The sequence below is a fragment of the Alcanivorax sp. genome, from assembly GCF_002726155.1.
Lineage (GTDB): Bacteria > Pseudomonadota > Gammaproteobacteria > Pseudomonadales > Alcanivoracaceae > Alcanivorax.
In genome coordinates this window covers 1-56,887 of record NZ_PBSH01000029.1, presented here as the reverse complement: position 1 = coordinate 56,887, position 56,887 = coordinate 1, and the positions used below count along the sequence as shown (strand labels likewise).

The following is a 56,887-nucleotide window of genomic DNA, read 5'->3' as shown; positions in this document are numbered from 1 at the left end:
TGGAAAAGCTGGTGAAAGAAGGCGATTTTCGCGAGGATTTGTTTCACCGCCTTAACGTTATTCGCATCCATATTCCGCGTATGGCGGAGCGCCGGGAAGATATTCCCCGGCTGGCCAATTACTTTCTGCAGCGTGCCGGCAGCGAGCTGGGGGTGGAGCCGAAAATTCTGCACAAGGACACGGAAAAATATCTGTCGGCGCAAACCTGGCCGGGCAACGTGCGGCAGCTGGAAAATACCTGTCGCTGGTTGACCGTAATGGCATCCGGGCGGGAAGTGCTGGTGGATGATTTGCCCCCGGAGTTGAAAGAAACCGGCGCCGCCAAGGGCACGGATGTGAGCGGCGACTGGCTCAAATCCCTGCGCAACTGGGCCGACCGGGCGCTGGCTCAGGGCGAGCGCAGTATCCTTGAGCAGGCAGTGCCGGGGTTTGAGCGAACCATGATCGAAGTGGCTTTGCAGCACACTGGCGGGCGCAAGCGTGATGCGGCGGCGCTGCTGGGCTGGGGACGCAATACGTTGACCCGCAAGATCAAGGAGCTGGATATGGAAAGCCAGCTTGGGAGTGATGACGACTGATGGAAGTAATTAATAGTTAATAATGAATAACTGCGCGAAAGCGCATTGTGTCGATCTGAAACGCAAGAGGCCGCGCCCAATGCTGGGCGCGGCCTCTTTGCTTTCTGAAAAGACTAACCAGAAACGCGTAGCTATTAATTAATCAGACTCTCAATTTTCCAGTCGCCGTCCTGGATCCAGTGGCTGTCCACCTGGTAGCTGTCGGCATCATCCGGGAGCACATTTTTTCCGCCCCAAGCCAGTGCGGTAAATTGCACCGGGGCTTGCTTTTTTGTCACCGGGTCCAGATCAATCTGGATGCGTGTAAAAGTGAGGTTGCGGTTCGGGTAGCGAAAGAAAATGCCCACCAGGGTGCGGTGAATGTCCTTGCGTTGCAGGGCTCTGCCGCGCCGTTCAATGACCACATTATCGCTTAGCCTATCCATCACTGTGCCGGTGTCGCCGTCTTCGATGGCCGTTTCAATTTCAGCAAGAGCATCCTTGATGGCCTGCTCCGGGGGCGTGTTATCACACGCCACCAGCAGCCCTTGCAGCAAAATCAGCAACAGGTATGCTGAAATTCTTCTTCCTGTCAGAACCTGACTCATGGCCTTATTTCCTTTTCTCGAGCCGTATCGGCAATGCTACCTCCCGGTTGGGCAGGGGCATCAGTTATATGTGGAAGAGAGTGGTAATCCGCAGGGTATTCCCGTGGTGGTGTTGCATGGTGGTCCCGGTGGCGGTTGCTCTCCAGCGCTGCGGCGTTTTTTCGATCCGCAACGGTTTCGGATTATTCTGTTTGATCAGCGCGGAGCTGGTCAAAGCCGGCCGCTGGCGTCTATTGATGATAATACCTTGAGCCATTTGCTGGCAGATCTCGAACAGATTCGACAGGCGTTACAGGTTGAACGCTGGATGGTATTTGGCGGTTCCTGGGGCGCGACACTGGCGCTGGCTTATCTGGCGGCGTGTCCACAGCATATTGTGGGCATGGTGTTGCGTGGCATTTTTCTGTGTCGTCGCCAGGATCGCGATTGGCTTTATACCGAAGCGGGAGCGGCCAGAATGTTCCCGGAGGCCTGGCAAGCCTTGCAACAGCAAGCGCCGCCGGGCAGCGGCAGCTTGCTGGAGCGTTATTATCAGGGGTTGCAAGGCGAGCATGCTCGCCGTTATGCCCGGGCCTGGTGTAATTGGGAAGCCACCCTGGCGCTGATGCCAACCCAGCCACCGGGGCCGGGTAATGATGACGAGTTGTGCATGGCTCGCCAGGAAACCCATTATTTCCTTGCCGATGGCTTTGTGGAGCAGCCGTTGCTTGAGGCTTGCGCCGGCAGTGCCGTGCCGGTGGAAATTGTGCATGGCAGCCGGGATTTTGTCTGCCCGCCGGAGCAGGCGCTGGCGTTGCATCAGGTGCTGCCAAACAGCGTGCTCAATTGGGTCGAGCATGGTGGTCATTCTTCTATGGATCCGGGCGTGGCCCAGGCGCTGGTGGCAAGTGTGAGCCGAATGATGGAACGCATCCTTGGCGCGAAATGAAAACGGTGGATTGTGAATTGAGCTTGGGGAGAATGCGCGGTAGCGTTCATTCCTGTTACGGGAAACTGTTCAAGGAGAAAATAATGAAGAAAGGGTTGTTGGTGATGGTATTCGCGATGGCGATGGTAGCGTGTACCAGTGCGCCCATTATGGATCTGAATGATCGCACTATCCCGCAGACACAAGCAGGGCAAACGTTAAGCCTGCAGCAGGTTCAGGAGGCGATCATGAAAGGCAGCATCCAGAAAGGGTGGGTGCCCAGCGTGGTTAAACCCGGGTTAGTGGAAGCGTCAATTCAGGTGCGTACGCACCAGGCCGTGGTGTCTATTCCTTATACGCAGGCGGATTACGACATCATCTACAAGAGCAGTCAGAATCTGGATGAGAGCGGAGGCAAGATTCATCGCAACTACAACCGTTGGGTCGTTAACCTGTCGGCTTCCATTCAGGAAGAGTTGCTGGATGAAGTTTATTGATCGGTGTTAGTCCGTGCCGGATACCTGTTTGGGTTCTTTCCTTTTTTGGGTATCCGGCATCCGGTGTTCTATTCACTCCAGCGGCGAAAAATCAGTGAAGTATTGATGCCGCCAAAGGCAAAATTGTTGCTCATCACATAGTCGCAATCCAGCGTGCGACCTTCATCGCGGATGTAATCCAGCTCGCCGCACTCCGGGTCCGGTTCTTCCAGGTTGGCGTTGGGGTGGAACCAGCCGCTATTCATCATTTCGATGGCGGTCCAGGCTTCCAGTGCACCGCAGGCCCCCAGGGTATGGCCGGTAAAACTCTTTAATGTGCTGATTGGCATGCGTGGCCCGAACAGGGACGCGGTGGCCTGGCTTTCTGCCACATCGCCGCGGCTGGTGGCGGTGCCGTGGGCGCTGACATAGCCAATCTGGTCCGGATGCAGCTCAGCGCTTTCCAGTGCCAGCACCATGGCCTGTTTCATGGTGGCGTGGTTGGGCTGGGTCACATGGCGACCATCGCTGTTGGTGCCATAGCCGACCAGCTCGGCAAGAATCGGCGCGCCGCGCTGTTCGGCATGCTCCAGTGATTCGAGAATCAGGGTGCAGGCGCCTTCGCCAATCACCAGGCCGTCCCGGTCGCGATCGAAGGGGCGTGGCGAGCGTGATGGGTGGTCGTTGTCCTGGCTGGCAGCAAACAGGGTGTCGAACACCGCCGCCTGGGTGGGGCACAGTTCTTCCGCGCCGCCGGCGACCATCACATCCTGCAGGCCGAAACGTATGGCTTCCCAGGCATAGCCGATGCCCTGGCTGCCGGACGTGCAGGCACTGCTGGTGGTGTGCACCCGGCCTTGCAGGCCAAAGTAGACGCCAATGTTCACTGCCGTGGTGTGAGCCATCATTTTTAGATAAGAGTTGGCATTCAGTCCCTGGGTAGAGCGGTGGATCAACATGCCGCCGAAGTCGGCCACGGCGGCGGTGCTGCCGGCGGAACTGCCGTAGGCCACACCGGTGCGACCGTTTTTCAGGAGCGGATCGCCGAGCAGGCCGGCGCGCTCCAGAGCCTGTTCGCTGACATGGGTGGCCATCTGTGCCACGCGGCCCATGGAGCGGGTTTTCTTGCGATCGAAATGCGCTGGCGGGTGGAACATGGCAGGGGCGCCCAGTTGGGTGCCTAGCCCTTCGTAGTGTACCCAGTCCGGCATTTGTCGAATGCCGGTGCGACCGGCCTTGAGGTTGCCTTGCAGGCTATCCCAGTCGTTTCCAATCGGGGAAATGCCGGCAATACCGGTAACCACCACACGACGCATTCCTGTTCTCCATTCTTTCCTGCTGGGCTGAAGGCGGCCATGTTAACACAGCCGCTGCGGGGGGCTTTTGCGCCTGTCAGCACAGGCCGCCGTTGACGGCAATCACCTGGCGGGTGATGTAGCCGGCGTCTTCGGAAAGCAGGAACGCTACCGTGGCGGCCACTTCTTCCGGGCGGCCCACGCGCCGGGCAGGAATCATTTTCTTGATTTCATCCAGGGGCAGTTCATCGGTCATGTCGGTTTCGATCAGGCCGGGGGCCACACAGTTAACGGTGATATTGCGTTTGCCCAATTCCACAGCCAGTGCCTTGGCCGCGCCGATCAGGCCGGCCTTGGCGGCACTGTAGTTAACCTGGCCACGGTTGCCGATGATGCCCGACACGGACGACAACACCACGATGCGGCCGGGTTTGCGCCGCCGGATCATCGGCATGGTGAGGGGCTGTAAGACGTTGTAGAAGCCGTCCAGATTGGTGTGCACAACACTGTCCCATTCCTCGTCGGTGAGTGCCGGGAAGGCGTTGTCGGCACTGAGCCCGGCGTTGCAGACCACGCCGTAGTAAGCACCATGGGATTCCACGTCATCGAGCAGCGCCTGGCGGGCACCGCTGCGGTCGGCCAGGTCGAAAGCCAGCGTGCGTGCCTCGCCGCCGCGTTGGCGTACTTGTTCTGCCACCTGTTCGGCCAGTTCTGCCTGGTGGCGATAATGCACCACCAGATCGTAGCCCTGTTCGGCCAGGCGCAGGCAGATGGCTTTGCCGATGCCACGGCTGGCGCCGGTAACCAGAACGGTGGGGCGGGGAGGATTAGTCATTGTTGTCTCGCAAAAAAGCATCGCTGTCGGTGGGTTGGTAAAGATTGAGGCGGGCACTGGCCTGAATGCGTTGGGGGTGAGCGTCATCACCGCTCAGGTGGCATTCAAACACGGCCATGCCGCTGTCATCCTGCAGAATTTTTTCCACGGTGATGGTGAGCGTGCTGCCTACGGGAAAACGCGGGCAATTAAACTCGACTCGGCGGCTGCCCAGCAGGAAACCCAGAGGAATGGCTTCCCCCCTGTGGTAAGGCGCCAGCCCGGCAAAGGCCGCCACCGCCTGGGCCATATATTCCATGCTGACCCAGGCGGGGACGGTGTCGCCCTGGTTGTATAAACCGTCGGCGGTGACCTGCGCGGTGGCGGTGAGGGATTCATCATCGGCGGCCACAATGCGGTCCAGCAGTACCAGTGCGCCGCTGTGGGGGAGCAGATCGGCCACTGCGGGGAATTCGCCGGATTGCTGCACAGGGGGACTCATGGGCAGGTCTCCAGGATCAGTGACAGGTTGTTGCCGCCGAACGCAAAGGCGTTGCTCTGGCAGCGCCGTGGCGCGGTAGCTGGTGCCGGTTGGCTGCCGTCCAGCAGGTTAATGGGCGGCAAAGCTGGATCGCGCTGGCCGTCGTAGCAATGGGGCGGCCAGGCAGGCTGGTCGGCAGTGAGTGACAGCCAGCACAGTGCCGCTTCGAGAGCCGCCGCTGCGCCCAGGCAGTGGCCGGTGAGTGCCTTGGTTGCGCTGCAGGGAACCTGCCCGGCAAACAGCTCATGAACGGCTCTGGCTTCCATGATGTCGTTCTGGCTCGTGGCGGTGCCATGCAGATTCAGATAGTCGATGTCGTCCGGGGCAAGGCCAGCATCATGCAGCGCGGCGGCCATGGCGGCGACGGCGCCTCGACCATGTGGGTCGGGGCCGGAAATATGGTGAGCATCGGAGCTGGCGCCCACGCCGCTCAGTCGCACCGGCCCGGGGGTAGCCGACAGCAAGAACAGGGCGGCGCCTTCGCCGATGTTGATGCCGTCGCGATTTGCGCTGAACGGATTGCAAGGTGTCGGACTCACCGCGCCCAGACTGCTGAAGCCCTGCAAGGTTAGTCCGCAGAGGCTGTCGGCGCCGCCGGCGATGACCACATCGCAGACGCCTTTGCGGATCAGGCTGCGGGCGGTGGCCAGTGCACGGCCGCTGGATGAGCAGGCGGTCGACAGGGTCAGTGCCGGGCCAGCAACGCCCAGCAAGCGGGCGAGGAAGTCGGCGCCATTACCCAGTTCCTGCTGCTGATAATGGTAGCTGTCGGGGGCCGCTTGTTGAGTCCGCCAGGCTTTCATGGCCTGCTCGCCGTTGTCGACTCCGGAGGTGCTGGTGCCCAGCACAATGCCGATACGACTGGGGGGGATTGATTGAGTCAGGCCGTTCCATTGAGGGCGAAGTTGATCCAGCGCCGCCATCAGTAGCTGGTTGTTGCGACACGCAAAGCGAGCCAGTGCTGTCGGGATGTCTGGCAGGGTGGCGTGCACCTGTCCTACCGGGCTGGGGTGCTCCGGGTGCCACTGGTCGCTGAGTTGCAGGCCACTACGGTCGCCGGCCAGCAGGCGCTGGCGCACCGTTTCCCGGTCGTTGCCCAGGGCACAAAGAAGGCCAACCTGATTGAGATATACGTCTGTCATGGTGTTGCGTCTGGACTCAAGGGCGTCAGATTCAGTTGGTAGCGATAACGCAGGTTGTTCAGCGCCGAGGGGGCCTGCCAGGGGCTGCCCTGATAGTGCACCTGTGTTACCGGCTGGCCGTTATGGTACAGGGTGCGGGAATTGGCTTCGACGCTCAGTGACCAGGCGGTGGGCAGCGAGGCCTGGATGGCGCTGGCCGGCCAAAAAATCAGCTGAATATCGGCCATCACCTGTTCGGCGGGAAAGGTATCGGGCAGCAGTGCGGAGCGCTCTACTGTCAGGCCCTGCTCGTTCTGGCGCATCTGCACCAGCACCAGCCCGGCTTCATTCAGCGCAACGACCCGGGTTTCCCCGTTGCCGGTTTCCAGCACGCAGCGCAGGCGCAGTTGTTGCCCGTCATGGGTGAGGGTCAGCAGGTGCTCCAGCTGATGCTCATGGTGCAGTGGGGCCGCGAGTGGCGGCGCTGCCGGTGCCAGCAGTTGGCAGCCACCGAGCAGGCTGAACAGGAGCGCTATCAGCAGCGAGGCTGTTAGAGGGAGTCGGCACATATTTCCGCCAGGGCGGTCAGCCGCCGTTGATGGTGTTGTACGTAGGGGTTGTTCTGATCCCAAGCGTAACCAGCCAGAATGGAGCAGATCATTCGCTTGATCTCCTCCGGCGGACTGGGGTGGAACACCACGTTCTGGAAGCGCCCGTCGTACCAGCCGCTCACGTAGCTGCGGAAGGTGTCCACGCCTTGTTGTAGCGGGCGGGCGAACTCCCGCTCCCAGTCGGTGGCTTCGCCACGCAGTTGGCGGTCCAGTACGCCGGCGGCCAGGCTGGCGGAATGCATGGCAATGGTAACGCCGGAGGAAAACACCGGGTCGAGAAACTCCCCCGCATTGCCGAGCAGGGCGTAGCCCTCACCGTGCAGGCTGCGTACTGACGCAGAATAGCCGCCCTGACGCCGGGCTGGCATGCGCAGGGTGGCACGGGATAATAGCGCAGCCAGCCGGGTATCACCGGCCACCGCGGCGTTCAGGCAGTCGCTGTTATCGCTGGGCAGGCCTGCAAAAAAGTCATCCGGGGCGACTACGCCAATTGAGGCTTTGCCATCGGGGAACGGAATCAGCCAGAACCAGACGTCCTGACGTTGCTGGTGCACGGTGATCAGAATCTTGTTGCGATCGAAATGTGGGTCACTGATGTGGTCATCGATATGGCTGAAGACCGCCGTGCGGCGCGGGAAATTACTCGGCTTTTCCAGGTTCAGCAACCGTGGCAATACACGACCGAAACCACTGGCATCGAGAGCAAAGCGTGCTCGCACGGTCTGTTGCTGGCCGTCTTCGTGCTCCAGGGTTGCAGTGATACCGGTGTGGGCGGTTTCGATGGCGGCCAGTGAGCAGCCGAAAGTGATCGGCACGCCTTGTTGTTGTGCCTGATCGGCCAGCAGAGCATCAAAGCGGTCGCGTTCTACCTGGTAGGTGTAGCCCCAGCCGGGAGTGAACTGTTCATCAAAGCGGAACTGGGTGGAACGCTCTTCCCAGGCAAACGCCGCGCCGTCTTTTTTCTGGAAACCGGCGGCTTCCACCGCCGCCAGCATGCCCGCCTGTTCCAGGTATTCCATGCACTGTGGCAGCAGGCTTTCACCGATGGAGAAGCGCGGGAAGTGCTGTTTTTCCACCACTGCCACGCGGTGTCCGGCCCGCTTCAACAGGGTGCTGGCGATGGTGCCGGCGGGGCCGGCGCCGATAACAAGAACATCAGTGTCGGTCATGGGGGCGTCTGTTCTCCGAAGCAGGGGGTAAAGGTGAAGGGGTGACGGCAAACAGAGGTGCCAGCAAGGCCGCGGCCACAATGCCGATAAAGACGCTGAAGCCAAAATCATGCACCACCTGGGTATCGCTCAGCCCCAGCAGGCCGAAACTTAGCGAGGTGGTGGTGGCAGAAAACAGCACGGCCAGGGTGGCAGTGGGGGTATGGCCATCCTGTTGATAGAAAATGGCGTAGTCGATGCCAATACCCAGGATCAGGAACAGGGCGAGCACATGGATCAGGCCGTAGTGGCCGGTGAGCCAGCCCAGGCTGCCCAGCACTACCAGGCTGGCCAGCGCGGGTACCGCCAGCAGCCGCAGGGCAAACACCGGGCCTCGGGCCAGGGTGAGCAGCATGGCGCTGAGGGCGTAGGCAGCAATCAGCAGCAGGTGCAGGTGGTCACGCAGGGTACCCATCAGCGAGCTGATGCTGCTGGCGTCGTCGATCAGGGTGATGCCCTGATCCGGCGCGTTGAAGGTGGCGAGTGGTGTCTCGTGCGGTGAATCCACCTTGCCGCGAACCAGCACCAGGCTGCGACAACCTTGATCGTCGCAGCCGTGCCACAGTTGCGAGAGGGCCGGGTTGTCCAGCCGTTGTAGCCAGTCGGGCAGCGACAGGGGCGTTACCGGCTGGTCGAAATCGGCCTGCACTTTTTGCCGGGCAGCGTCAGTCATGCCCACGGTGTCACTGAAGCGGGTAAAGCGTGGGTGCTGGAAAACACCGTCGGCCAATGCGGTATGGATCGTGTGTTGTTGTTGCGCCGGTACCCAGTAGCGCGACAGGGCATCACTATCGATATGGGCGGCCTGCAGTGCGTCGTGCAGTTGTTGTTCCCGTTGCCACCAGTGCTGGATATCGCGACCGTGCACCACGAAATAGGCACCGGGTGCGTTGTCGGTGATTTTGCCAAGCTGGGTCTGCATGGCCTGCAGGTGTGCCGGGGGCGTCTGGTAATCATGCACATCGTCACTTGCAGACAGCCACAGCATGCCGGACACGATGGCCGCTCCGGCGGCCAGTGCCAGCCAGCGAAAGCGCAGGATCAGGCGCTGCCAGTGGGCCATGATCCGGTGCAGACGCGCCACCCAGGGCGACAGGGTCGCGCCGGTTTGTCGGCTCAATGCCGGAAACAGCAGCATCACGGTGAGCCAGGCCATCACCAGCCCGCTGATGGAGAATACGGCCACTTGCCGCAGTCCGGGGAATTGTGCCCAGGCCATGGCGGAGTAGCCCAGCACGCTGCTGAGCAGGGCCAGTCCCAGCGGTGGCAACAGGCGGTTGCGGACCGTAATGGGGGCGGCGTCCGGCTGCCCGCGTAAATGGCAGAAATAATGAATGCTGTAATCCACCGACACGCCGATCAGGCTGGCGCCGAACACCAGCGCCAGCAGATGCAGTTCGCCGAATAGCCACAGGCTGGCGGCCAGCCCCCAGAGGACGCCGCTGGCGATGCTGATCAGGGCCAGCAGCAAGGGGCGCAAGCTGGCAAACACCAGCACAAACAGCAACACGATGCAGACCAGCGAAAACAGCCCCACGGTGCGAATTTCCCGTTCCGCGCTCACCGCACCTGCGGCGGCATAAAACGGCATGCCAGTGAACAGGGTGTCGGGGAAATCCTGTTGCATCTGCCGGCGGAACGCATCCAGCTGTGTTTGCTGATCGATGGCAAAGCTGTCGTGGCGAGTGCTGGCCAGGCTCATGCCCCAGTAGCGGTCGCCGTGGGAAAGCATGGCGATGCCGTTATGCAGTGCTGTGCTATTGCGCGACAGGGACGCCAGGTAGCGTTCGAAAAGGAATAGTGGATCCGCTTGCCACTGCTGGCTGGAGGCGCCGGAGGGACGATAGAGCCGTGCCAGCGCCTGTTGAATCAGGGCGTCCGGTTGCGAGAGCGCGGCTTGCCGGTCGGTGGGGGTGAGTAGCTGATAGCGGTACGGGGCCAGCGCCCGGTAACGTTGCTGCAGATCCTGCTCGGACAGGGTCGGGCCGATCTCGTCGAACAGGGCGCTGCCGCCAAGGGCCCGGCGCAGTTGTTCGGTGCGGCGGGCGGCGTCGGCGGGGCTGTCGCCGGGGGTCAGCCACAGGGTTGTCGAGGACAAGGTTTGCCGGTAGCGATCGCTGACCTGCCGGGTCGCTGCGGGCACGGTGTCCTGTGGCAACATGGCGAGCAGGTTGCTGTTCAGCCAGTGGGGTGAGCGCAGGCCAGAGGCGGCCAGGGTGATGCCGAGCAGAATCAGCAGGCACCACAGTGCTGCACCCAGCGGGCGGTTCAGGCGAAAACCGGCAAGACGATCAGGGGCGCGCAAGCCTCTGCTCCTCGTCGTCCGTGGGGGTGTCGGTGAGCTGGATATTGCTGAGCGTGGTCACGCTGTAATCGCCATTGGGATAGTTCAAGCGGAACTGTTCCGGGGTGCGGCCGCCAGAAACGGACAGGCCGTGCAGGACTTTCTTGAGAGTGGCGTTACGCGGTTCCAGTGTCAGGGTCCATTGCTCCGGTTGGCCGCTGGCCTCAATCTCAAAGGCGTTGTCCAGGGCGGAAAAATCGCCGGATAGAACCATCATCAGCCGTCGCGAAAAGGCGTCGCCACCGGGTAGGCTGTCTGCCTGGCCGTTGCTGTAGAGGGTGCCGTCGATCAGTTTCAGATCGCTGGTAAAAGGTGCTTTCATTTGCCATTGCAGGCCGTGGCCCTTGATCAATAACAGCGAGCCGGTGGAGACCAGTGGCCGCGACAGCATGGCCAGGTGTTGCTGTTGGCGGAACTCTGCGTTCAAGACCGGTGCCGGGTCCAGTTGCTGCTCAATCTCCGCCAGTGTCAGGGCGTGGGCGAACAACGGCAGCAGGGTCAGCGTCACCATCCATTGCAGAGCGCGCCGCTTCATTCCTGTTCCCCTTCCACACCCAGCCGTTGCAGAAGAACGGGGGGGCTGACGTAGAGCATTTCCTCGTTGGTCATGTCCACGGCCACCTGAATGCTGTGGCCACGGGTAAGACGCTGACCGTTTTCATCGCTGATCAGGTAGCTGATCTTCAGCCGGTTTTCCCACTCGCGCACAGTGGCGGTGACGGTGATGGTCTGGCCAAAACGGGCCGGGCGGGCGTAACGCAGGTGCAGGTCGATGACTGGCCAGGCGTAGCCGGACTCGCGCATTTGCAGGTAGTTGTAGTTGAACTGCTCCAGCAGCGCGCAGCGGGCCACTTCAAAGTACTTCACATAGTGGCCGTGCCAGGCCACTTCCATCATGTCCACATCGTGGAAGGGCACCTCAATCTGGATGCTGTGTTGCAGGCGTTTATTCGCTGGTGTCGGCATACAGGTTCCAGTGTTGTTGGCGGATGCGGCTGAGCAGCTGCCGTAGCTCGGGCTCCAGGGCCCGGTCTTCGTTGACGTGGGCGCTGTCTTCGCGCACCGCCAGCAGGGTGTCGCGCAGGGCCGGTGGCAGGCTGTGAATGTCGCGCCCGTCCTGTGCCAGGCGCAGTTCCACGGCCTGACAGCTGGCCAGCAGCCCGGCGGCGGCCACTTGCTCGCTGAGCTCAAGCACTCGCAGGGCGTCGCGGGCGGCGGTGGTGCCCATGCTGACTTTGTCCTGATTATGGCACTCGGTGGAGCGGGAAAAACTGGTGGCGGGCATGGTCAGTTTCAGTGCTTCTGCGGTCCAGGACGAAGCGCCAATTTGTACCGCCTTGAAGCCGTGGTCCAGGCAGGCGCCGGCGCCGGTGCTACCGGACAGGTTGGCGGGCAGGCCGTGGTTGAATTTCACGTCCACCAGCTGCGCCAGTTGCCGGTCGAGCAGGTCGGCGACGCTGGCGGTAGCGGTTTTCAGGCTGTCCATGGCCTGGCCGATGTGGCCACCGTAGAAGTGCCCGCCGTGCAGCACCCGTTCGTTGTCGCCATCAATAATCGGATTGTCATTGGCGCTGTTCAGTTCCACTTCCACGAAGCTGCGCAGTTGGCTCAGGGTGTCGCTGAGCACGCCCAGCACATGGGGGGCGCAACGCAGGGAGTAGCGATCCTGAAGGCGGGCTTCGTGGCTGGGGGCGTTGCTGGCTTGCAGGTCGTCGCGCAGGCGGCGGGCGGCCAGCTGGGAGCCCGGGTGCGGTTTCACCGAGAACAGCACTTCATCAAAATGGTAGGCGTTGCCCTGAATGGCCAGGCTGGCCAGGGCGGTGATGCGGGTGCCCAGGGAAACCAGATAGTTGGCCCGGTCAAACGCCAGGCAGGCGAGGCCGGTCATCACCGCGGTGCCATTCATCACCGCCAGACCTTCCTTGGGGCGCAGGGTCAGGGGGGAGATATGGCGTTCCGCAAAGACTTCGGATGCCTCGCGAATCTGCTCCCCCTGTCGTAGCTGGCGCTGCCCGGCCAGGGCGGCGGCGACATAGGAAAGCGGTGTCAGGTCGCCGCTGGCGCCCACCGATCCTTCCTGGGGAATCAGGGGCAGCAGGTCTTCGTCGAGCAGCCGGTGCAGTTGCTGCAGCAGCTCATAGCGCACTCCGGAATAACCCCGGCACAGGCTGGTGAGGCGGGCGGCGAGAATGGCGCGGGTGCTTTGTGCATCAAAGTGTGCGCCCAGCCCGCAGCCATGAAAGGTGAATATTTTCTCCGAAAGTTGCCCGGTGAGGGCTTCCGGAATGGCGGTGGTGCAGGAGTCACCGTAGCCAGTGGTGACACCGTAGATGACCCCTTCGCGGGCCAGCAGACGTTCGAGAAACGTCGCGCCGCGCTCAATGCGCTGCTGGAATTCGCCGTTGCCGAGCCGGCTGTTGGCCTGCCGGCGAGAAAGTTGGCAGACCTGTTCCAGGGTCACCGGGGCGCCATCGAAGGTAACGGTTGGGGTGGGCGGTTGAGTCACGGTCAGAGGGTATCCTGATGCCAGAAGTCGTAGAAGTTGAACCATTGCAGTGGATAGCGCAGGCACTGTGCTTCCAGCTGCGCGGCATAATCCTGAATGTAGCCGGCCATGGCTGTGTCGCGGTCACGGCGGGGCAGGATAATGCGGTCGGCCAGGGGCCGGAATTCAATCTGGAAATGGTTTTTTTCGCGGGTGCAGAACAGGGTCAGCACCGGGCACTTGAGCAGGCTGGCGAGAATGAAAGGGCCTTGCGGAAAGGGGGCCGGCTCGCCAAGGAACGGGGCGGGCACAGTGCGTTGGCCGCCACTGAGCGGCACCCGGTCGCCCATGATGACCACCAGTTCGCCGGCATCCACCCGTTGCTGTAACAGGATGGCGGTAGCCGGACTCAGTTCGCTGACCTGAATCAGCGCCAGGTTCACGTTGTCACTGATTTCGCCCAGCAGGCGATTGAATTTTTCCGCATGGCGGGTGTGCACCAGCACATTCAGGCGGATGTCGTCGCGCATTTGCGACATGGCCCGGCACACGTCCATGTTGCCCAGGTGGGCGCCGATCAGTACGCCGCCGCGGCCGGTGTCGAGGATGCGTTCCAGTGGGCTGCGGTCGGGAATGTGGACCTGTTCGAAGGTGATATCGCCGCGCCAGGCAGCAAATTTATCGACCACAGCGGCGCCGAACTGCATAAAGTGGCGCAGGCTGGTGCGGCGGTCGGCGACCACGGTGCTGTTGGGATGTTGCGCGATGCGCTGCAGATAATTGGTGCTGGCGGCGCGGGCCTTGCCATGGCTGAGCCAGTAATAGAGCACCACGGCGTTGACCAGACACAGGCACACGGCGCGGCCCAGCAAGCCGTAGGTGGCCAGGATCAGGCGCATGCCCCAGAACACGCCGCGCTCTTCAAAATGGAACCAGGTCTTGCCGTTACTCATGTCAGCCGCCGCCCCGGAATTCGTCGCCACAGGATCCATGGCAGGCGCACCAGCATGCCGAAAAACAGGCGGGCGTGCATGTTGCTGATCAGCAGGTTGTCTTTCAGCAAGCGGAAGTGGGAGAGCCCGTTTTCCGGATACTGGACGGCCGTGGGCAGGTTGATGATGGGCGTGCCCTGCCAGTGCAGGCGGACCAGGATTTCGCAGTCGAATTCCATGCGTTTGCCCAGGGCCACACGGTCGATGATGGCCAGGGTGGGGACCAGTGGGTAGACCCGGAAACCACACATGGAATCGCGAATATCCAGCGACAGGGTGTTGATCCAGACCCACACGTGGGTCAGGTAGCGGCCATACAGTCGGCCCTTGGGCACGGAGGCATCGTATTGCGGTGTGCCGGTGATCAGCGCATTCGGGTTGGTGCGGGCGGCGTCCAGAAAACGGGGCAGGTCGGCGCTGCGGTGCTGGCCATCGGCATCAATCTGCAGAGCGTGGCTGAAACCGAGCTGGCGGGCCTGGCGCAGGCCGTCCATCACCGCCGCGCCTTTGCCGCCATTTTCCGTGCGCGTGTACAGCGTGATGTGTTCGGGATGGCCGTTGGCCAGCTGTCGCAAGGTGCGGGCCGTATCCGCATCGCTGCCGTCATCCACTAATATTACCGGCAGCCCGAACGGTTGCAGCTGCGCCAGTACACCGGCCAGGGTGGCGCCATGATTGAATACCGGAATCACGATGCAGGCATTCATGACGGGCTGTCCGGGTGGAACACCAGCCGGCCGCTGCTGTGTGGGCGGTCATCGTCCAGGCTGCGAAAAGCAAACAACAGCTTGCCGCTGTCCGGTTTCCATTCCAGCTTCAGTTGCACCGGGTTGCCGGGGGTGATCAGGCTGTTGAACTTGATGACTTCCAGGTGGCTGAGGGTGCCGGGCAGCGAAAAGTGTTGCCGGGCAAAGCCTTCGGCCCAATCGATTTGTACCACGCCGGGGAGCACGCCTTGCTGGGCAAAGTGGCCGCTGAACCAGGGCAGGTCGTGGTCGATGGGCAGGGCCAGGGTAACGGTGTTGTCCGCGAGGTCGGGCTGGGGTTCTGCGGGTAGCGGCTCGGGCAGCAGGGACTGGCTGCTGGTGAACAGAGCCTGCAACTGCGCCAGCGGGCGTTTGCCCTGGGGGGTTTCCGGCAAGCGCGCCACAAAGCGCCACCGGCGGGGCAGGCCCACGGCATCCACGTGCGGTGCCAGGTGCGCGCGCAGCGTTTGACTGAGCGCGCGACGACCCTGTTCGGCCAGGACCTGTCTACCGGTGGCGGTCAACACCACGATGGCGCCCAGTCGCTGGTCGGGCAGCACGATGACATCGGCTTCGGCCACCCACTCGGCGTTGTTCAGGGCGCTGCGCAGGGTGTTGAGCGACAGGCGCTTGCCTTCAATTTTCACGATGCTGTCCTTGCGGGGGCCAAGCCGGAAACGGCCGTTGGACTGCTCTTCTATCTGGTCATCCAGCGGGCAGGGCTGGCCGTCCGGAAGATGGGGGGAGTGCAGGGTGGCGCGCCCGTGTTCTGTCTTTACATGGATGCCGGGCAACGGTGCCCAGCTATCGTCATCCGGTTGCTGGCAGCGCCAGGCGATGCCGCCGGTTTCGCTGGAGCCATAGACTTCAGTCACCGGTTGGCCATGTTGTTGTGCCATCTGCAGGGCGATGTCACGGGGCAGTGGGCCGCCGGAGGAAAAGATCGCCTGCAGCGGTGGAGTTTTTTGCCAGGGCAGATCGTGGCGTAGCCGTTTCAGGTGCGCCGGGCTGGCCACCCAGGCAGTAGGCTGCGACTGGGCCCGGGTGAGCAGGCTGAGAGGGTCCTGCAGCTGTTCGCTGACCAGTGGACGACCGCTGGCCAGGGGCCATAGCAGCCGGAACAACAGGCCATAAATGTGCTGGTGACTGACGGTGCCTGCGAACACAGTGTCGGCGGTGAGCCGGTGGCCGAAGGCCTGTTCCAGGGTGTCCAGCTCATTAAGGAGCTGGCGGTATTGCTTGTGGATCGCCTTGGGTTCGCCGCTGGAGCCAGAGGTGAAAATTACCAGTTCGGCGTCCGGGCTGGCGTTGCCGAGAGTCAACGTGTCGCCATTGGGTAGGGGGGTGGGTGTTTGCCATTCGCCCAGGAAGCCCTGGCAGTGATCGGCCAACGCGGCTTCGGTGGCGGGCAGATTATTGCCGGGCAACCAGGCGCTGCGCCCGGTTTGCCACAGGGCCAGCAGCGCCACCAGCGTTGGGTAGGCGTGACCATGAAAGACCGCCCAGTGGCGCGCCGGGAGTGTGTCCAGCTGGCCACTCAGTGCGGCCACATCCGCGCACAGCTGCTCGCCCCGGATGGGCTGGTTCTGGTGCCAGCCAATCAGATGGTCATCGGCTAATGAGGGGAACAGGTGAGTAAGCATCATCATGGCGCGGGTTGTTTGCGAATACGCAGGCGCAGCAAAAATTCACCGCCGAACAGGGTACCCATCAGTAGGTAGCTGATAAGGCCGTTGTACAGGGTCCAGGTGGCCAGGCTGCTGTACAGGGCGGTATAAGCCGCGATGCTGCCGTTGAGCACAAAAAAGCCACACCACACCTGGGTCACCCGGCGGGTATAGCGTACGCCGCTGGGGGGCAGGTCTGGCTCTTTCAGTCGCGCCAGGCGTTCGATCAATGAGGGCGGAAACAGCAAGGTCCAGCTGAATAGGCCAAGCATGACCAGGTTTACCAGTACCGGGTAGAGACGCAGCGTGGTCAGATCATCGCGCCAGATTGCCACCGCGCTGAAGATCAGCAGCACCAGGCCCACCGGCAGGAAACGGCGTTGCCGATCAGCCAGCAGGCGCAGGCCGATAATGGCGGCCAACGCGGCGGCCATTATCCGTGGCGAAACGTGCTGCAGCCCATAGTAAACCGCCAGCGGGTAGGCCACAGTGAGGGCGATCAGCAGGGTCAGCAAGGTGCCGCGCAGCATTCAGTCTTCCAGCAGTTTCTGTACGGCGATCACCACGTCATCAATGGTGCGCACGCTTTTGAAGTCTTCCGGTTTTACCTTGCGCCCGGTGACTTCCTTGATTTTTACCACCAGGTCGACGGCGTCGATGCTGTCGATATCCAGGTCGTCATAGAGCTTGGCATTCGGCTGGATTTGCTCCGCGTCCAGTTCAAACATGTCGACCAGAATGTCGCGCACCAGCGGAAAAATATCGTCATAGTTCTGCATGGCTATCACCGGTTCTCTTGTACAAAAGCCGCCAGGGCCTTGATGCTGGCAAAGTGCTGACGGGTTTCTTCGTTGTCTGCATCCATTTTTACGTCGTAGGTCTTGGCAATGGCCAGACCCAGCTCCAGCGCGTCGATGGAATCCAGGCCCAGACCGTCGCCAAACAACGGGGCTTCGCTGTCGATATCTGCGGGAGTGATATCCTCAAGATCCAGAGTGCTGATAATCAGCGCCTTGAGTTCGTGTTCCAGGGTGTCGCTCATCGGCGTTGATCTCCTCGTTGAAGTACTGTTCCAGAAAACGGGTCAGGCGGCGCACCGCCAGGGGGGAGGCGCCGTCATCCTTGAAGGGGGCCAGCGCGATATCGTCCTGCACTTGCAGGTCCATGGTGAAACGCCGCGCCGGTATCCGGTACCAGGGTTCGGCCTTGGTCAGGGTGGTCGGGGTGCAGCGAATGGTCACCGGGCTCAGGCGGCAGTTGGCGCGCAGGGCAATATTGGCGGTGCCGCGCTGAAACCGCAGTGGTTCGCCCGGCCGGGTACGGGTGCCTTCCGGGAAGATCACCATGGTGCCGCCGGCGTTGAGCCAGTCCACCGCTTCGTTGATCATGGTTTCCGGGTCTTTGTTGCTGATGAAGCCGGCACCGGTGACCGGCCCCCAGGTAAAGGGGTTATTGAAGAGCTGGTGTTTGACGATGCAGTTGGCGTGGGGGATCCGGCTGATCAGGCAGACCACATCAATCAAGCTGGGGTGATTGGCGATGACCAGTTGCCCGGGTTGGTTCAGCTTGTTTTCACCGCGCAGCTGCAGGCGCATGACTCCCAGGCTTTCCATCAGCCAGATATGCAGCCGAAACGCGGTGTGCACGATGAACTGGCTGCGCTGGGCCCGCTTTTGCTGCGAGCCGGGCAGCAACCGGCTGAGTGTCATCAATACGGCGATCACCAACCCGCCAGCGCCAAAGCCGGCAAAGCTGATGGCGGTACTGACCAGGCGCAGGCTTTTCGGCAGCCCCGGGGTTTCGGTTTGCGAGGTTGAACTCATAGTCTCTCCAGCTGCCAGCCGCTGCGTTGACCGGGCAGGGCAATATGCGTGTCGCTCCGGGCCAGGGCGCGGGCCAGGTGCGGCCCCTGCGCGACTGTGTCGGGGCTGGCTGGCCCGGGACTGAGCCGGAAGCGGGGGCCGTCGCCGCCCAGCAGCAGGGCAATGGCCCAGGTAAAGGGCTCGCTGTCACCGTAGGGCAGATAGTATGCCGGCAGGGGGCCGTCGTAGACCAAAACCAACACGGGTGTGTCGCCGTCCTGCAGGCAGGCCGCTTCCAGCAACGCGGAGCCCAGCCCTTCTTCGCCCAGTGCCACGCTGCTGACCGGTTGCTGGTTGCCCAGGGCAATGCTGAGCTGGCCGCCAATAGCATTATGGACGGACAAGCTGAAGGTGGCCGGAGACAAGGGCTCCCGATCGGCCAGATTTTCCAGCAGGGTCTGGGTACGGGCGATTTCGCCATGCCGGGACGCGAGCACGGTGGGCAAGGTGCTCACGTCATGCTGCTGGGCAATTTCGTTGACCACATGGAAAACGCTGCGGGCAAGGGGAGACAGGCGCCGCCGTTGCAGTGCCGGTAGCCAGCTCACATCTGGCTCTCCCTCCCCTGGGGGCTGGCCCGGCACCCAGCGTGCCCATTGCGGCGGGCTGCTTATCCCTGGCGCCCAGGCGGCCCAGTGGCTCACTGTGATGGTCAGTTCTGGCATGGTTCCCCGACTGCTCGCACCGGGTGTCATGCCGACCCGGCGAAATGAACGACTAAAAGCAGATGTTTATAATGATTTTCGAGTGTCTGCTGTGCCCCGCATTGCCCGTTCCCTGGCGTTTGGAGGCACGTTGCGGCCCCAGCGGCATGGCAAATCGTTGGGGGCGCTTGTCCAAGGGGCGATTATACATACCCTTGTTCCTCTAGGCACACAGCCAGAATCCCGTTCAGTCAGCAGGTGAATATGAAAGTTCTTGTTCAGCGATGTCGTGAGGCCCACGTGGTTGTGGCAGAGGAAACCGTTGGCGCGATTGGCCACGGGATGTTGTTGTTGGTGGGGATCGAGAAGGGTGATGACGATGCGGCCATTATGCGCATGGCTGAACGGGTACTGAGCTATCGCCTGTTCAGCGATGCGGAAGGGAAAATGAATCTGGATATTCGGGATGTACAGGGGGCATTGTTGGTGGTGTCGCAATTTACCCTGGCCGCTGATACCCGCAAGGGCCGGCGGCCCAGTTTTAGCAGTGCAGCGGTACCGGCGGAGGGGCGGCGGCTGTATGAGAAATTTGTCGAGGCGCTGGAAGAAAAGCATCCATCCGTAGCGACGGGGGAGTTCGGCGCGGATATGCAGGTGCATCTGGTGAATGATGGCCCGGTGACTTTTATGCTTTCGGTGTGACGGGCGTGCCGTTTTATCGATTGCAACGGCATACGCCTTGTTTATGATGAAACCAGCCGCAAAGAATGCGGCGGGGACGTAAGCGGTCTCGCAACGCTGATGATTGGCAGTGAAGACCAGCGCGCTCCCCCTAGGATTCTAAATAAAGACTGGGAGATTTCAGGATGAAAAAGACACTTATCGCTGCCGCTCTGCTGGGCGCTTCAACATCGGCCATGGCTGTGGCTCCGGGTGGTCCGGGCTGTGGTTGGGGCAATTTGCTGTTCGAAGGTAAATCCGGCATGCCCATGCATCTGTTGGGTGTCACCTTTAACGGTTCGACCGGTAACGCTACTTTCGGCATAACCACAGGGACTAACGGTTGTGATACCAGCGGCGCCCTGACTTACAGTGGCCAAAGCCTGCTGGGCATGACGGGTGTAATGGAAGAAGTGGCGCAGGACATGGCCACCGGTGATGGCGAAGCCCTGACCGCCCTGTCTGTTTCCATGGGTATTCAGGCTGAAGACCGTGCACGCTTCAATGCGCTGATGCATGAAAACTTCGCGACCATTTTCCCGAACCAGGACGTGACCGCTGCCGACGTAATGGCAAGCATCACTGACGTAATGAAGCAGGATCAGGCGCTGTCCAAGTACCTGGCCTAATTGGCAAAAAGTTCCATCAGGGCCCCGCTTCTGGCGGGGTTTTGTTTTTTTGATCCTCTTTTCTGACACTGTTGTCGGCTTGTTAATCTAGACGGATGAATCCGGATGCGCACTGGTCTTTTCTGTGTGCTGCTGTGCTGGTTTATGCCGGCGTTTGCTGCAACCCCTACCTTGGCCGAACTGGCGGAAACTCCTCGCTGGCAGGCGTTATTGCATATCAACCCCGGTGCGACTCTGCGTGACAAACACCAGAGTTATGTGGATGACGATACGTTTTTTCTCGCCGATTCCGGGAAGACCGACCCGTTAGCCGAGCTTGAGGCCACCGAGAGGGCTCTTCATGCGGCGGGTTCCCTGGCGCGTTGCCGTTTTCCGGCGCGCTATCGTTTTCTGTCTGAGCACCTGGGTTGGCAGGAGGAGGCACCCTTTTCACACTGCGCTGACTACAACGAATGGCGCGGCGCGATTCATGCCAACCGTGCGGTGCTGGTTTTCCCCGCAGCCTATTTGAACAGCCCTTCGTCCATGTTCGGACATACCTTGCTACGCCTGGACCAGGGTGAAGACAGTGCGGTGTGGCTGTCCTGGGCGGTGAATTTTGGTGCGGTTTTCACCGAAACTGACAATTCGTTTTTCTATATGTATCGCGGTTTGGCTGGCGGCTACCCCGGCCGTTTTGCGTTGGTGCCCTATGTGCAGAAGATTCAGGAATATTCGCACATGGAAAACCGGGATATGTGGGAATACACCCTGGATCTTGATCAGACGGAAATCGATTGGCTGATTGATCATCTCTGGGAATTGAAAGACATCAACTTCGATTACTACTTTTTTGATGAAAATTGTTCGTTTCGCCTGCTAGAGCTGGTGGAAGTGGCGCGTCCGGGATCCGAATTGCTCAGCGAGTTGCGGTTTGCCGAAGTGCCGGTGAACACAGTGCGCGCGCTGGATGAACGCGACATTATTAACAGCCGCCATTATCGGCCCTCCAAATCCGTAGAGTTGGATAATCTGCGCAGGCAACTGGATGGTGCGCAGCAAAAACTGGCAAGGGCGCTGGCGGATGACCCTGACCTGGCCGAATCGCCTGCCTTTAGGGCTGAACCGGAAGAAACCCGGGCGATTATGGCGGCGGTGGCTTATCGCTACATCAGGCTGACCCATCGCAAGGAAGAGCGAACCCCGGATGTGGCGAAACGCTCCTTTGCGCTACTGACGTTGATGAACAGCCTGCCCGCCGCACCGGTACCGGAAACCGAGAACCCCGAGCCACCGGAAAAAGGGCACGGCACCCAGATGCTGGGGGTTAGTGGTGGGCAGCGCGAAGGCGAGCAGGATTTTGGCGAGCTGACTTACCGGCTCACCTACCATGATTTGCTCGACAATCAATACGGCTTTCTGCGCGGGGCACAGATCGAAGGGCTGGACCTGACTTTGCGTAGCACCGAGTCCGGGCAGGTCAAGCTGGAAGAGCTGGACGTGGTGAGCATCCGTTCCCTGGCACCGCGAAACCGGTTTATGAAGCCTCTGAGCTGGTACGTGGAAGGTGGCCTGGAGCGTGCCTGGGCGGGTCGCCGCCGGCTGGTGCGTTACATGCAGGGTGGTGCTGGCGGCAGTTGGCTGTGGGGGAACTGGCAGCCGTATCTGTTAACCAGCGTGCGAATGGAGAATAATAGCGAGTTCGGCACCTTCCTGACCCCGGGGGCCGGTCTGGACACGGGCATTTTGTATCACCGTGGCGACTGGCAGTGGCAGTTAGGTAGTGTGGGGCATTATTTCACCAACGATGAATATCGATACACCTCCCAGTTTGCGGTGCAGTGGGCAATGACCCGCCAGCACGGCTTGCGCGCTTCGCTGGAGCGCGAGAACAGACGGGGCGGTTACGATGACGAGTTCAAACTCCAATGGCGATGGTATTACGATTAAGCGCAGCGTTGCTGCTGGGCCTGCTGCTGGCAGGGTGCAGCAAACTGTTTTTCTACCCCATGTCTCCGTGGGTGCAGAACCCGGAAAACCAGGGGTTGCAGTACGAAGATATTGTACTGATACATCCGCGCGGCATGCGTATCCACGGTTGGTGGCTACCGGCGGCCGATGATGCGCCGGCCCGTGGCACGGTCTATTTTCTGCACGGTAACGCCCAGAATATCAGCACCCATCTGGCCAATGTGCAGTGGCTGCCGGCGCGGGGCTATAACGTCTTCCTGCTGGATTACCGGGGCTACGGGCTGTCGGAAGGCAAGCCGCGGCTGCCGGATGTTTTCGATGATGTGCAACTGGGACTGGACTGGCTACGCCATGCCCAGCGCACGGAAGGTGCGCCGTTGGTGGTATTCGGGCAGAGCCTGGGTGCGTCCATGGCCGCCAGCGTGTTGGGCGAAGAGGCCAATGCCGGGGCGGCAGATTGCGTGATTCTGGAGGCGGCGTTTGCCAGCTACAGGGATATCACCAGCGATGTGATGAAGCGTAGCTGGTTGCTGTGGCCACTGCGCTGGATGGTGGTGCCTACCATGCCGGACCGCGCACTGGACCCGGAGGCGCGGGTGGCTGACATTGCGCCGACGCCCTTGCTGGTGATGCACAGTGAAGATGACCCGGTGATTCCCTACGCCCACGGCGAGCGGCTGTATGCCGCGGCGGCGCAACCCAAAACCTTCCAGAAACTGCGTGGCGGACACACGGAAAGTACCCGGGATCCGGCGGTGCAGCAGCGTTTGGTGGATTTCATGCAGGACAATGATTGTGCTGCCAAGGTGACGAAAGCGAAAGAGGTGCCCGAGTCGTCCGGCGAGGGTGAGGAGCCGCCAGCGTTACCTGTGCCAGCGCCCATTTCCACGCCGGACAGTGGCTATCGATTCTAGTGGGCTTTGTAGGTTGAGTTAGCTTTGGATGTAGGATTACGCCTTTAGGCTAATTCGACCTACGGATCTACAAATGTAGCGGCACAGAGAGCCTAAAGGTGTAATCCGACATTGGGCTGACGCCCCCCCCTCCCTGCTCAGGGGACGGCTTCAATCTCCTAGGCGGGCGGATTCTCTGCCTGCTTCTTTACCATCCGGGCTGCGAGCAGGCCCATCTCGAACAGAAACCACATGGGAATCGCCAACAACGTTTGGCTGATGATGTCCGGCGGTGTCAGCAGCATGCCGATCACGAAGCAACCCACCACCACATAGGCGCGGGCCTTGCTGAGTTTTTCCACCGTGGTGGCCCCGGTACTCACCAGCAGCACGATGGCAATGGGCAACTCGAACGCCAGCCCGAAGGCCAGGAACAGCGCCAGTACAAAATCCAGATAACTACTGATGTCCGTGGTCACGGCCACCCCTTCCGGGGCGATGGCGGTGAAGAACTGGAACATCAACGGGAATACCACGAAATAGGCAAAGGCGGCGCCGCCATAGAACAGCAGGACGCTACTGGCCAGCAGCGGTATTGCCAATTTTTTTTCATGCTTGTACAAACCGGGCGCCACAAAAGCCCAGGCTTGGTGGAGAATGAACGGCATGGCGGCGAAGACGCTCAGGTACAGAGTCAGCTTGAACGGCGCCAGAAAGGGCGAGGCCACGCCGGTGGCAATCATGTTGGTGCCGGCAGGCATGGCGTCCATCAGCGGTTTGGCCACCAGGGTGTAGAGCTCGCGGGAAAACGCGAACAGACACAGGAAAACGATAAAAATGACGACCATGGCCTTGAGCAGGCGATTGCGCAGTTCCAGCAGGTGGGCAATCAGCGGCTGGCCGGCGTCGTTGCTGGCATCAGTCATTGCGAGTGGAGTCCTGGGGCTGGTCGTTTGTACGCTGGTCGGCGTTATTCGTGTTCAGGGTGTCGCCAGGGGCCTGTTCGTTGCGCGGTGCCCGTGAGCGGGCGATCTGTTCCGGGCTTAGCAGGCTGTCTTTGGCTTCGCGGATGCTGTCTTCATCCAGCCCCATCTGGCGCATCTGCTTTTCCATGCGCTCCTGCATGTCCTGGGTCACGGCTTCACGTTCCAGCTCGTTCTTCAGGTGGTTGAAGGTAGAGCGGGCACGGCCGATCCAGTGACCGAGGGTGCGGGCGACGGTGGGCAGTCGCTCCGGCCCCAGTACCACCAGGCCGATAATGAAGATCAGGGTGAGTTCGGCAAAGCCGATATCGAACATCGCAACCTCGGTTTAGCAGGATTTGGTCCGGACTGTGTCGCCGAAAAGGCGCCAGGAATCAGGCCTTGTCCTTTTCCTTGTTCTGTTCGGTTTTTTGCTCGGCTTGTTGCTCGTTATCAGGCTGCTCGTCGTCAGCCAGACGTTTCTGCTCCTGCTCGTCTTCGCCCTCTTTCATGGCGCTCTTGAAGCCTTTCACCGCACCGCCCAGATCACCGCCGATGTTGCGCAGTTTCTTGGTGCCGAACAACAGGACCACGATGGCCAGAAGAATCAGTAACTGCCAAATGCTGATGCCGGAAAACATGGCTTTCTCTCCGAAAAAGTAGGGGCCGCGTTAATGTGCGTTAAATGTGCGTCAGTGTTTGCTGCTGCGTGCGGCTTTCTCATCATGGCCGGACAGGCCAAAGCGCCGTTGTAATTCTGCCAGAACCTTGTCCGGGTGTTCGCCCAGTTTGGCTAACATCACCAGGGAGTGGAACCACAAATCGGCGGTTTCGCTGATCAGCGCCTGGTTGTCGCCACTGACTTCGGCATCCCGGGCGGCAAGAATGGTTTCCACCGCTTCTTCTCCGACTTTTTCCAGGATCTTGTTCAGGCCCTTGGCGTAGAGGCTGGCCACATAGGAACTGTCCGGGTCGGCGCCCTTGCGCGATTCCAGTACCTGGTGCAGCTCGCTGAGTATCTCTGACATAGTGTATTCCTTATTGCCCGGGCCCGCAGGGGGCCCAGTTTATCAGGGTGCGCAAAGGCGCCATAGGCACTTTTTTCTTTGCGGCACCGGCTGTCAGCGGCGCCAGCTCCAGCTTCCCAGAAGCACGGCAGCGCCGGCCAGCGCCCAGCTGTAGGGATTGGCCAGCCACAGGGCGGCGCCAGCGCAACCGAGCCCGGCGAGCCCGGCAAACAGCTTGTGGCGGTGGCGCACCAGTTGTTGTTCGAAACGCGCTTCCAGGCGGTCCTGCTGGTAGGGCAGGTCGCGCAGGCTTTCCAGTCCATCGCGCAGCAGGTCGGGCATATCGGGAAGCTGTGCGGTCCATTCGGGCAGGCGATTCTGCAGTTTCTTCAGGGTGGCGCTGGGGCCGTATTCGGCCAGCATCCAGGCTTCCAGCAATGGCCGCCCGGTGTTCCAGATATCCAGCTGCGGGTAAATGCTGCGCCCGAGCCCCTCGATGTGCACCAGGGTTTTCATCAGCAGGATGTACTGCACTGGCATTTCGATATGGTAGGCGCGAACCATATCGAACAGCTTCATTATCAGGGGCGCGAATTCCAGTTGATCCAGCTGGGCGGAGCGGACGGGCTCGATGATATCGATTACTGCCCGTTCAAACCGGGGCCGGTCGATGGGGGCGGTATTCCAGCCAGCGCGGATCACCGCATCGACCAGCGCGCTGTAATCCTCGCGCATCACCGCCAGCACCATGCGCCCAAGCACGTTCAGGTCGTCTTTGGACAGGCGCCCGGCGATGGCGGCGTCTATCGCCATGTACTGGGGCGACTCCGGGTGTTCAGGATTAACGAAGATATTGCCCGGGTGCATGTCCGCGTGGAAGAAGTTGAAGCGGAACACCTGGGCGAAGAAAATCTCCACGCCACGTTCGGCCAGCACTTTCGGATCGATGCCGGCGGCCTTGATGCGCTCGATATCGTTCACCGGAATACCATGGATGCGGTCCATGATGATCACGGTGGGGCTGGAAAGCGCCAGGTGAATGGCCGGGATATGCAGCAGCGGGCTGAACAGAAAATGCCGGCGCATGGTTTCGCTGTTGCGCGCTTCGGCGGCCAGATCCAGCTCGCCGAGGATGATGTCCCGGTAGTCCTGTACCACCCGGGCCGGGCGGAAATAGCGCGCATCGCGCCACAGGCGCTCCAGCCAGCGAGCACCAAAGGCCATGACTTTCAGGTCCCGTTCCACCACCGGGCGAATGGTGGGGCGTAGCACCTTGGCGACCACCTGCTGGCCGTTGTGCAGGGTGCCAGCGTGTACCTGGGCTACCGAGGCGGCGGCCATGGGCTGGGTGTCAAAGTCGCGGAACACCTCGTCAAACGGTTGCGGCAGGCTGGCTTCCACCAGAGCCTTTGCCTGCTCGCCGTCGAACGGCGCGACCTGGTCCTGCAAACGGGCGAGGGCGGCGGTCCACTCGGGCGGCAGCATGTCTTGGCGGGTGGCCAGCAGCTGGCCGAATTTGATGAAGATCGGGCCCAACCGTTCCAGTGCTTTTTGCAGGCGTTCGCCTTCGCTCAGCTCGCCGGTGCCGAGCCAGCTGGCGGGCACCAGATACTGGAGGACAAGGAACAGGCTCTTGGCCGGATGCGCGGGCAGCAGGGATATCAGCCGGTAGCGGCAGATCACATGGACCACCACCAGTATGCGGGTAATCGGTGGCATCAGTGGGGTGCGCTCCCGGAATCCTGTGGCGATGAGGACGAAGAGGGTGATGCGGACGGCGCGCGGGTTTTCAGCCGCTGGATGCGGGCATCCAGGCGGTCCACGTCCATGCGCAGTTCATCCACGTCCTGACCGAATTCGTAAACGTCACGGCGGCTGGGGATCAGCCCGGATTCGTTGCCCACATAATCGCCCAGTTGTTCGGTGAGGCGGGTGGCGGCTTGCTTCGCCCAGCCGAACAGACGGCGGGCATTGTAATCCAGTTGTTGGGCCAGTTCGGAGCCGGTAATGGGCTCCAGGATCGCGCCCCAGTCAATCTGCAGGTCGTTGGCGATCTGTTGTAGCTCTTGCAGAAAATCCCGGTTGCCGGTGATATCCACCGGCCCGCCGATGACGCCGGGCCGGGTCTTCCAGTTCAGTAGCAAGGAGGCCAGGTCCATGGGGCTGCCTTTCACTGCCACGTCCGGGGTGGCGTCGCTGCGGTGGTAGAGCTCCACACCGTCTTCCACGATCAGTCCGTAAATAGCCATGGGGGGCAGTGTGACTTCAATGGCAATCAGGCGCCCGGCGTGGACGGCCAGGCGATCGGCGCTGGCCGGATCGGAACGCAGGGCGGTGTTGATGGCTCGCTCCACGGTGGCCAGGGCGGTGGTGGATAGCAGGCCAGGAGAGCGTGACTGGTCTTTCAGGCTCAAAACTTGAATCCTCTGTGCAGGGCCACGATGCCGCCGATCATGTTGAAATATTCGGTGCGGGCAAAGCCGGCGGTGTCCATCATGCCCTGCAGAGTGTCTTGGTCCGGGTGCATGCGGATGGATTCTGCCAGGTACTGGTAGCTGTCGGCGTCGTTGACGATGAGCTTGCCCAGTTTGGGCCAGACGGCAAAGGAATAGGTGTCGTAGGCCTTGGCAAGATGTTTGTTGGTGGGCGTGGAGAATTCCAGCACCAGCAGGCGTCCGCCGGGTTTCAGCACGCGCAACATGGAGCGTAGCGCGGCGTCCTTATCAGTGATATTTCGCAGCCCAAAGGCAATGGTGATGCAGTGGAAGCTGTTGTCTTCAAACGGCAGGCACTCGCCGTTGACCTGGGTGACCTGGGTGTTGTGGCTGCAGCCGGCATCGAACAGGCGGTCGCGGCCCACGTCCAGCATGGCATCGTTGATATCGGCCAGCACCACCTGGCCGGTTTCGCCGACCAGCCGGGAAAACTTGATCGCCAGGTCGCCGGTGCCGCCAGCCAGATCAAGGACTTTGTGGCCCGGGCGAATGCCGGCCAGCTCAATGGTCATGCGCTTGAGAATGCGATGGCTACCCATGGAGATCAGGTCGTTCATTACGTCGTACTTGCCTGCCACCGAGCGGAACACGCCAGCCACTTTCTGCTGCTTTTCTTGCCACGGCACCTGTTGATAGCCGAAGTGTGTGACCTTGTTGGCGTCTGCCACGTCGTCGCGTGTGTTGTCGTTCATGTCAGTCCTCGAAAGGGGCAGGGTGATGAGCAAATACGCGTTGCATGATGGTCTCTTCGCGCGCGGCCAGCTGTTCCAGCAGCAGGCCCACGCTGGGCACGGGCTTCATCACCCGGAAGCTGCGATCCATGAAATCATACAGGTTCGCAAAGCCCGCCGCATGGGCCGGTTTGCGAACCATTCGGAAGGTGGCGTGGAGCATGCGTGAGCGGATATAGCGATCCAGTCGGTGGCCGAGTTCGGCCACCAGCTGCAGTTGCCGCTGGCGGTCGTCCTGGTGGGCCGGTTGGCGGAAGCCGGCCAGGTAGATCGCTTCATTGATGGGCTGATCGAGCTGATCGGCGAGGATGTCGGTAACCGCTTCGTCCAGTTCCTGGGTAAGGATGGCAGCTTCCAGTGCGGCGGTAGAGGTGGCCATGACCTTGTCGGGTAGCAGTTTCATGGCTTTGGGCAGAGCGCGGCGGATTTCCCGCGCTACCGGCAGCAGCTCGCGGCCACCGTAGACTTCGTCCAACAGGAAGCGGATGCCTTCGGCGGTGACCGGGTCATCGAGAAGGTGGGCATGGGTGTGCCTGAGGCGTTCGCCTTGCCAGTCCTGGAGCCGACGCAGTCGTGCCACAAAGATCGCATCGTCGCCGTGCTGGCGCAGCGCAAAAAAACGTTCGAGATAGTGTTGCAGTTGTTCGCCGGCGGTCATGGTGTTCCCTCCGGCGGGGATAATAGCAAAGAGAGGCGCAGGCAGGCACCACGCATCACGCTGCCACGCAAAAGCGTGGTGCGTACTGCGTGAGGCATGCCCGCGTTTATTTACAAAATATACCGGCTCAGGTCTTCGTCGTCGGCCAGTTCGCCTAGGTAGCGATCCACGGCTTCGGCGTCCAGTACCAGTGGCTTGTCGTGGTACTGGGTGGCCAGGGAGTCGGCGTCGAAGCTGATTTCTTCCAGCAGCTTTTCCAGCACCGTGTGCAGGCGCCGGGCGCCGATGTTTTCAGTGCGTTCGTTGACCTGCCAGGCCACTTCTGCAATGCGGCGGATGCAGTCGTCGGTGATCTCCAGATTCAGGCCTTCGGTTTCCAGCAGCGCTTTGTATTGCTCGGTGAGTGAGCAGTTGGGCTCGGTGAGAATGCGCTGGAAATCGTCCGGGCTCAGCGGGCTCAGCTCCACGCGAATGGGCAGGCGGCCCTGCAGTTCGGGGATCAGGTCGCTGGGGCGAGACAGGTGGAAGGCGCCGGAGGCGATAAACAGAATGTGATCGGTTTTCACCATGCCGTACTTGGTGGAAACGGTGGAGCCTTCAATCAATGGCAGCAGGTCCCGTTGAACCCCTTCACGGGACACATCAGTGCCGCCGCCTTCACCACGCTTGGCCACTTTGTCGATTTCATCGATGAACACGATGCCGTTGTTTTCCACCACGTCGATGGCCTGCACTTTCAGTTCGTCTTCGTTGACGAAGCGGGCGGCTTCTTCGTCACGGATCAACCGATAGGCTTCGCGGACCTTGAGTTTCTGGGTCTTGCGCTGCTGGCTGCCGCCCATTTTGGAGAACATCTGCTGCAGCTGGCTGGTCATTTCTTCCATGCCAGGGGGCGCCATGATATCGACGCCGCCGGGCTGGCTGAGCAGATCGATTTCGATTTCCTTGTCGTCCAGCTCGCCTTCGCGCAGTTTCTTGCGGAAGATCTGGCGGGTGCTGTTGTCAGTGCTGGCGCTGGTGGTATGGCTGCCGTCGTCGCTGCGGGCGGGAGGGAGCAGGGCATCGAGGATGCGCTCTTCTGCGGCATCATCGGCCTGGCTGCCGACGCGGGCAATTTCCTTGTCGCGCAGCAGTTTGATGGCCATTTCCATCAGGTCGCGAATGATGGATTCCACATCGCGGCCCACGTAGCCCACCTCGGTGAATTTGGTGGCTTCCACCTTGATAAAGGGGGCGTCAGCCAGTTTGGCCAGGCGGCGGGCGATTTCGGTTTTGCCCACCCCGGTGGGGCCAATCATCAGGATGTTCTTGGGGGCCACTTCTGCGCGCATTTCGGCGGGCAGCTGCATGCGGCGCCAGCGGGTACGCAGCGCCAGAGCCACGGCTTTCTTGGCCGCGTCCTGACCGACGATGTGGCGATTGAGTTCGGAAACAATGTCTTTGGGTGTCAGGGAAGCCATGATTAACCGTCCAGCTCTTCGAAGGTGTGGTTGTGGTTGGTGTAAATACAGATGTCACCGGCAATGGTGAGCGCCTTGGCGACGATGTCGCGGGCTGGCAGATCGGTATTGTCCAGCAGGGCGGTGGCCGCGGATTGGGCGAAGGGGCCGCCGGAGCCGATAGCAATCAGGCCATCTTTTTCCGGCTCGATCACGTCGCCGTTGCCGGTGATGATCAGTGAGCTTTCCTTGTCGGCTACTGCCAACAGGGCTTCCAGCCGGCGTAGGGCGCGATCGGTGCGCCAGTCCTTGGCCAGCTCCACGGCAGCGCGGACCAAATGGCCCTGATGCTTTTCCAGCTGGGCTTCGAAGCGTTCAAACAGGGTAAAGGCGTCGGCGGTGCCGCCGGCGAAGCCGGCAATCACCTTGCCGTGAAAAAGCCGACGAACCTTGCGGGCGTTGCCCTTCATGACGGTGTTGCCCAGGCTGACCTGGCCATCGCCACCGATAACCACGTTGTTACCTCGGCGGACAGAAACAATGGTAGTGCCGCGATACTGCTCCACGGGAATTCTCCTTTTTACGCGTAGCAAAGGAAGTGTGGGCGCAGGTGGGGGATTTCAAGGAGGAAAAGCAGGATGCCTGATGCCCGACGCCAGACGGGGTTACGTCCGGCATTGGGCGTTATGCATCAGGCGTTTTATTTTTTCATCTTGATCGGCAGGGTCTCGATGCCGTTGCCGGCCAGTTGGTCCTGGGCGCGGTGCATGGCGTTGAGGTTGTTGTAGGGGCCGATCATGACCCGATGCCAGCTGTCGCCGCTGTCCAGGTCGACTGACTGAATGCTCGCCTCGAAGCCTTTCAGGATCAGTTCGGCCCGGCGGCGGTCCGCATCTTCGTTGCGACGGAAGCTGCCAGCCTGCAGCAGGTATTTTTCGTTGTTGCGGGTGCTGCTTTCCGGCTTGCGGGTATTGGCCGGTTTCTCGGTGGTGCTGGGCTTGCTGGTGCGTGTGCCGCTGTCGGTTTCGTTTTGCGGCACGATCACTTCCATCTTGGGGAGTACCGCATAGAAATCGAATTTGGGTGAGTCGTCCCCGGACTCCGGCTTGGGTTCCGGCTTGGGTTCCGGTTTGGGCTCGGGTTTGGATTGCGTGGGTTTGTCGCTGCTGTTGGCCACGGGCGTGCTGCCACCCTGAGCCATTTGGGTTTTACCCAGATGGAATAGAAAGGCCACGAACAGGCCGACCATAAGGCCGGTAAACAGCCAGACCCAGCCGGGCACCTGGCGTTGAGGTTTCTTCTTGCGGGCGGGGCCGCGGCTGGCGCCGCGACGGGTGTTCTTCGCCATTACATGCGCTCCAGTGGGCTCAGGCCCAGCAGTTCCATGCCGTGTTTGAGGGTGCGGGCGGTGAGGGCGGCCAGCTTCAGGCGGCTGTTACGGATGCTTTCGTCTTCACTGCTGAGGATCGGGCAGTGTTCATAGAAGCTGGAAAACAGGCCGGCCACGTCGTACAGGTAGGTGCTGAGCAGGTGCGGCTGCCCCTTGTTGGCTACGTTCTGTAGTACTTCGCCAAATTGTACCAGCCGAGCGGCAAGGGCTTGTTCGGCTTCTTCGTTAAGCAGGAAGTCACCGTTTACGCTGTTCATGTCGCGCTCTGCCTTGCGGAATACGCTGGCCACGCGGGTGTAAGCGTACAGCAGGTAGGGCGCGGTGTTGCCTTCAAAGCTGAGCATTTGTTCGAAGTTGAAGATGTAATCGCTGTTGCGGTTCTTCGACAGGTCGGCGTATTTGGCTGCGCCGATGCCCACCGAGCGGGCGATGGTGCGTAGTTCGGTCTCATCCAGCTGTGGGTTCTTGTCCTGCACCAGTGCAAAGGCCCGCTGTTCAGCTTCGTCCAGTAGATCCACCAGTTTGACGGTGCCGCCGTCGCGGGTCTTGAACGGGCGGCCATCCGGGCCGTTCATGGTGCCAAAGCCCATGTGCGCCAGCTCGGTCTGTTCGGGGACAAAACCGGCCAGCTTTGCCAGGGTGAACATTTGCTGGAAATGCAGCGCCTGACGCTGATCGACAAAATACAGCATGCGGTCAGCTTGCAGGGTGCCGGCGCGGTAGCGCAGGGCGGCCAGGTCGCTGGTGGCGTAGAGATAACCGCCGCCGGCTTTGCGCACAATGACGGGCAGGGGCTCGCCTTCCTTGTTTTTGAAGGCGTCCATGAACACGCACTGGGCGCCCTGGCTTTCGCTGATCAGGCCTTTGCTGTCCAGGTCGGCGACGACCTGGGCCAGGTCATCGTTGTAGGCGCTTTCGCCGCGTACGTCCGATGGGGTCAGGCTGACCCCGAGGCGATCGTAAATGGCCTGACAGTGGCTCAGGGATACCTGGTTGAATTCTGCCCACAGGTTCAGGCAGTAATCGTCGCCGGACTGCAGTTTTACTACCAGGGCGCGGGCGCGGTCGGCGAAGGTATCGGATTCGTCGAAGCGTTGTTTGGCGGCCCGGTAGAAGGTTTCCAGGTTGGCCAGCTCGCGGCTTAACTCGCGCTCGCCTTCCTCAGCTTTCTGTTCTTCCAGATAGGCGAGCAGCATGCCGAACTGGGTCCCCCAGTCGCCCACGTGGTTCTGGCGAATCACGGTGTGGCCGAGAAACTCCAGGGTGCGCACCACGGCGTCGCCGATGATGGTGGAGCGCAGGTGGCCCACGTGCATTTCTTTGGCCAGGTTGGGCGAGGAGTAGTCCACCACCACAGTCTGGGGTTGCTCTGGCCGGTCAATGCCGAGAAAGTCGTCGGCCAGGGCAGATTCCAGCAAGCCAGTGAGCCAGTCGTCCGCCTGGAAGAAATTGATAAAGCCGGGCCCGGCAATGTCCACCTTGGCCACGGCGCTGTCGCTGGGCAGGGCGGCGATCAGCTTTTCCGCCAGATCACGTGGCTTCATGCCGGCGGGCTTGGCCAGCATCAGCGCGATGTTGGTGGCAAAGTCGCCGTGGCTTTTGTCCTTGGTGCGGTCGATTTGCACCGGACGCTTGGCGTCGGCGGGCAGGGTGCCGTCGTCGATCAGGGTGTCCAGGGCGCTTTCAATAAGGGGTATCAGGCGTTCTTTCATGACATTCTTTTGTGGAGGGCTCTGGGCCGGTTGACTGGCCGGCGATTGTACGGGAAAAGGCGAGGATTCGCAGCACGCTTCACGTAACACGCACCTTGCCGGGCTCCGGCGTCCAGCGTTGTCACAGCATGTCGATTGGGTCCACGTCCAGGTGCCAGCGGCACTGGCGGCCTTCGGGGAGTTTGCGGGCCTGTTCCAGTAATTGGTTCAGTGCCTGGTGCAGGGGCGCACGCTGGGCGCATTGCAATAGTAGCTGGGTGCGGAAACGGCCCGCCCGTTTTTCCATGGGGGCGGGAATCGGTCCAAGGATGTGGACATCCGGTGGTACCGCGATGGTGCTTAGCTGTTGCAGGAAGTTCATGGCGGTGCCCATGGCCATGGCTTCGCAACGGAACAGGGCCAGGTGGCCGTGGGGCGGCAGGCCGGCCATTTGCCGTTCTTCCAGCAAAGTGGTGGCCAGTTGCGGGTAGTCACCGCTGGCCGCCAGTTGCAGTAAATGGTGATCGGGGTGGCGGCTTTGCAAAATCACTCGGCCCTGGCCTTCACGGCCGCTACGGCCGGCTACTTGCAATAGCAGTTGGGCGGCTTGTTCCGGGCCACGGAAGTCGGCGCTGAGAAAGCCCGCGTCCATATCCAGAATCACTACCAGTGTCAGTTTGGGAAAGTGGTGGCCCTTGGCCAGCATCTGGGTGCCCACCATGACGGCGGGTTCGCCTTTCTGGATCTGCGCCAGGTGTGCATCGAGGGCGCCTTTGCGGCGGGTGGCATCCCGGTCGATGCGGATTACCGGCACCGGCAGGGATTGCTCCAGCAGCTCGGTGAGTTTTTCGGTGCCGCTGCCGGCTTCCTGGATGGCGCTGGAACCACAGTCCGGGCAGCGGCTGGGAACGCGCTGCTGGTAACCGCAGTGATGGCAGCGCAGGGCGCGGTCGCTACGGTGCCAGGTGAGGAAGCTGTCGCAGCGTTTGCACTCCGCCTGCCAGCCGCAGTCATGGCAGAGAATCATCGGCGCGTAGCCACGCCGGTTGATAAATACCAGCCCCTGATTGCCTGCCTCCACGCATTGCTTCAGCGCTTGCAGCGACAGGGGCAGCAGGGGGTTGCCGGGGGCGGCCAGTCGCGCATCAACGATTTCGATGGGAGGGCGGCTCTGGTCGGTGGCGCGCTGTGACAGCTTGAGCCACTGGAATCGGCCTTCCCGGGCCAGATGCAAGGTTTCCAGTGCCGGCGTGGCACTGCCCAGTATCACCGGGATGTTCAGTTGCTGGGCCCGCCAGGTGGCCAGATCCCGCGCGTGGTAGCGAAAACCGTCTTGTTGCTTGAGGGAGCTGTCGTGGGCTTCATCCACAATGATGAGGGCGGGATTCAGCATGGGGGTAAAGATGGCGGAACGGGTGCCGATGATGATGCGCACCAATCCCTCGCGGGCGGCCAGCCAGTTATCCAGCCGCTCCCGATCGGTGAGCCCGGAATGCAGTGTGACCACGGGGACGGCGAAGCGCTGTTTGAACCGTTGCACCGTTTGCGGGGTGAGCCCGATTTCCGGTACCAGCACCATGACCTGCTTGCCGGCGGCCAGCAGCGGCGCCATGGCTTGCAGGTAGACTTCGGTTTTGCCGCTGCCGGTGATGCCGTCGAGCAGGAAGGGGGTGAAACCATCGGCATCCTGGATAGCCTGAATGGCGGTGCGCTGCTCGGCATTGGCCGCCAGCGGGGCCTGGGCCAGAGTCTCTTTGGCTGCGTCAGGCCGGGTGTCCACCTGGATTTGCTCGGCCCAGCCCTTGTCGCGCAGGCTGGTCAGGGCGGAGGTGCTCACCTCCAGCGCCGCCAACATGGCGCTGCTGAGCCCCTTGGGGTGGTCGCGCAGGGTGTGCAGGGCGTCCCGTTGACGGGGGGCGCGGCTGACCTGGTCGTCGCTGACGTGTTGTCCGCGTTCGGTGATCTGCCAGCGTTTTTCCAGGCTGGCCTGGGCTTCCTGGCCCTGGCGCAGCAGGGTGGGCAGCGCGTAATTGAGCACCTCGCCCAGCGGGTGATGGTAATAGCGGGCCGCTCGCTCGCAGAGCTGGTAGAGCTCGTCGGGCATTACCGGCTCGTTGTCGAGTACCGCCTGCACTGCCTTGAGTTTCGGGTAGTCGCTGGGGGCATGGCCGTGAACGAGGCCAATCAGGGTACGTCGCCCGAAGGGAACTTTGACCCGGCTGCCCCGGGGCGGCACGACGGTGCCGTGCAGTGCATAGTCAAAACACCCGGGCAGGGGCACGGGCAGGGCAATTTGCAGGGTGTTTTTCGGTGACACGGAATTTCCTGGAGCCAGCGGCGGCTTTGCGCTTGCGGAATGGGGACAAGCTGTTATGATTCGCCTTCTTTTTCCCAGGCGCAAGCCGTGTGGTGCCTGTCGTAGAGGCCGGTAGCGACACAAAATGGAGCTTAGCAATGAAAGCAGAGATTCATCCCGATTACCAGACAGCGACCTATTCCTGTAGCTGTGGCAACGTTATCGAGTCCCGTTCCACCAAAGGTGGAGCCATGGATTTGGACGTTTGTTCCGCCTGCCATCCTTTCTATACTGGCAAGCAGAAGCAAGCCGACAGCGGTGGCCAGATCGACAAGTTCAAGCAGCGCTTTGGCATGATGCGCAGCAAGAAGGACTGATACGGCGTCTTCACAGCGCCTATTGTAAAAAGCACCCTGCCGGGTGCTTTTTACGTTAAGTACTTGCGTACACACTGTATATCCCAACTAGGGAAGCGGAGACCAGCATGTCCGAGGATTTAAAAGCGGCGGCCCTGGAATACCACGCCAAACCGCGGCCGGGGAAAATCAGCGTCGAGGTGACCAAGCCAGCGGCGACCAGTCGAGATCTGAGCCTGGCGTATAGCCCGGGTGTGGCAGAACCGGTGCGTGAAATCGCCCGGGAGCCGGAACTGGCCTATCGTTTTACCTCCAAGGGCAATCTGGTAGCGGTCATCAGTGATGGCACCGCGATTCTTGGTCTGGGTAACTTGGGCGCGCTGGCGTCCAAGCCGGTGATGGAAGGCAAGGGGATTCTGTTCAAGCTGTTTGCCGGTATCGATGTGTTTGATATCGAAGTAGATGCGGAAGATTCCCAGGCCTTTATCGATACGGTGATGCGTATCCATCGCACCTTTGGGGGTATCAATCTGGAAGATATCCGCGCGCCGGAATGTTTTGAGATCGAGCGCATTCTTAAAGAGCAGTGTGATGTGCCGGTGTTTCATGATGACCAGCACGGTACCGCCATTGTGGTGTGTGCCGGTCTGATCAACGCGCTGGAAATTCAGAGCAAGCGTATCGAAGACATCAAGGTCGTGTGTGTGGGTGCCGGGGCGGCTGGTGTGGCGTCTGTGCGCCTGCTGATCGAGATGGGCGCGCGCAAGGAAAATATCCTGGTGTTGGATCGCAAGGGTGTGATTCATAGTCGTCGCGATGACCTGAACCAGTACAAGGCTGCGCTGGCTAACGATACTGACAAGCGCACCCTGGATGATGCGGTTGAAGACGCCGATGTGTTCATCGGTGTTTCCGGGCCGGATATGCTGACTCCGGACATGGTCAAGAAAATGGCGCCCAAGCCGATCATTTTCGCACTGGCTAACCCGGACCCGGAGATTCGTCCGGAGGTGGCCAAGGCGGCGCGTTCGGATGCGATTGTGGCGACCGGTCGTTCGGATTTTCCCAATCAGGTGAACAATGTGCTGTGTTTCCCGTACATGTTCCGCGGGGCGCTGGATGTGCGCTCCACGTCCATCACTGAGGAAATGAAGATCGCCGCAGTGCATGCCATCGCCGAGCTGGTGCGCACCGCGCCCCCGCAGGAGGTGCTGGATGCCTACGGTGGTGAGCCCCTGACCTTTGGTGCGGATTACATTATTCCCAAGCCGAACGATCCGCGTTTGCTGGGCAAGGTGTCTGCGGCTGTGGCGCGGGCGGCGGTGGACTGCGGTGTGGCCCGTAAAGGCTACCCGTCACACTACCCGTTGAACTCGCTGGACGAGATCTTCCCGGAGTTGTAGCAACAAACGCGAGCCATAAAAAAACCGCCGAAAGGCGGTTTTTTTATGGCTGCAAGCATCATGCAGCACGCTTCACGCCTTTCCGTGTTGCGTGATGCATGTTGCGTCTCTTTAAAATATTTGCTCCGGTGCGCTGTGTCCGCCCGGCCCTCTCGCCGGTTCCATGTCGGGGACCTGGCTGCGGATAAAGTACTCGCGAATGGAGTCCGGGTTCTCCGGCCGGGCCTGCAGGCCGCTGTCCGGGTCGATACGCACGGTGGCGATGCCGGAGGGTTGTTCCAGCTGGCGGTTGGGAACGCCTTCCAGTGCCGGCCCCATGTAATCCATCCAGATGGGCAGGGCGGCCTTGCCGCCATACTCACCCCAGCCCAGTGAAGCGGGATTGTCGAAGCCGACCCAGACGGTGGCGACCAGGTCCGGCGAGTAGCCGGAGAACCAGGCGTCTACCTGGTCGTTGGTGGTCCCGGTTTTGCCGGCCAGGTCCCGGCGGCCCAGGCGGTTAGCCTGGTGGCCGGTGCCGCGGCGCACCACGTCTTGCAGTATGGAGTTCATCAGCCAGGCAATGCGGGCGTCGATTGCACGCGGGGCCATGACCGGTGGTGGTTGGTGGGGCTGGGTGGTGCGGTCATCGCTGTCGCTATTAGCTGTGTCGACAGTGTCGACTTCGGCCATGTTGTCTTGGGCGTCGTTATCGGTTTGCGGTGGCCGGCAGGGACTTTCGCAGAAAATCACCTCTGGAGCTTTCCAGAGCACGTCCCCGTTATCCTTTTCAATCTGCACGATGCTCCAGGGGGCTACCCGGTAGCCGCCGTTGGCAAAGATGCTGTAGGCCGAGGCGATGTCCATGGGGGTCACGCTGGCGCTACCCAGTGCTAGGGACAGATCGCGCTGGAAGGTGTCTGCCGGCAGGCCGAAGCGTTTCAGGGTGCCCATGGCCTGGCTGATGCCGATCTGACGCAGGATGCGGATGGAGACCAGGTTCAGCGAGCGGTACAGGGCTTCGCGCATGCGGGTGGGGCCATAAAACTTGCCGCTGGCGCCGGTGGGGCGCCAGGCGGTTTCCAGTTTGTCGTCATCAAAGACCACTGGGGCGTCGTTGATGATGGAGGCCGGAGTGAAACCGTTTTCCATGGCGGAGGTGTAGATGAACGGCTTGAACACGGAGCCGGCCTGGCGTTCGCTCTGTACGGCCCGGTTGAAGTTGGAGGTAGAGAAGCTGTAGCCGCCTTGCAGCGCCACAATGGCGCCATTGGACGGGTCCAGTGAAATCAGGGCGGACTGGGCCTTGGGGAGCTGGGCCAGGCGCCAGTGACGCTCGTCGCCACTGCCGGCGGGGCGGACGTAGATGACGTCCCCTTTACTGAGGACATCGCCGGCCCGGGTGGGCTCTTTGCCGACATATTTGTTGTTGAGCTGGGGGCGCGCCCAGCGAATATCATTCCAGGCAAGCGGGCTGCGCTTGCCGTCCCGGAACAGGATTTCCGCATCCTTGTCGCTCACGGCGGTAACGATGGCCGGCTGCAGGGGGCCGATGCGGCGCTGGTCCTTGATGCGTTCTGCCCAGGCGGCGACATCCGGGTCAAGACCGGTGATGGTCTTTTCCAGTTCAGCCTCTTCGGCAACGACGGGCTTGTCGGTGCTGTCTTCCGGGGGCTTTTCGCTGTCCGCGTCGGAGGGTGAGGGCAGGGCCGGGGCGTCGCTGATGTCCAGCTGTGCCAGCGGGCCCCGGTAGCCGTGGCGCTCGTCATAACTGTGCAGGCCGTTGCGCAGGGCGTTGACCGCAGCCTGCTGGCGCTTGCTGTCTACCGTGGTGATGATGCGGATGCCGTCGGTGTAGATGTTGGCGTCCACCAATTCCATGGCCTGCAAGCGGGCCATTTCGCCCAGATAGGCGGCGTCCACTTCCGGTGAGGCGGCATGGAAGCGGGCGCTGACCGGGGCAGCCTGGGCCAGCTCGCGCTGCTCGGCGGTGAGGGCGCCGGTCTCTTCCATGCGATGCAGGATCCAGTTGCGTCGCACCTGGGCGCGCTGGGGGTTGGTGATCGGGTTATAGGCTGAAGGGGCTTTCGGTAGCCCGGCAATCATGGCCCATTGGGGCAGGGTAAGTTCGCCCACAGACTTGCCGTAATACACCTGGGAGGCGGCTTCGGCGCCGTAGGCCCGGTGACCCAGATAGATCTTGTTTAGATAAAGCTCAAGGATTTCTTCCTTGCTGAGGACCCGTTCAATCTGGATGGCGAGCACGATTTCGTTGAATTTGCGCAGAAAGCGCTGTTCCCGGTCCAGAAAGAAGTTGCGGGCCACTTGCATGGTGATGGTGGAGCCCCCGGAGCGAATCTCCCGGTAGCGGGCCAATTCCACAAAGGCACGCAGCAGGCCTTTCAGGTCCACGCCGTTGTGGCGGAAGAAGCGCTCGTCTTCCGCGGCCAGTACCGCCTGGATCAATGGTTGCGGCAGTTCGTCGTAAGTCACTGGCTGGCGGCGTTTTTCCCCGTATTCTGCGATCAGCTTCATATCGCGACTATAGATGCGCAGGGGGATCTGGTATTCCACCTCGCGAATCTGGCTTGCCGGGGGCAGCTGGGGAGCCAGATAGAGGTAGCTGGCGGCGAGGGCTGTCAGGCTGCCACCGGCGCCGGCAATAAGGAGTAACAGCAGGTATCGGATCCAGGAGGGTAAACGCATGTTTTCGGCAACTACTGGCTGGGATCGGTAGAAAGGCCTAGCCGGCCCGTGAAGTGGGTCATTATATGGCGGAATGCTTGTTGTGATCTAATATCTGTTCTGCTATTACTAACTCCTAAAGTGATTCGACATAAAAAACGTGTAAGTGTATCTTTAGCAAGAAAAAACACTTCAATAATAACCAGACGGGACGACGACAGTGCTGCCTTTCCTCAGAAAAAAGGCCCAGACACTACTGGGGATCGACATCAGCTCCACGGCGGTCAAGCTGCTGGAACTGTCCAAATCAGGGGGCCGCTACAAGGTCGAGAGCTATGGGGTTGAGCCCCTGCCGGCCAATGCGGTTGTCGAGAAAAACATCAGCGACGTGGAAGGTGTGGGCGATGCCATTGCCCGCCTGGTCAGCCGTGCGCGCCCCGGGGTGAAAACCGCGGCGGTGGCGGTGTCCGGTTCCGCGGTAATTACCAAGCTTATCGAAATGGATGCGGATCTGGACGAGGATGCATTGGAAATGCAGCTCAAGTCCGAGGCCGATCAGTATATTCCTTACCCTATGGACGAAGTCCGCATGGACTTTCAGGTCGTGGGGCCGGTGGAAAATAACGATGAGCGGGTGGAAGTGCTGGTTGCGGCTTCGCGTACCGAAAACGTGGAGATGCGCACCGATGCACTGGAAATTGGTGGCCTGCAACCGAAAGCCGTGGATGTGGAAGCGTACGCCATGGAGCGGGCTTTCCAGTTGATCCAGGCCGGTTTGCCGAACTCGGATGAGCTGGAAACCGTGGCGGTTTTTGATATCGGCGCCACCATGACCACGCTGAACGTGTTCCATCAGGGGCGCAGTGTCTATACCCGCGAACAGCTCTTCGGCGGCAAGCAGCTTACCGAAGAAATCCAGCGTCGCTACGGTATCTCCATGGAAGAAGCCGGCCTTGCCAAGAAAACCGGCGAGCTGCCAGATGATTACGAAAGCGAAGTGCTTCAGCCTTTCAAGGACGCCATTGTCCAGCAGGTGAACCGCTCCCTGCAGTTTTTCTATGGCTCCACCCAGTTCAATGAAGTGGATTACATCCTGCTGGCAGGGGGCTCTGCCTCGATCGCCGATCTGGGCGATTTGATTCAGGAAAAAGTGGGGGCGGGCTGTTCTGTGGCCAATCCGTTCAGTGACATGGCGCTGGCAAACAAGGTAAGTGCCTCTGCCATTGCCAATGATGCCCCGGCATTGATGATTGCCTGCGGCCTGGCATTGAGGAGCTTTGACCAATGACAACAACAATTAACCTGTTGCCCTGGCGCGAAGAACGCCGCAAACAGCGCCAACAGGAATTCGTCATGATGTTGGTTCTCGCGGCGATTGTGGGGGGGGGCATTTTCTGGATGTGGAAAGGGTATGTGGATCAGCAAATTACTGATCAGCGCGCCCGCAATAGCCATATCCAGACTCGTTCGGCGGAGCTGGATGAAAAAATCAAAGAGATTAAGGACCTGAAATCTCGCCGTGATGAGTTGGTGGCGCGAATGGAGGTTATTCAGAACCTGCAGGGCAACCGGCCGACCATTGTGTATGTGTTTGATGAATTGGTGAAGACGCTGCCAGATGGTGTTTTCTACAACGAAATCAAGCGGGTTGGAGACCTCTATACCATTGATGGCGTGGCCGAAAGTAACAATCGGATTTCCCGTCTGATGCGCAACCTGGGTGACTCATCCTGGTTCCAGAGTGCGAATCTGCAAAATGTGACGGCGCTTGAAGATGGCTCTCAGGCCAACAGCTTCACATTAACCGTCAAGCAGGCCTCTCTGAACAGCAATAAAGAGGGAGAAAAACAATGAAAGCCTCTGAGCTGAAAAATTTGGATCTGGGCGAGTTGATGGATGAACTCAACAGCCTGGATTTTGAGAATGTGGGGGGGTGGCCTACGCCAATAAAGATTGGGGCGGCCATTCTTGTACTGGTTATTGTTGTCGTTCTTGGTTATTTCCTGTCGATCAGTGATGCCAATCAGACGCTTGAGCAGCAAAGAAGAGAAGAAGCGACCTTGCTGCAAGGGTATGAAAAGAAAGCGTTTGAAGCCCACAACCTTGATCAGTTTCGTAAGCAGTTGGCGGAAATGGAGCAGACCTTTGGGGCCCTGCTCAAGCAGCTGCCCAAAGATACCGAGGTGCCCGGCTTGCTTGAGGATATCACCCATACGGGGTTGGGTAGTGGGTTGGAATTTGAAAACATTGAGCTGAGAAATGAAATTGAAAAGGAGTTTTACGCAGAACTCCCAATCAATATTCAGGTGATCGGTGATTACCATGGTTTCGGTTCGTTTGTGTCCGGTGTGGCGTCGCTGCCGCGTATTGTGACGCTGCATGATTTTACTGTGACGCGGCCATCGGATAGTAATAAAGAGTTGGCTGCTCTGGGGCTGCTGAGAATGGACATTACGGCCAAGACCTACCGCTATTCCAGTAAAGATGGCGCTGCGGGCGGCGCGAATTCTTCTGGCAAGAATAAATAAGGGGGCGTGGGATAATGAAAAAATTAGTCTTTCTTTCTGTTGCTTGCGTCGCCTTGTTCGGTCTTGCCGGGTGCGGTTCCAGTGCAAATTTGTCAGAACTGGATGCGCGACTCCAGGAAATCAAGGCAAGGCCTCGGGGGCGGATTGAGCCGCCACCAGAATTCAAGCCTATTGCTTCTTATTCATATGCGGCCCACAAGCTTCGCTCTCCATTCAGTCCGCCGCAAGATCAGGAGCTGCTGGTCGTGCCAGATGGCCGAAAGGTAGAGCCGGATATGGGGCGCCCGAAAGAATACCTGGAGCGATTCTCGCTGGATACGCTGAAAATGGTTGGGACCATTAGTAAGCCTGGCGAGCCGCTCCAGGCGCTTGTTGCTGACCCTTCGGGGGCTGTTACTCGGGTCAAGCCGGGTAGTCATATGGGGAAGAATTTTGGCTTGGTCAAGCAGGTTAACGAAGCCAAGGTAAGTTTGATTGAAATCGTACCGGATGGTCGAGATGGCTGGGTGGAACGCGCCAGTAACGTCTCGATTTCCGAATAATAGTCGCTGGGGACCCAGTTATGAAATGTGCAAAATTGACAATAAAAAAGAGCGCTTCCCGGCGTCTGGCGGGGCTGTTTTCTGTAGGGGTACTGTCGGTTCTCTCTATGGTTGCGGGCGCAGATACGCTGAAGTCGATCGAAGCGAACTCCCTGTCCGGTGATGGCATGGAAGTGCGCTTGAAGTTTGAAGGGGGGGTGCCGGAAGTAAAGGGGTACAGTATTGAGCAGCCTGCCCGAATTGCTCTGGATCTTGTTGGCGCCGATACGGATATCGCAGGCAAGCGGCAAAATCTCGGTTCGGGTAATGCCCGCAGCGTGACTATCGTTGAAGCAAAAGACCGAACACGACTAATTTTTAATCTGGAATCGCTGACCGGGTATTCTACTCGTGCCGAAGGGGATGATCTGGTCGTTCTCCTGGGTAATGATCAGGTGGATAAGCAGAATCAGGCCACCCAAGGTGACGATTACAGTGGCGAAGCGGCTGTAACCGGTGTGGATTTTCGGCGTGGTGATAGCGGCGAAGGTCGTGTGATTATCAAGCTGTCTGAGCCCTCAATTCCGGTCGATGTGAAAGAAGAGGGCGGCAAGATTGTGGCCCGGTTTGTCGGGGCTGGTGTGCCCAATGAGCTGGTGCGGAAACTGGATGTGACCGATTTTGCGACGCCGGTCAAGATGGTGGAGACCCAGTCAGCCGAGGGTAGCACCATGGTGGTTATTGAGCCGACCGGGGTGTGGGAGTATCTGGCATACCAGGCGGATAACGAGTTCAGTATTAATGTTAAGCCGGTGAGCAAGGCGGAAGCGGCACGAAAGAAAAAAGACGCGTTTGAATACACTGGCGAAAAGTTGTCCCTGAATTTCCAGGATATTGAAGTGCGTTCGGTACTTCAGCTGATCGCCGACTTTACCGGCTTGAACTTGGTGGCCTCTGATACGGTTGATGGTCGCATCACTCTGCGTTTGCAGAATGTGCCTTGGGATCAGGCGCTGGAATTGATTCTGAAAACCAAGGGGCTGGATAAGCGTCAGGTGGGTAACGTCTTGCTCGTCGCGCCCGCAGATGAGATTGCGGCCCGTGAGCAGTTGGAGCTGGAAAGCCAGAAGAAAATTGAAGCGTTAGCGCCCTTGCGTACCCAATATATCAATATCAATTATGCCAACGCCTCGGAGCTGAAAGGGTTGATTGCCAACGCTGGGGGTAAAGGTGAGGCGCTGGTTTCCAGTCGTGGTTCTGTTGTTGTCGATCAGCGTACCAATACGCTGATTGTGCAGGATACCCAGGCAAAGCTGGAGGAGATTCGTGAGCTGATTGATCAGCTGGATGTTCCTGTTCAGCAGGTACTTATCGAGGCCCGTGTTGTGGTGGCAACCAATGACGTAACGGATGAATTCGGTGTGCGTTGGGGTGGCTTGGGTTTTGACACCGAGAGCATGCTTCAGGATGGTCGTACCTATGGTGTGTCGGGCCGTTTGCAGTCTCTGCGTAATTTGCACCAGACTAATATTGACGGAACAGCCTTTGCGGCCAGCCCGGCTATTGATCCCGATGATGTGGATTTCGGCCCTGATGATTATTTATTTGAAGATATCGAAAACGATGACGATTTGATTGTCGATCTGGGGGTCGATTCTGCCAATGCATCCCGGTTTGCTGTCGGCTTTACCTCTCTCGCCTCTGGCCTGATCGAGCTTGAGCTTTCCGCTCTGGAAGCGGAAGGTCATGGTGAGTTGGTGGCTACTCCGAAGGTGCTGACTGCAGATCAGCAGCCTGCGGTGATTGCATCCGGTCAGCAGGTGCCTTTTGAGGTAGCCACGTCCTCGGGCGCTACGTCCATCGATTTTGTGGAAGCGGAACTGCGTCTTGAGGTGACCCCGCATATCACGCCAGATGGCAATATCATCATGACGCTGAAAGTGAACAATGATTCCTTCAGTTCAGACGGTTCCGCGGCGATCAATACTAACCGGGTAGAAACCTCCGTGCTGGTCAATGATGGCGAGACGGTGGTGCTTGGTGGTATCTTTCAGCAGGAGAAGATCAATTCCGTGACCAAGACGCCTTTCCTGGGTGACTTGCCGTGGATTGGTAACCTGTTCAGAAAGACCGTGAATCGTGATAACAAGCAGGAACTGCTGATCTTTATTACGCCACGGTTGATGAAGGATGCTTTGGCTAATCGGTGATCAAGACTAATTCTATTGTTCCTTTGATTCTTGTCGGGCCCATGGGTGCAGGTAAAAGCACCTTGGGCCGGCATCTTGCTCAGCTGCTGGATCGCCCGTTTTTCGACTCTGATCGTGTGATTGAGGAGAAGACCGGGGCGGACATTCCCTGGATCTTCGATATGGAAGGTGAGGTGGGGTTCCGGCGGAGAGAGCAGGATGTCATTGACGAATTGACCCGGGAGTCCGGCATCGTGCTGGCGACCGGGGGTGGGGTTGTGGTGACCCCGGAAAATCGCACCTTTCTCCATGAGCGTGGCTGTGTGGTCTATCTGTGGACGCCGGTAGACATTCAGTTGGCGCGCACCCGCAATGACAAAGGCCGCCCGCTGCTGCAAACGGCAGACCCCAGGGCGCGGCTGGAGACCCTGTTCGCTGAGCGTGATCCGCTCTACCGGCAGGTGGCTCACCATGTCGTCTCGACGGCATCCGGTAACCTGAAAAAGGTCGCCGATGACGTGCTCGCTTGTTTGGACTCTCACCCACAAGGATAATGCAGGCAATTGTCGGGCTGTTGTCGGCCTGTTTTGCTGAATTATTTTGTGGGAGCTGTAATGCGCACACTTCAGGTAGCCCTGGCCGAGCGGAGTTACCCTATTCATATCGGGGCCGGCTTGCTGTCGTCTTTTCCTCTGGCCGAGCAGGTGCGCGGTAATCAGGTGATGATTATCACCAATGAAACGATCGCCCCGTTGTATCTGGCGGCGTTGGAAGCGCAATTTTCCGCGATCCAGTGCGATACGTTGATCCTTCCTGACGGTGAGAAATACAAAACCCTGGAAACTCTGGAAACGCTTTTTGATGCCTTGATGGCCAAACGTCATTCGCGCACGACCACGTTGATCGCGCTGGGTGGCGGTGTGGTCGGTGACATGGTGGGTTTTGCGGCGGCCTGTTATCAACGTGGTGTGGATTTTATTCAGGTGCCGACCACGCTGTTAGCGCAGGTGGACTCGTCCGTGGGGGGGAAGACGGCGGTAAATCACCCCCGCGGCAAGAACATGATTGGCGCCTTTCATCAGCCGCGCCTGGTGCTGATTGATACCGATGTGCTGGGCACGCTGCCCGAGCGGGAGCTGGCTGCCGGTTACGCGGAAGTGGTCAAATACGGCCTGATCCGTGATCCGGATTTCTACCAGTGGCTGGAAACCAACAACAGCAAGCTGTTGTCCAGAGAGGAGTCGGTTATCTCCGAGGCCATCTTCCGTAGCTGCGAAAACAAGGCGCAGGTGGTGGCAGACGATGAGACCGAACAAGGTAATCGTGCACTGTTGAATCTGGGGCATACCTTCGGTCACGCGATCGAGACGGCCACCGGTTACAGTCAGTGGCTGCATGGTGAAGCCGTGGCGGTGGGCATGCTTATGGCGATCCGCATGTCGGCCGAGCTGGGTTGGGTGCAGGGCTCGCTGGAGGCGGATGTCGTGGCACTGCTGTCGACCTGGGGCTTGCCGGTGGCGGTTCCTGAAGGCATGACGCCTGAACAATTTGTCGATCTTATGGCCATGGACAAGAAGGTTCATAACGGCCAGTTACGCCTTGTGCTGTTGCGCGCGCTGGGTAAGGCTGTGGTAACAGCCGACTATGATGAAGCGGCATTGCAAAAAACGCTGGAGGCTTTTTGTGGAGCATGATGACGAACGTTTCTATAGCGGGGCCTCGCGAGGGGATTTCCTGGATGCCATGACCGCCCATGCCGGGCTGGGGTCGGTAGTGGCTATAGAGGGCGATACGGGCAGCGGTGTGTCTACTCTGCTCGGGCAGGCAGTGATGGCGCTGCTGGCCGACATGGAAGTGGTTCGCATCGATGGCAGTGCGCCCCATGATGCCAATGTGGTGGTTGATGCGTTGTTGCGTCATTTTGATATCGACCGCGCCGAGCTGCCTCAGGTGCTCCGTGACACCTTGAGTAACGGTCGCCTGGTGGTGGTGGTGGATAACAGTGAAGACGTGCGGGCGGATGCGCTGACCACTATGGCGGCCCTCAAGCAGAAGCTGGGGGTGCGGTTGTGCTACCTGTTCGGTGGGCTGCCGGGCACCGTTGAAGCGCTCAAGTCCGTGGACTTTACCGTGGATGATGTGCTGGATCTGCCGACACTGAATGCCGATGACGTGCAGGACTTTGCCTGGTTTGTTGCCGGTGAGGAGCTGGATGAGGATGAGTCAGAGCGGCTGGCGCACCGTAGTGAGGGGTTGCCGGGTGCTCTGCTGGGGCTGTTGCAGGGTACCCGGGACTCCGCTGCAGCGGTGCCGGTGGGGGCTGCCACGCACAACCCGGATAGCGCCGCTGAAGCGGGCGAGGCCGATGGCGATGACGAAATGAGTGACATGCCGGGTTTTTCCGCGCGTTCCAGTGATGAAGATGACGATGATCATGCTGATGCCGAAGTGCCAGTGCCGCCGGCTGATACGGCGTCAGCGTCCCGTGCCGCCGCGCCCTGGCGTCACGGGGCGGCTGTTGTGGGCTTGTTGTTGGTGGTGATCCTCTTGTGGTCGGTGCTTTCTGGCGGTGATGATGAGGATGCGGCGCAGGCCTCCCGCGAGTTGGCTTTGCCTGTGCCGGAGTCGGTGCCGTCGAAACCGGAAGAGACTAGGCCCCAGGAGCCCGGGGTGACACCGCTGAAGCCGACCATGGAGCCGGTGGCGCGTCTCGAGGATCTAGGGGCGGAGCCGGAAGACGAAGAAAGCAACGTTGAGGTTGCGCCGAGCAGCAATGTGGAGCTGACGCCGGTGACCGATCCGGTGATGCAGTCGTCACCGGCCCAGGCGCAACAGGAGGTTGCGGTAGCGCCGCCCCCCGACAAGCCGGCCGACTCTGCGCCGTCAGAACCAAAGTCCGAGGAGGGCAAGGCTGCTTCGCCATCCGCGCAGGAAAAACCGACGACCGACACCTCCGGGTATAATCAGGCGGCCTGGCTCGCGGCGCTGGATGATAATCGCTGGTTTTTGCAGATTACCGCCACTAGCCAAGAGGCTAATGCCCGTGCGGTGCTGGACCAGCTGGACCGTAAAGGTGCTTATTATCCGGCCAAACGGAATGGAAAAACCGTGTTTCTGGTGCTCGCCGGGGACTATTCCAGTCGCCAGGCAGCGCTTGATGCAAAGTCGACGTTGCCAGCAAAGTTGCGCTCAGCGGGGCCTTTTCCTCGCAAAATGGGCGATGTTCGCGGCGAACTTTGAGCATGAAAAAGCGCCTTGGGTGACTGTTCAATTTGTCGCCCAAGCGCGCAATGTGTAGAATGCATATCCCTTTTTTGCCGTCACCATTTTCTTGACGCCATTTGCCTTCTGTAAGTCTCTGAATTTCAAGAGGAAAGGTTTTCATGCAGCAGAACTCAACGCTGGTGCGGGGGCTCACTGAGCCCGGAGAATTCCGGGACAACTGTGGTTTTGGTCTGATTGCCCATATGGAGGGCCAGGCCAGCCACGAGCTTCTGCAAACTGCTATTGAAGCACTTACGTGCATGACACACCGGGGCGGCATTAATGCCGACGGAAAAACCGGTGATGGCTGCGGTCTGTTGCTTAAGAAACCCGATTCTTTCTTCCGCAAGGTCGCGGAAGAGCAATCCATTACGTTGCCGGATAACTACGGCGTGGGGATGGTATTTACCCACCCGGACGCGGATCAGTCCGAGCAGCAGAAGAGCGCTATCAATGCGGCTCTGGAGGCTCAGGGTGTTGCCGTACTCGGCTGGCGCGAAGTGCCCACCGACCCGTCTTACCTCGGTGATCTGGCGCGGGCCTCCCTGCCGGGCTTCTGGCAGGTGATGGTGGCGGCAGATGGCAACTCCGAGCAGGAGCTGAACCGTCGGCTGTTCTTTGCCCGTCGCCATGCGGAAAAAGCCATCGAAAGCGACGGCTACTTCTATATCTGTTCCCTGTCCGCCTCTGTGATGTCTTACAAAGGCTTGATGATGCCGGTGGATCTGCCGGTGTTCTTCCCGGACCTGGGGGACAGCGCCATGGAAACGGCCATTGTCGTTTTCCACCAGCGCTTTTCTACCAACACGCTGCCCCAGTGGCCGCTGGCTCAGCCGTTCCGTTACCTGGCCCACAACGGTGAAATCAACACCGTGCAGGGTAACCGGAATTGGGCGCTGGCCCGGGAAAACAAGTTCGAGAATGAGCTGTTGCCGGGCCTGGAAGAACTGAGCCCGCTGGTTAACCGTACCGGCTCCGATTCCTCCAGCATGGATAACATGCTGGAAATCCTGCTGGCCGGGGGCATGGATCTGTTCCGCGCCGTGCGCATGATGATTCCGCCTGCCTGGCAGAACGTGGAAACCATGGATGCGGACCTGCGAGCCTTCTACGAATATAACTCCATGCACATGGAGCCGTGGGATGGCCCGGCTGGCCTGGTAATGACGGACGGCCGTTACGCCGTCTGTATGCTGGACCGTAATGGTCTGCGCCCGGCTCGCTGGGTGGTTACCAAAAACGGTTTTATTACCCTGGCCTCGGAAATCGGTGTGTACAGCTACAAGCCGGAAGACGTGGTGGCCAAGGGCCGTGTGGGGCCGGGTCAGATTCTGGCCATTGACACCGAAACCGGTGAAGTCCTGCACACCAAGGATATTGATAACCGCCTGAAAGTCCGTCACCCCTACCGTGACTGGCTGAAGAGCAACGCCCTGCGCATCGAAGCGGATTACGACCACGAAGTGGGCCGTACCGACGAGGTGGATCCACAGGACCTGCTCAGCTACCAGAAGTTTTTCCAGATCAGCTTTGAAGAGCGTGATCAGGTGCTGCGTCCGTTGGCCGAGTCTGGCCAGGAAGCCACCGGTTCCATGGGTGACGATACCCCCATGGCGGTGTTGTCCCGTCGCGAGCGCTCCCTGTTCGATTACTTCCGTCAGCAGTTTGCCCAGGTGACCAATCCGCCCATCGATCCGCTGCGCGAAGCGATCGTGATGAGCCTGGAAACCTGTGTGGGTGCCGAGCGCAATGTGTTCGAAGAGACCGCCGATCACGCCGATCGGGCGATTCTGTCTACCCCGGTGCTGTCGCACTCCAAGTTCACCAACCTGATCAACATCGAGCGTCCGGGTTACCAGACAGCCAAGCTCAGCCTGCACTACAACGCTGAGATCGGCCTCAAGCAGGCGGTACTGGATCTGTGTCAGCAGGCTGAAACAGCGGTACGCGATGGCAATGTCATTCTGGTGCTGACGGACCATGGTATTGCCCAGGACAAGCTCACCATTCACGCCTTGATGGCCACCGGCGCGGTGCATCACTACCTGACCGAAAAAGGTCTGCGCTCCGACGCCAACATCATCGTGGAAACCGCCACGGTGCGTGACTCCCATCACTTCGCTGTGCTGTTTGGTTTCGGTGCCACAGCGGTGTACCCGTACCTGGCTTATGATGTGATCGCTGATATGGTGCGCTCCGGCGAGCTGCTGGGCGATGCGGTGGAGCTGCAAAAGAACTTCCGTAAAGGCATCAACAAGGGCCTGATGAAGATCCTTTCCAAAATGGGGATCTCTACCATTACCTCTTACCGGGGTGCCCAGCTGTTTGAAGCCATTGGTATCAGCAGCGAAGTGGTAGAGCTGTGTTTCCGTGGCGTGCCCAGCCGGATTCAAGGGGCGGGCTTTGAGGATTTCCAGGAAGACCAGCAGAACCTGGCCAAGGATGCCTGGAAGCAGCGCAAGCCCATCGATGCGGGCGGTATCCTCAAGTATATCCACGGCAAGGAATATCACGCCTTCAATCCAGACGTGATCTACGCCTTGCACCGTGCCACCCAGGACAGTGACTACGACGCGTATAAAGAGTACGCCGAGCTGGTCAACAAGCGCCCGGTGGCGACTCTGCGTGACCTGTTTGCTTTGCGCGATGACGTGGACGCCATCGACGTGGATCAGGTGGAGCCGCTGGAAAATATTCTGCTGCGCTTTGATTCCGCAGGCATGTCTTTGGGTGCTTTGAGTCCGGAAGCCCACGAAGCCATTGCTACGGCAATGAACCGTTTGGGTGGTCGTTCCAACTCTGGCGAGGGCGGGGAAGACCCGGCCCGCTTTGGCACCGAGCGTGTGTCCAAGATCAAGCAGATTGCCTCTGGCCGTTTTGGTGTGACCCCGCATTACCTGGTCAACGCCGAAGTGCTGCAGATCAAGGTGGCTCAGGGTGCCAAGCCCGGTGAAGGTGGCCAGCTGCCCGGTGGTAAGGTGAATGCGTTGATCGCGCGCCTGCGTCACTCGGTGCCCGGTGTGACCCTGATTTCGCCGCCGCCGCACCATGACATCTACTCCATTGAGGATTTGTCCCAGCTGATCTTTGACCTCAAGCAGGTCAACCCGGATGCCCAGGTGTCTGTGAAGCTGGTGTCCGAACCCGGTGTCGGTACGGTAGCGTCCGGTGTGGCCAAGGCCTACGCGGATCTGATCACCATCTCCGGTTACGACGGTGGCACTGCAGCCAGCCCGCTGACCTCCATCCGCTACGCCGGTTCCCCTTGGGAGCTGGGCTTGGCGGAAGCGCATCAGGCGCTGCGCGGTAACGATCTGCGCGACAAAATTCGCCTGCAGACAGATGGCGGCCTGAAGACCGGTCTGGACGTGATCAAGGCGGCGATTCTGGGTGCCGAGTCCTTCGGTTTCGGTACCGTGCCGATGATCGTGCTGGGCTGTAAATACCTGCGTATCTGTCACCTGAACAACTGCGCCACCGGCGTGGCTACCCAGCGTGAAGATCTGCGTAAAGAGCATTTCATTGGTGCGCCGGAACTGCTGATCAACTACTTCACCTTTGTGGCGAAGGAAGTGCGTGAGCTGTTGGCGCTGCTCGGCGTGAAGAGCATTCCGGACCTGATCGGCCGCACTGACCTGCTGAAAGTGCTGGAAGGTGAAACAACGCGCCAGGGCAAGCTGGACCTGACCCCGATTCTGCGTAATGACCTGGTGCCGGCAGACAAGCCGACCCATTGTCAGGTGAGCCGTAACGAACCGTTCGACAAGGCGGTGCTGAGCCAGAAGATGGTGGAGGACATGGCGACCGCTATCGAAAGCCAGTCCGGTGGTTCTTTCCATTACGAGATCACCAACTGTGACCGCTCCGTGGGTGCCCGTGTGTCTGGCGAGATTGCCAAGAAACATGGCAACCTGGGCATGGAAACAGCGCCGATCAAGGTTCGCTTTACCGGCACCGCCGGGCAGAGCTTCGGTGTGTTCAATGCCGGTGGTCTGCACATGTACATTGAAGGCGATGCCAACGACTATGTGGGTAAAGGCATGGCTGGCGGCAAGCTGGTGATTCGCCCGCCCAATGGCAGCCCGTTCAAGAGTCAGGAAACGGCCATTATTGGTAATACCTGCCTCTACGGCGCCACCGGCGGCAAGCTCTATGCCGCAGGTACCGCGGGTGAGCGTTTCGGGGTGCGTAACTCCGGGGCCCATGCCATCGTGGAAGGCGCCGGCGATCACTGCTGTGAATACATGACCGGTGGTTCCATCACCGTGCTGGGTCGCACTGGCCACAACTTCGGTGCGGGCATGACCGGCGGTTTCGCCTTCGTCCTGGACGAAGACAATGATTTCTTCGACCGCATCAACCCGGAACTGATCGAATTGCATCGCATCAGTTCCGAAGCCACCGAGTCTCACCGCAGTCACTTGCGCGGCGTAATCGCAGATTACGTGGAAGAGACCGGCAGCGAATGGGGCCAGTACATTCTGGACAACTTTGATGCCATGAGCCGCAAGTTCTGGCTGGTTAAACCCAAGGCTGCAAGCCTGGAAAACCTGCTGCAGAGCACGCGCGCCAATCCGGCATAACGGGGGATACCATGGCTGAACGTTTGAGCAATAATTTCCAGTTTCTTGACGTGCCCCGGCACGATCCGAAGAAAAAGGATATTGAGGACCGCAAACACAAGTACGAAGAAATTTACTACCCGTTTGAAACCCGGGAAGTAGAGCATCAGGCACACCGTTGCCTGCATTGCGGTAACCCGTACTGTGAATGGAAGTGTCCGGTCCATAACTACATCCCCAACTGGTTGAAGCTGATCAGCGAAGGCAACCTGCTGGAAGCGGTGGAGCTGAGTCACCAGACCAACTCCCTGCCGGAAGTCTGTGGTCGTGTGTGCCCGCAGGACCGTCTGTGTGAAGGGGCCTGTACCCTGAATGACGGTTTTGGTGCGGTGACCATTGGTGCCACCGAGAAGTACATTACCGATACGGCGTTGGCCATGGGCTGGCGCCCGGACATGTCCAAGGTGGTGTGGACCGACAAGAAAGTCGCTGTGATTGGTGCTGGCCCTGCCGGTATCGGTTGTGCCGACGTGCTGGTGCGCAGCGGCGTGAAACCGGTGGTGTTCGACCGTTATGAAGAAATCGGCGGCCTGCTCACCTTCGGTATTCCCGAGTTCAAGCTGGAAAAACCGGTCATGGCCAAGCGCCGTGAAGTGTTCGAAGGCATGGGTGTGGAATTCCGTCTGGGCGTAGAAGTCGGCAAAGACATCACCATCGATGAGCTACTTGCCGAATACGATGCGGTCTTCATGGGTATGGGCACTTATACCTATATGAAAGGCGGCTTCCCGGGTGAAGAGCTGGAGGGTGTGTTTGAGGCGCTCCCTTTCCTGATTTCCAACGCTAACCGCAACCTGGGCTTTGAAAAAGACGAAGCCGATTTCATCAACATGCAGGGCAAGCGTGTGGTGGTGCTGGGTGGTGGTGATACCGCCATGGACTGTAACCGCACGTCCATTCGCCAGCAGGCAGAAAGCGTCAGCTGTGCCTACCGTCGCGATGAAGAAAACATGCCTGGTTCACGCAAGGAAGTGACCAACGCCAGAGAAGAAGGCGTGCAGTTCCTGTTCAATCGCCAGCCCATCGAAGTGGTGGGTGAAGACGGCAAGGTTGTTGGCGTCAAGGTAGTGGAAACCAAGCTGGGCGAAGCGGACAACAATGGTCGTCGTCGCCCTGAGCCTATTCCCGGTAGTGAAGAAATTCTCCCGGCGGATGCGGTAATTGTGGCGTTCGGTTTCCGCCCCAGCCCGGCGGACTGGTTTGATGCGAAGAGCATCAATACCGATGATTCCGGCCGTGTTATGGCGATCGAGGAACAAGCTTTCCCGTTCCAGACCAGCAATGAGAAGATCTTTGCCGGCGGTGATATGGTGCGTGGTTCCGACCTGGTGGTGACCGCCATCTGGGAAGGCCGTGAAGCCGCTAAAGGGATTCTTGATTATCTGGATGTTTAAGTGAGACGCTGCAAGCGCCATGCTTGCACGCATCACGCTAAAAGGGCCTGCTTTTGCAGGCCCTTTTTCTATATGATGTTGAAGATTTTGATTTTCGCGCGTTGCGTGCAGCGTGGTGCGTGAAGCGTTTCCAAAGGAACCCACATGACTTTCGCTCCCCTGCAAAACGATCGCTTCCTCCGTGCCTTGAACCGCGAGTCGGTGGACCGCACGCCCATCTGGATGATGCGCCAGGCGGGTCGCTATCTGCCGGAATACCGGGCAGCCCGTGAACATGCGGGTTCATTCATGGATCTGTGCAGGAATGCCGACCTGGCCTGCGAAGTCACGTTGCAGCCGCTGGAGCGTTACCCGCTGGACGCGGCCATTCTGTTCTCCGACATCCTGACCATCCCCGATGCCATGGGCCTGGGGCTGTACTTCGAAACCGGGGAAGGCCCGAAATTCAGGAAAGTGGTGCGCACGGAAGCCGACGTGGCCGCGCTGCCGATTCCTGATGCGGAATCCGATCTTGGGTATGTGATGAAAGCGGTAAGCACCATTCGTGGTGCCCTGAATGGCCGTGTTCCCCTGATCGGCTTTTCCGGCAGTCCCTGGACGTTGGCCACTTATATGGTGGAAGGCGGCTCTAGCAAGGATTTTCGTCATCTCAAGGCCATGGTGTACAGCCAGCCTGAAGTGGCCCATGCCCTGCTCGACAAGTTGGCACAGTCGGTCACCTCCTACCTGAATGCGCAGATTCGCCATGGCGCCCAGGTCGTGCAGATTTTTGATACCTGGGGAGGCGCCCTGTCCGCCGAGGCGTACCAGCAGTTTTCCCTGAAATACATGAAGCAGATTGTTGATGGCCTGATTCGCGATCATGAAGGCCGCAAGGTGCCGGTGATTCTTTTCACCAAGAACGGTGGGTTATGGCTGGAATCCATGGCGGAATCCGGATGCGATGCGCTGGGCCTGGACTGGACCATCAATATTGGTGAGGCGCGCCGTCGTGTGGGTGACAAGGTGGCCTTGCAGGGCAATATGGATCCGGCCGTGCTGTATGCTTCCCCGCAGGCGATCCGTGCGGAAGTGCAGCGTATTCTCAATGATTTTGGTGACCACCCCGGGCATATTTTCAATCTTGGCCATGGCATTACACCACAAGTTGACCCGGAGCACGCCAAGGTCTTCATTGAGTCAGTTGTAGAGTTGAGTCAGAAATAGTAACGCTGGATGCCGGAAGCATGACGCAAGACGCTAAAAACAAAAAATAGCGCGTCGCCATGTTGGTGCTGCTTTGGGGTTGCCGCAGGTCGCGCTGGGCTGGTTTGTAAGGGGAGCAAAGGGGGAAGGGATGCGTATTGTTATTGTGGCTATGTTGCTGGCGCTGGGGGCGCCGGTTATGGCCATGTCTCTGGCACTGGCCAAGGTGGAACGGGCCGGGAAGGGTGAAACCGAGCAGCAGGTCTGCGGTCGTGCCTTGCAGTTGATGACCGAAGAGCTTCACGTCAGCTTACTCAGTGTGATCGCGGCCACCGATGAGTATCGGCAGCGCCAGCAGGCATACAAGAAACAGGACCGGCCGGAATCGTTGCTCCGGGACGCTTACCTCACCCAGCTGCAAACCGAAACACCGTCCCTGCAGGGGCAGCGCTGGACGGGCAGTCGCTGCTCCCTGCGTGCCCGCTATGAAGGGGATATCGATGCTCTTGCCCGGCGTGTTGCCATTCCTGAAACACCGGTATCACCCCGTGAGCCCGAAGATGCGCCGCCGCCGGGGATTGACCCGAAAACCTGGGAATTATTCAGCAGCAGCCGAGACCGTTCCGAGTTGGCCCAGACGTTCAGCACGGTAAATGCTTTGCGCATGCATATGACGGAATACTATCTGTCCGGTGGTACCTGGCCAGACAGCCTGACGGATATGGGGGTGGGCCAGGAGCAGGTGACCGGAAAACGCATAAAGCGGGCGTATTTACTGGATGGTGGGATGTTGAAGTTGGAGCTGGCAGGCCGTCTTGATGGGCATCAACTCACGACATGGCCGGTGGAAGTTGGAATGCAGAGAATTGAGTGGGAATGTTCCACCACGGTCAATCTTGGGCCTCACGGGTTTTGCACTTACGCTGAATGAGCTACGAGCTACGAGCTACGAGCTACGAGCTACGAGCTACGAGCTACGAGCTACGAGCTACGAGCTACGAGCTACGAGCTACGAGCTACGC

54 protein-coding genes (1 of these 54 cut by a window edge) are annotated in these 56,887 nt (G+C 59.9%); 21 read left to right on the top strand and 33 right to left on the bottom strand.

From position 1 onward, the window contains the following. A protein-coding gene (gene glnG, locus CL546_RS08360) for a nitrogen regulation protein NR(I) (protein WP_290494097.1) crosses the window boundary here: on the top strand, positions 1–578 show its 3' portion. It extends 853 nt beyond the left edge of the window; 578 of the gene's 1,431 nt are visible here — the last part of the coding sequence; the start codon falls outside the window, past its left edge; its stop codon occupies positions 576–578. A gap of 134 nt (positions 579–712) precedes the next feature. Here the strand turns inward: glnG and CL546_RS08355 are convergent, their stop codons facing one another. Then, a complete protein-coding gene (locus tag CL546_RS08355) occupies positions 713–1,165 on the bottom strand; it encodes a nuclear transport factor 2 family protein (RefSeq protein ID WP_290494096.1) in 453 nt (150 codons plus the stop codon). On the opposite strand from CL546_RS08355, the gene pip reads away from it, so the two are divergent. Further along, positions 1,164–2,093, top strand: a complete 930-nt coding sequence (pip, locus tag CL546_RS08350) for a prolyl aminopeptidase (protein WP_290494095.1) — start codon at positions 1,164–1,166, stop codon at positions 2,091–2,093. The two genes, CL546_RS08355 and pip, sit on opposite strands and share 2 nt — an antisense overlap. A gap of 83 nt (positions 2,094–2,176) precedes the next feature. Beyond that, the gene (locus CL546_RS08345; RefSeq protein ID WP_290494094.1) at positions 2,177–2,569 is read left to right on the top strand and encodes a hypothetical protein; all 393 of its coding nucleotides are present in this window, start codon (positions 2,177–2,179) and stop codon (positions 2,567–2,569) included. A gap of 68 nt (positions 2,570–2,637) precedes the next feature. Here the strand turns inward: CL546_RS08345 and CL546_RS08340 are convergent, their stop codons facing one another. From CL546_RS08340 to CL546_RS08255, 18 genes are all read right to left on the bottom strand, one after another. Further along, a complete protein-coding gene (locus tag CL546_RS08340) occupies positions 2,638–3,864 on the bottom strand; it encodes a beta-ketoacyl-ACP synthase (RefSeq protein ID WP_290494093.1) in 1,227 nt (408 codons plus the stop codon). A gap of 76 nt (positions 3,865–3,940) precedes the next feature. Further along, positions 3,941–4,678: a 3-oxoacyl-ACP reductase FabG gene (gene fabG / locus CL546_RS08335; protein WP_290494092.1), complete on the bottom strand. Its 738-nt coding sequence runs from the start codon at positions 4,676–4,678 to the stop codon at positions 3,941–3,943. Continuing rightward, entirely contained in the window at positions 4,671–5,159 is a 489-nt protein-coding gene (locus CL546_RS08330) for a hotdog family protein (protein WP_290494091.1), read from the bottom strand. The genes fabG and CL546_RS08330 overlap by 8 nt, the downstream gene beginning before the upstream one ends. After that, the gene (locus tag CL546_RS08325) at positions 5,156–6,340 is read right to left on the bottom strand and encodes a beta-ketoacyl-ACP synthase (protein ID WP_290494090.1); all 1,185 of its coding nucleotides are present in this window, start codon (positions 6,338–6,340) and stop codon (positions 5,156–5,158) included. The genes CL546_RS08330 and CL546_RS08325 overlap by 4 nt, the downstream gene beginning before the upstream one ends. Then, entirely contained in the window at positions 6,337–6,888 is a 552-nt protein-coding gene (locus tag CL546_RS08320; protein ID WP_290494089.1) for a DUF3261 domain-containing protein, read from the bottom strand. Before CL546_RS08320 ends, CL546_RS08325 begins: the two co-directional genes overlap by 4 nt. Further along, complete coding sequence (locus CL546_RS08315; protein ID WP_290494088.1) at positions 6,870–8,099, bottom strand: NAD(P)/FAD-dependent oxidoreductase; 1,230 nt, start codon at positions 8,097–8,099, stop codon at positions 6,870–6,872. Before CL546_RS08315 ends, CL546_RS08320 begins: the two co-directional genes overlap by 19 nt. After that, positions 8,086–10,443 (bottom strand): MMPL family transporter, encoded by a 2,358-nt coding sequence (locus CL546_RS08310; protein ID WP_290494087.1) that lies wholly within the window; start codon positions 10,441–10,443, stop codon positions 8,086–8,088. The genes CL546_RS08315 and CL546_RS08310 overlap by 14 nt, the downstream gene beginning before the upstream one ends. Beyond that, the gene (locus tag CL546_RS08305) at positions 10,430–11,017 is read right to left on the bottom strand and encodes a LolA family protein (protein WP_290494086.1); all 588 of its coding nucleotides are present in this window, start codon (positions 11,015–11,017) and stop codon (positions 10,430–10,432) included. Before CL546_RS08305 ends, CL546_RS08310 begins: the two co-directional genes overlap by 14 nt. Next, a complete protein-coding gene (locus CL546_RS08300; RefSeq protein ID WP_290494085.1) occupies positions 11,014–11,448 on the bottom strand; it encodes an acyl-CoA thioesterase in 435 nt (144 codons plus the stop codon). The genes CL546_RS08305 and CL546_RS08300 overlap by 4 nt, the downstream gene beginning before the upstream one ends. Next, positions 11,429–12,988 (bottom strand): HAL/PAL/TAL family ammonia-lyase, encoded by a 1,560-nt coding sequence (locus CL546_RS08295; protein ID WP_290494084.1) that lies wholly within the window; start codon positions 12,986–12,988, stop codon positions 11,429–11,431. Before CL546_RS08295 ends, CL546_RS08300 begins: the two co-directional genes overlap by 20 nt. Positions 12,989–12,990: 2 nt before the next feature. Continuing rightward, complete coding sequence (locus tag CL546_RS08290; RefSeq protein WP_290494083.1) at positions 12,991–13,959, bottom strand: LpxL/LpxP family acyltransferase; 969 nt, start codon at positions 13,957–13,959, stop codon at positions 12,991–12,993. After that, the gene (locus CL546_RS08285) at positions 13,917–14,666 is read right to left on the bottom strand and encodes a glycosyltransferase family 2 protein (RefSeq protein WP_290494082.1); all 750 of its coding nucleotides are present in this window, start codon (positions 14,664–14,666) and stop codon (positions 13,917–13,919) included. The genes CL546_RS08290 and CL546_RS08285 overlap by 43 nt, the downstream gene beginning before the upstream one ends. Continuing rightward, positions 14,663–16,354: an AMP-binding protein gene (locus tag CL546_RS08280; protein ID WP_290494081.1), complete on the bottom strand. Its 1,692-nt coding sequence runs from the start codon at positions 16,352–16,354 to the stop codon at positions 14,663–14,665. The genes CL546_RS08285 and CL546_RS08280 overlap by 4 nt, the downstream gene beginning before the upstream one ends. After that, complete coding sequence (locus tag CL546_RS08275; RefSeq protein WP_290494080.1) at positions 16,351–16,902, bottom strand: COG4648 family protein; 552 nt, start codon at positions 16,900–16,902, stop codon at positions 16,351–16,353. Before CL546_RS08275 ends, CL546_RS08280 begins: the two co-directional genes overlap by 4 nt. Beyond that, on the bottom strand, positions 16,903–17,151 hold the full coding sequence (locus CL546_RS08270) for an acyl carrier protein (RefSeq protein WP_290494079.1): 249 nt from the start codon (positions 17,149–17,151) through the stop codon (positions 16,903–16,905). A gap of 5 nt (positions 17,152–17,156) precedes the next feature. After that, entirely contained in the window at positions 17,157–17,414 is a 258-nt protein-coding gene (locus tag CL546_RS08265) for a phosphopantetheine-binding protein (RefSeq protein ID WP_290494078.1), read from the bottom strand. Next, positions 17,356–18,195 carry a lysophospholipid acyltransferase family protein gene (locus tag CL546_RS08260; protein ID WP_290494077.1) on the bottom strand — a complete coding sequence of 280 codons (840 nt, stop codon included), beginning with the start codon at positions 18,193–18,195 and terminating at the stop codon, positions 17,356–17,358. Before CL546_RS08260 ends, CL546_RS08265 begins: the two co-directional genes overlap by 59 nt. Continuing rightward, positions 18,192–18,899, bottom strand: coding sequence for a beta-ketoacyl synthase chain length factor (locus CL546_RS08255; RefSeq protein ID WP_290494076.1), 708 nt, complete (start codon positions 18,897–18,899; stop codon positions 18,192–18,194). The genes CL546_RS08260 and CL546_RS08255 overlap by 4 nt, the downstream gene beginning before the upstream one ends. Before the next feature lie 243 nt (positions 18,900–19,142). Here CL546_RS08255 and dtd point away from each other — a divergent pair, with 243 nt between their 5' ends. The 4 genes from dtd (at position 19,143) to CL546_RS08235 (ending at position 23,091) form a co-directional block, all read left to right on the top strand. Continuing rightward, positions 19,143–19,580 (top strand): D-aminoacyl-tRNA deacylase, encoded by a 438-nt coding sequence (gene dtd / locus CL546_RS08250; protein WP_290494075.1) that lies wholly within the window; start codon positions 19,143–19,145, stop codon positions 19,578–19,580. A 164-nt stretch (positions 19,581–19,744) separates the two neighbouring features. Continuing rightward, on the top strand, positions 19,745–20,227 hold the full coding sequence (locus tag CL546_RS08245) for a DUF3015 domain-containing protein (protein WP_290494074.1): 483 nt from the start codon (positions 19,745–19,747) through the stop codon (positions 20,225–20,227). A 105-nt stretch (positions 20,228–20,332) separates the two neighbouring features. Continuing rightward, positions 20,333–22,156: an Lnb N-terminal periplasmic domain-containing protein gene (locus CL546_RS08240; protein WP_290494073.1), complete on the top strand. Its 1,824-nt coding sequence runs from the start codon at positions 20,333–20,335 to the stop codon at positions 22,154–22,156. Beyond that, positions 22,135–23,091, top strand: a complete 957-nt coding sequence (locus CL546_RS08235; RefSeq protein WP_290494072.1) for an alpha/beta hydrolase — start codon at positions 22,135–22,137, stop codon at positions 23,089–23,091. The genes CL546_RS08240 and CL546_RS08235 overlap by 22 nt, the downstream gene beginning before the upstream one ends. Before the next feature lie 158 nt (positions 23,092–23,249). On the opposite strand, the gene tatC is transcribed toward CL546_RS08235, so the two are convergent. The 13 genes from tatC to CL546_RS08170 all read right to left on the bottom strand — a co-directional run bounded on the left by tatC (position 23,250) and on the right by CL546_RS08170 (position 35,760). Further along, positions 23,250–23,996, bottom strand: coding sequence for a twin-arginine translocase subunit TatC (gene tatC, locus CL546_RS08230; RefSeq protein WP_007151253.1), 747 nt, complete (start codon positions 23,994–23,996; stop codon positions 23,250–23,252). Then, positions 23,989–24,369 (bottom strand): Sec-independent protein translocase protein TatB, encoded by a 381-nt coding sequence (gene tatB, locus CL546_RS08225; protein ID WP_290494071.1) that lies wholly within the window; start codon positions 24,367–24,369, stop codon positions 23,989–23,991. The genes tatC and tatB overlap by 8 nt, the downstream gene beginning before the upstream one ends. 58 nt (positions 24,370–24,427) lie before the next feature. After that, on the bottom strand, positions 24,428–24,673 hold the full coding sequence (gene tatA / locus CL546_RS08220) for a Sec-independent protein translocase subunit TatA (RefSeq protein WP_290494070.1): 246 nt from the start codon (positions 24,671–24,673) through the stop codon (positions 24,428–24,430). A 51-nt stretch (positions 24,674–24,724) separates the two neighbouring features. After that, complete coding sequence (locus tag CL546_RS08215; protein WP_290494069.1) at positions 24,725–25,060, bottom strand: phosphoribosyl-ATP diphosphatase; 336 nt, start codon at positions 25,058–25,060, stop codon at positions 24,725–24,727. Positions 25,061–25,153: 93 nt separating this feature from the next. Beyond that, entirely contained in the window at positions 25,154–26,758 is a 1,605-nt protein-coding gene (locus CL546_RS08210; RefSeq protein WP_290494068.1) for an AarF/UbiB family protein, read from the bottom strand. Further along, positions 26,758–27,453, bottom strand: a complete 696-nt coding sequence (locus tag CL546_RS08205; RefSeq protein WP_290494067.1) for a ubiquinone biosynthesis accessory factor UbiJ — start codon at positions 27,451–27,453, stop codon at positions 26,758–26,760. The genes CL546_RS08210 and CL546_RS08205 overlap by 1 nt, the downstream gene beginning before the upstream one ends. After that, positions 27,450–28,226: a bifunctional demethylmenaquinone methyltransferase/2-methoxy-6-polyprenyl-1,4-benzoquinol methylase UbiE gene (ubiE, locus tag CL546_RS08200; protein WP_463671038.1), complete on the bottom strand. Its 777-nt coding sequence runs from the start codon at positions 28,224–28,226 to the stop codon at positions 27,450–27,452. Before ubiE ends, CL546_RS08205 begins: the two co-directional genes overlap by 4 nt. Before the next feature lies 1 nt (position 28,227). Continuing rightward, entirely contained in the window at positions 28,228–28,923 is a 696-nt protein-coding gene (locus CL546_RS08195) for an FFLEELY motif protein (RefSeq protein WP_290494066.1), read from the bottom strand. Positions 28,924–29,033: 110 nt separating this feature from the next. After that, positions 29,034–30,383: an ATP-dependent protease ATPase subunit HslU gene (gene hslU, locus CL546_RS08190; RefSeq protein ID WP_290494065.1), complete on the bottom strand. Its 1,350-nt coding sequence runs from the start codon at positions 30,381–30,383 to the stop codon at positions 29,034–29,036. Positions 30,384–30,385: 2 nt separating this feature from the next. Continuing rightward, positions 30,386–30,928, bottom strand: coding sequence for an ATP-dependent protease subunit HslV (gene hslV, locus CL546_RS08185; protein ID WP_007150844.1), 543 nt, complete (start codon positions 30,926–30,928; stop codon positions 30,386–30,388). Positions 30,929–31,062: 134 nt separating this feature from the next. Continuing rightward, positions 31,063–31,710 carry an SPOR domain-containing protein gene (locus CL546_RS08180; protein WP_290494064.1) on the bottom strand — a complete coding sequence of 216 codons (648 nt, stop codon included), beginning with the start codon at positions 31,708–31,710 and terminating at the stop codon, positions 31,063–31,065. After that, a complete protein-coding gene (gene argS / locus CL546_RS08175; RefSeq protein WP_290494063.1) occupies positions 31,710–33,464 on the bottom strand; it encodes an arginine--tRNA ligase in 1,755 nt (584 codons plus the stop codon). Before argS ends, CL546_RS08180 begins: the two co-directional genes overlap by 1 nt. A 121-nt stretch (positions 33,465–33,585) precedes the next feature. Next, a complete protein-coding gene (locus CL546_RS08170; RefSeq protein ID WP_290494062.1) occupies positions 33,586–35,760 on the bottom strand; it encodes a primosomal protein N' in 2,175 nt (724 codons plus the stop codon). A gap of 137 nt (positions 35,761–35,897) precedes the next feature. Between CL546_RS08170 and rpmE the strand changes: the two genes are divergently transcribed. Then, positions 35,898–36,116: a 50S ribosomal protein L31 gene (rpmE, locus tag CL546_RS08165; RefSeq protein ID WP_007149307.1), complete on the top strand. Its 219-nt coding sequence runs from the start codon at positions 35,898–35,900 to the stop codon at positions 36,114–36,116. Between the two features lie 107 nt (positions 36,117–36,223). Beyond that, on the top strand, positions 36,224–37,498 hold the full coding sequence (locus CL546_RS08160) for a malic enzyme-like NAD(P)-binding protein (RefSeq protein ID WP_290494061.1): 1,275 nt from the start codon (positions 36,224–36,226) through the stop codon (positions 37,496–37,498). A gap of 111 nt (positions 37,499–37,609) precedes the next feature. On the opposite strand, the gene CL546_RS08155 is transcribed toward CL546_RS08160, so the two are convergent. Continuing rightward, a complete protein-coding gene (locus CL546_RS08155) occupies positions 37,610–40,183 on the bottom strand; it encodes a penicillin-binding protein 1A (RefSeq protein WP_290494060.1) in 2,574 nt (857 codons plus the stop codon). 199 nt (positions 40,184–40,382) lie between these two features. Between CL546_RS08155 and CL546_RS08150 the strand changes: the two genes are divergently transcribed. The 12 genes from CL546_RS08150 to CL546_RS08095 all read left to right on the top strand — a co-directional run bounded on the left by CL546_RS08150 (position 40,383) and on the right by CL546_RS08095 (position 56,796). Further along, positions 40,383–41,450: a pilus assembly protein PilM gene (locus CL546_RS08150; RefSeq protein WP_007148723.1), complete on the top strand. Its 1,068-nt coding sequence runs from the start codon at positions 40,383–40,385 to the stop codon at positions 41,448–41,450. Then, a complete protein-coding gene (locus CL546_RS08145) occupies positions 41,447–42,016 on the top strand; it encodes a PilN domain-containing protein (RefSeq protein ID WP_007148595.1) in 570 nt (189 codons plus the stop codon). Before CL546_RS08150 ends, CL546_RS08145 begins: the two co-directional genes overlap by 4 nt. Then, positions 42,013–42,690 (top strand): type IV pilus inner membrane component PilO, encoded by a 678-nt coding sequence (locus CL546_RS08140; protein ID WP_290494059.1) that lies wholly within the window; start codon positions 42,013–42,015, stop codon positions 42,688–42,690. Before CL546_RS08145 ends, CL546_RS08140 begins: the two co-directional genes overlap by 4 nt. A gap of 14 nt (positions 42,691–42,704) precedes the next feature. Further along, complete coding sequence (locus tag CL546_RS08135) at positions 42,705–43,232, top strand: pilus assembly protein PilP (RefSeq protein ID WP_290494058.1); 528 nt, start codon at positions 42,705–42,707, stop codon at positions 43,230–43,232. Positions 43,233–43,339: 107 nt separating this feature from the next. After that, positions 43,340–45,421 carry a type IV pilus secretin PilQ family protein gene (gene pilQ / locus CL546_RS08130; protein WP_366603902.1) on the top strand — a complete coding sequence of 694 codons (2,082 nt, stop codon included), beginning with the start codon at positions 43,340–43,342 and terminating at the stop codon, positions 45,419–45,421. Next, on the top strand, positions 45,418–45,954 hold the full coding sequence (gene aroK / locus CL546_RS08125) for a shikimate kinase AroK (protein ID WP_365820104.1): 537 nt from the start codon (positions 45,418–45,420) through the stop codon (positions 45,952–45,954). Before pilQ ends, aroK begins: the two co-directional genes overlap by 4 nt. Positions 45,955–46,014: 60 nt before the next feature. Then, on the top strand, positions 46,015–47,094 hold the full coding sequence (gene aroB / locus CL546_RS08120) for a 3-dehydroquinate synthase (RefSeq protein ID WP_290494056.1): 1,080 nt from the start codon (positions 46,015–46,017) through the stop codon (positions 47,092–47,094). Next, complete coding sequence (locus CL546_RS08115; protein ID WP_290494055.1) at positions 47,084–48,640, top strand: SPOR domain-containing protein; 1,557 nt, start codon at positions 47,084–47,086, stop codon at positions 48,638–48,640. Before aroB ends, CL546_RS08115 begins: the two co-directional genes overlap by 11 nt. Before the next feature lie 143 nt (positions 48,641–48,783). Further along, positions 48,784–53,247 carry a glutamate synthase large subunit gene (gltB, locus tag CL546_RS08110; RefSeq protein ID WP_290494054.1) on the top strand — a complete coding sequence of 1,488 codons (4,464 nt, stop codon included), beginning with the start codon at positions 48,784–48,786 and terminating at the stop codon, positions 53,245–53,247. A gap of 11 nt (positions 53,248–53,258) precedes the next feature. Next, the gene (locus CL546_RS08105; protein ID WP_290494053.1) at positions 53,259–54,680 is read left to right on the top strand and encodes an FAD-dependent oxidoreductase; all 1,422 of its coding nucleotides are present in this window, start codon (positions 53,259–53,261) and stop codon (positions 54,678–54,680) included. A gap of 144 nt (positions 54,681–54,824) precedes the next feature. Further along, positions 54,825–55,886, top strand: coding sequence for a uroporphyrinogen decarboxylase (hemE, locus tag CL546_RS08100; protein WP_290494052.1), 1,062 nt, complete (start codon positions 54,825–54,827; stop codon positions 55,884–55,886). A 130-nt stretch (positions 55,887–56,016) separates the two neighbouring features. After that, on the top strand, positions 56,017–56,796 hold the full coding sequence (locus CL546_RS08095; protein WP_290494051.1) for a pilin: 780 nt from the start codon (positions 56,017–56,019) through the stop codon (positions 56,794–56,796). The last annotated feature ends 91 nt before the right edge of the window (positions 56,797–56,887 follow it).

Excerpts from the sequence above, each read along its gene's own strand:
- pip (WP_290494095.1), top strand. The coding sequence starts at position 1,164 with ATGGCCTTATTTCCTTTTCTCGAGCCGTATCGGCAATGCTACCTCCCG.
- CL546_RS08355 (WP_290494096.1), bottom strand. The coding sequence starts at position 1,165 with ATGAGTCAGGTTCTGACAGGAAGAAGAATTTCAGCATACCTGTTGCTG.
- CL546_RS08345 (WP_290494094.1), top strand. The coding sequence starts at position 2,177 with ATGAAGAAAGGGTTGTTGGTGATGGTATTCGCGATGGCGATGGTAGCG.
- CL546_RS08340 (WP_290494093.1), bottom strand. The coding sequence starts at position 3,864 with ATGCGTCGTGTGGTGGTTACCGGTATTGCCGGCATTTCCCCGATTGGA.
- fabG (WP_290494092.1), bottom strand. The coding sequence starts at position 4,678 with ATGACTAATCCTCCCCGCCCCACCGTTCTGGTTACCGGCGCCAGCCGT.
- CL546_RS08330 (WP_290494091.1), bottom strand. The coding sequence starts at position 5,159 with ATGAGTCCCCCTGTGCAGCAATCCGGCGAATTCCCCGCAGTGGCCGAT.
- CL546_RS08325 (WP_290494090.1), bottom strand. The coding sequence starts at position 6,340 with ATGACAGACGTATATCTCAATCAGGTTGGCCTTCTTTGTGCCCTGGGC.
- CL546_RS08320 (WP_290494089.1), bottom strand. The coding sequence starts at position 6,888 with ATGTGCCGACTCCCTCTAACAGCCTCGCTGCTGATAGCGCTCCTGTTC.
- CL546_RS08315 (WP_290494088.1), bottom strand. The coding sequence starts at position 8,099 with ATGACCGACACTGATGTTCTTGTTATCGGCGCCGGCCCCGCCGGCACC.
- CL546_RS08305 (WP_290494086.1), bottom strand. The coding sequence starts at position 11,017 with ATGAAGCGGCGCGCTCTGCAATGGATGGTGACGCTGACCCTGCTGCCG.
- CL546_RS08300 (WP_290494085.1), bottom strand. The coding sequence starts at position 11,448 with ATGCCGACACCAGCGAATAAACGCCTGCAACACAGCATCCAGATTGAG.
- CL546_RS08290 (WP_290494083.1), bottom strand. The coding sequence starts at position 13,959 with ATGGATCCTGTGGCGACGAATTCCGGGGCGGCGGCTGACATGAGTAAC.
- CL546_RS08285 (WP_290494082.1), bottom strand. The coding sequence starts at position 14,666 with ATGAATGCCTGCATCGTGATTCCGGTATTCAATCATGGCGCCACCCTG.
- CL546_RS08280 (WP_290494081.1), bottom strand. The coding sequence starts at position 16,354 with ATGATGATGCTTACTCACCTGTTCCCCTCATTAGCCGATGACCATCTG.
- CL546_RS08275 (WP_290494080.1), bottom strand. The coding sequence starts at position 16,902 with ATGCTGCGCGGCACCTTGCTGACCCTGCTGATCGCCCTCACTGTGGCC.
- CL546_RS08270 (WP_290494079.1), bottom strand. The coding sequence starts at position 17,151 with ATGCAGAACTATGACGATATTTTTCCGCTGGTGCGCGACATTCTGGTC.
- CL546_RS08265 (WP_290494078.1), bottom strand. The coding sequence starts at position 17,414 with ATGAGCGACACCCTGGAACACGAACTCAAGGCGCTGATTATCAGCACT.
- CL546_RS08260 (WP_290494077.1), bottom strand. The coding sequence starts at position 18,195 with ATGAGTTCAACCTCGCAAACCGAAACCCCGGGGCTGCCGAAAAGCCTG.
- CL546_RS08255 (WP_290494076.1), bottom strand. The coding sequence starts at position 18,899 with ATGCCAGAACTGACCATCACAGTGAGCCACTGGGCCGCCTGGGCGCCA.
- dtd (WP_290494075.1), top strand. The coding sequence starts at position 19,143 with ATGAAAGTTCTTGTTCAGCGATGTCGTGAGGCCCACGTGGTTGTGGCA.
- CL546_RS08245 (WP_290494074.1), top strand. The coding sequence starts at position 19,745 with ATGAAAAAGACACTTATCGCTGCCGCTCTGCTGGGCGCTTCAACATCG.
- CL546_RS08240 (WP_290494073.1), top strand. The coding sequence starts at position 20,333 with ATGCGCACTGGTCTTTTCTGTGTGCTGCTGTGCTGGTTTATGCCGGCG.
- CL546_RS08235 (WP_290494072.1), top strand. The coding sequence starts at position 22,135 with ATGGCGATGGTATTACGATTAAGCGCAGCGTTGCTGCTGGGCCTGCTG.
- tatC (WP_007151253.1), bottom strand. The coding sequence starts at position 23,996 with ATGACTGATGCCAGCAACGACGCCGGCCAGCCGCTGATTGCCCACCTG.
- tatB (WP_290494071.1), bottom strand. The coding sequence starts at position 24,369 with ATGTTCGATATCGGCTTTGCCGAACTCACCCTGATCTTCATTATCGGC.
- tatA (WP_290494070.1), bottom strand. The coding sequence starts at position 24,673 with ATGTTTTCCGGCATCAGCATTTGGCAGTTACTGATTCTTCTGGCCATC.
- CL546_RS08215 (WP_290494069.1), bottom strand. The coding sequence starts at position 25,060 with ATGTCAGAGATACTCAGCGAGCTGCACCAGGTACTGGAATCGCGCAAG.
- CL546_RS08210 (WP_290494068.1), bottom strand. The coding sequence starts at position 26,758 with ATGCCACCGATTACCCGCATACTGGTGGTGGTCCATGTGATCTGCCGC.
- ubiE (WP_463671038.1), bottom strand. The coding sequence starts at position 28,226 with ATGAACGACAACACACGCGACGACGTGGCAGACGCCAACAAGGTCACA.
- CL546_RS08195 (WP_290494066.1), bottom strand. The coding sequence starts at position 28,923 with ATGACCGCCGGCGAACAACTGCAACACTATCTCGAACGTTTTTTTGCG.
- hslU (WP_290494065.1), bottom strand. The coding sequence starts at position 30,383 with ATGGCTTCCCTGACACCCAAAGACATTGTTTCCGAACTCAATCGCCAC.
- CL546_RS08180 (WP_290494064.1), bottom strand. The coding sequence starts at position 31,710 with ATGGCGAAGAACACCCGTCGCGGCGCCAGCCGCGGCCCCGCCCGCAAG.
- argS (WP_290494063.1), bottom strand. The coding sequence starts at position 33,464 with ATGAAAGAACGCCTGATACCCCTTATTGAAAGCGCCCTGGACACCCTG.
- rpmE (WP_007149307.1), top strand. The coding sequence starts at position 35,898 with ATGAAAGCAGAGATTCATCCCGATTACCAGACAGCGACCTATTCCTGT.
- CL546_RS08160 (WP_290494061.1), top strand. The coding sequence starts at position 36,224 with ATGTCCGAGGATTTAAAAGCGGCGGCCCTGGAATACCACGCCAAACCG.
- CL546_RS08155 (WP_290494060.1), bottom strand. The coding sequence starts at position 40,183 with ATGCGTTTACCCTCCTGGATCCGATACCTGCTGTTACTCCTTATTGCC.
- CL546_RS08145 (WP_007148595.1), top strand. The coding sequence starts at position 41,447 with ATGACAACAACAATTAACCTGTTGCCCTGGCGCGAAGAACGCCGCAAA.
- CL546_RS08140 (WP_290494059.1), top strand. The coding sequence starts at position 42,013 with ATGAAAGCCTCTGAGCTGAAAAATTTGGATCTGGGCGAGTTGATGGAT.
- CL546_RS08135 (WP_290494058.1), top strand. The coding sequence starts at position 42,705 with ATGAAAAAATTAGTCTTTCTTTCTGTTGCTTGCGTCGCCTTGTTCGGT.
- pilQ (WP_366603902.1), top strand. The coding sequence starts at position 43,340 with ATGGTTGCGGGCGCAGATACGCTGAAGTCGATCGAAGCGAACTCCCTG.
- aroB (WP_290494056.1), top strand. The coding sequence starts at position 46,015 with ATGCGCACACTTCAGGTAGCCCTGGCCGAGCGGAGTTACCCTATTCAT.
- gltB (WP_290494054.1), top strand. The coding sequence starts at position 48,784 with ATGCAGCAGAACTCAACGCTGGTGCGGGGGCTCACTGAGCCCGGAGAA.
- CL546_RS08105 (WP_290494053.1), top strand. The coding sequence starts at position 53,259 with ATGGCTGAACGTTTGAGCAATAATTTCCAGTTTCTTGACGTGCCCCGG.
- hemE (WP_290494052.1), top strand. The coding sequence starts at position 54,825 with ATGACTTTCGCTCCCCTGCAAAACGATCGCTTCCTCCGTGCCTTGAAC.
- CL546_RS08095 (WP_290494051.1), top strand. The coding sequence starts at position 56,017 with ATGCGTATTGTTATTGTGGCTATGTTGCTGGCGCTGGGGGCGCCGGTT.